The 41,259-nt window shown below is 67.0% G+C and carries 34 protein-coding genes, 1 tRNA gene and 1 pseudogene; 15 read left to right on the top strand and 21 right to left on the bottom strand.

Annotation, left to right across the window (positions count from 1 at the left end):
• A pseudogene (locus AR540_RS25930) lies at positions 1–109 on the top strand (IS110 family transposase); the annotation flags it as partial.
• A gap of 269 nt (positions 110–378) precedes the next feature.
• Here the strand turns inward: AR540_RS25930 and AR540_RS02780 are convergent.
• Positions 379–1,647 carry a DUF445 domain-containing protein gene (locus AR540_RS02780; protein ID WP_059226328.1) on the bottom strand — a complete coding sequence of 423 codons (1,269 nt, stop codon included), beginning with the start codon at positions 1,645–1,647 and terminating at the stop codon, positions 379–381.
• A 338-nt stretch (positions 1,648–1,985) separates the two neighbouring features.
• Here AR540_RS02780 and AR540_RS02775 point away from each other — a divergent pair, with 338 nt between their 5' ends.
• The 7 genes from AR540_RS02775 to AR540_RS02745 are packed head-to-tail and all read left to right on the top strand — an operon-like array spanning position 1,986 to position 9,695.
• Positions 1,986–2,708 (top strand): FadR/GntR family transcriptional regulator, encoded by a 723-nt coding sequence (locus tag AR540_RS02775; RefSeq protein WP_059226327.1) that lies wholly within the window; start codon positions 1,986–1,988, stop codon positions 2,706–2,708.
• A complete protein-coding gene (locus tag AR540_RS02770) occupies positions 2,705–3,691 on the top strand; it encodes an ABC transporter ATP-binding protein (RefSeq protein WP_059226326.1) in 987 nt (328 codons plus the stop codon). Before AR540_RS02775 ends, AR540_RS02770 begins: the two co-directional genes overlap by 4 nt.
• Entirely contained in the window at positions 3,688–4,776 is a 1,089-nt protein-coding gene (locus AR540_RS02765) for an ABC transporter ATP-binding protein (RefSeq protein ID WP_059226325.1), read from the top strand. The genes AR540_RS02770 and AR540_RS02765 overlap by 4 nt, the downstream gene beginning before the upstream one ends.
• Entirely contained in the window at positions 4,773–6,275 is a 1,503-nt protein-coding gene (locus AR540_RS02760) for an ABC transporter substrate-binding protein (protein WP_059226324.1), read from the top strand. Before AR540_RS02765 ends, AR540_RS02760 begins: the two co-directional genes overlap by 4 nt.
• Before the next feature lie 2 nt (positions 6,276–6,277).
• The gene (locus AR540_RS02755; RefSeq protein ID WP_059226323.1) at positions 6,278–7,225 is read left to right on the top strand and encodes an ABC transporter permease; all 948 of its coding nucleotides are present in this window, start codon (positions 6,278–6,280) and stop codon (positions 7,223–7,225) included.
• Positions 7,222–8,094, top strand: coding sequence for an ABC transporter permease (locus AR540_RS02750; RefSeq protein ID WP_059226322.1), 873 nt, complete (start codon positions 7,222–7,224; stop codon positions 8,092–8,094). Before AR540_RS02755 ends, AR540_RS02750 begins: the two co-directional genes overlap by 4 nt.
• Positions 8,095–8,105: 11 nt before the next feature.
• A complete protein-coding gene (locus AR540_RS02745; RefSeq protein WP_153014152.1) occupies positions 8,106–9,695 on the top strand; it encodes a gamma-glutamyltransferase family protein in 1,590 nt (529 codons plus the stop codon).
• Positions 9,696–9,705: 10 nt separating this feature from the next.
• Here the strand turns inward: AR540_RS02745 and AR540_RS02740 are convergent, their stop codons facing one another.
• The 13 genes from AR540_RS02740 to AR540_RS02685 form a co-directional block, all read right to left on the bottom strand.
• Positions 9,706–10,821 carry a Gfo/Idh/MocA family protein gene (locus tag AR540_RS02740; RefSeq protein WP_059226320.1) on the bottom strand — a complete coding sequence of 372 codons (1,116 nt, stop codon included), beginning with the start codon at positions 10,819–10,821 and terminating at the stop codon, positions 9,706–9,708.
• Positions 10,822–11,012: 191 nt separating this feature from the next.
• Positions 11,013–12,038: an ABC transporter permease gene (locus AR540_RS02735; protein ID WP_059226319.1), complete on the bottom strand. Its 1,026-nt coding sequence runs from the start codon at positions 12,036–12,038 to the stop codon at positions 11,013–11,015.
• Between the two features lie 83 nt (positions 12,039–12,121).
• The gene (locus tag AR540_RS02730; RefSeq protein ID WP_059226318.1) at positions 12,122–13,675 is read right to left on the bottom strand and encodes a sugar ABC transporter ATP-binding protein; all 1,554 of its coding nucleotides are present in this window, start codon (positions 13,673–13,675) and stop codon (positions 12,122–12,124) included.
• Positions 13,676–13,722: 47 nt separating this feature from the next.
• Complete coding sequence (locus AR540_RS02725) at positions 13,723–13,941, bottom strand: hypothetical protein (protein WP_059226317.1); 219 nt, start codon at positions 13,939–13,941, stop codon at positions 13,723–13,725.
• A gap of 244 nt (positions 13,942–14,185) precedes the next feature.
• Positions 14,186–15,115 (bottom strand): sugar ABC transporter substrate-binding protein, encoded by a 930-nt coding sequence (locus tag AR540_RS02720; protein WP_059226316.1) that lies wholly within the window; start codon positions 15,113–15,115, stop codon positions 14,186–14,188.
• Between the two features lie 132 nt (positions 15,116–15,247).
• A complete protein-coding gene (locus tag AR540_RS25615; RefSeq protein ID WP_160328327.1) occupies positions 15,248–15,412 on the bottom strand; it encodes a hypothetical protein in 165 nt (54 codons plus the stop codon).
• Between the two features lie 654 nt (positions 15,413–16,066).
• Positions 16,067–17,077 (bottom strand): Gfo/Idh/MocA family protein, encoded by a 1,011-nt coding sequence (locus AR540_RS02715; protein ID WP_059226315.1) that lies wholly within the window; start codon positions 17,075–17,077, stop codon positions 16,067–16,069.
• Between the two features lie 39 nt (positions 17,078–17,116).
• Complete coding sequence (iolD, locus tag AR540_RS02710) at positions 17,117–19,054, bottom strand: 3D-(3,5/4)-trihydroxycyclohexane-1,2-dione acylhydrolase (decyclizing) (protein WP_059226314.1); 1,938 nt, start codon at positions 19,052–19,054, stop codon at positions 17,117–17,119.
• 39 nt (positions 19,055–19,093) lie between these two features.
• Complete coding sequence (locus AR540_RS02705) at positions 19,094–19,933, bottom strand: TIM barrel protein (protein ID WP_059226313.1); 840 nt, start codon at positions 19,931–19,933, stop codon at positions 19,094–19,096.
• A 25-nt stretch (positions 19,934–19,958) separates the two neighbouring features.
• Positions 19,959–21,458: a CoA-acylating methylmalonate-semialdehyde dehydrogenase gene (locus tag AR540_RS02700; protein ID WP_059226312.1), complete on the bottom strand. Its 1,500-nt coding sequence runs from the start codon at positions 21,456–21,458 to the stop codon at positions 19,959–19,961.
• A gap of 51 nt (positions 21,459–21,509) precedes the next feature.
• Positions 21,510–22,325, bottom strand: a complete 816-nt coding sequence (gene iolB / locus AR540_RS02695) for a 5-deoxy-glucuronate isomerase (protein WP_059226311.1) — start codon at positions 22,323–22,325, stop codon at positions 21,510–21,512.
• Positions 22,326–22,336: 11 nt separating this feature from the next.
• Positions 22,337–23,239, bottom strand: coding sequence for a myo-inosose-2 dehydratase (gene iolE / locus AR540_RS02690; RefSeq protein WP_059226310.1), 903 nt, complete (start codon positions 23,237–23,239; stop codon positions 22,337–22,339).
• Positions 23,240–23,264: 25 nt separating this feature from the next.
• Complete coding sequence (locus AR540_RS02685) at positions 23,265–25,202, bottom strand: bifunctional 5-dehydro-2-deoxygluconokinase/5-dehydro-2-deoxyphosphogluconate aldolase (RefSeq protein WP_059226309.1); 1,938 nt, start codon at positions 25,200–25,202, stop codon at positions 23,265–23,267.
• A 228-nt stretch (positions 25,203–25,430) separates the two neighbouring features.
• On the opposite strand from AR540_RS02685, the gene AR540_RS02680 reads away from it, so the two are divergent.
• A complete protein-coding gene (locus tag AR540_RS02680) occupies positions 25,431–26,342 on the top strand; it encodes a MurR/RpiR family transcriptional regulator (RefSeq protein ID WP_059226308.1) in 912 nt (303 codons plus the stop codon).
• Positions 26,343–26,387: 45 nt separating this feature from the next.
• Here the strand turns inward: AR540_RS02680 and AR540_RS02675 are convergent, their stop codons facing one another.
• From AR540_RS02675 to AR540_RS02665, 3 genes are read right to left on the bottom strand one after another with little or no spacing between them, the layout of a single operon-like run.
• Complete coding sequence (locus tag AR540_RS02675) at positions 26,388–27,314, bottom strand: sugar phosphate isomerase/epimerase family protein (RefSeq protein WP_059226307.1); 927 nt, start codon at positions 27,312–27,314, stop codon at positions 26,388–26,390.
• A gap of 48 nt (positions 27,315–27,362) precedes the next feature.
• Positions 27,363–28,532 (bottom strand): Gfo/Idh/MocA family protein, encoded by a 1,170-nt coding sequence (locus AR540_RS02670; RefSeq protein WP_059226306.1) that lies wholly within the window; start codon positions 28,530–28,532, stop codon positions 27,363–27,365.
• Positions 28,529–29,470, bottom strand: a complete 942-nt coding sequence (locus AR540_RS02665; protein ID WP_059226305.1) for a sugar phosphate isomerase/epimerase family protein — start codon at positions 29,468–29,470, stop codon at positions 28,529–28,531. Before AR540_RS02665 ends, AR540_RS02670 begins: the two co-directional genes overlap by 4 nt.
• Positions 29,471–29,608: 138 nt before the next feature.
• On the opposite strand from AR540_RS02665, the gene AR540_RS02660 reads away from it, so the two are divergent.
• Together AR540_RS02660 and AR540_RS02655 are read left to right on the top strand one after the other, a co-directional pair.
• Positions 29,609–30,655 (top strand): LacI family DNA-binding transcriptional regulator, encoded by a 1,047-nt coding sequence (locus AR540_RS02660; RefSeq protein ID WP_059226304.1) that lies wholly within the window; start codon positions 29,609–29,611, stop codon positions 30,653–30,655.
• Between the two features lie 300 nt (positions 30,656–30,955).
• Positions 30,956–31,032, top strand: a tRNA-Met gene (locus AR540_RS02655).
• A gap of 198 nt (positions 31,033–31,230) precedes the next feature.
• Here AR540_RS02655 and otsA read toward each other — a convergent pair.
• Together otsA and otsB are read right to left on the bottom strand one after the other, a co-directional pair.
• On the bottom strand, positions 31,231–32,679 hold the full coding sequence (gene otsA / locus AR540_RS02650) for an alpha,alpha-trehalose-phosphate synthase (UDP-forming) (RefSeq protein WP_059226303.1): 1,449 nt from the start codon (positions 32,677–32,679) through the stop codon (positions 31,231–31,233).
• A 1-nt stretch (position 32,680) separates the two neighbouring features.
• Positions 32,681–33,439 carry a trehalose-phosphatase gene (gene otsB / locus AR540_RS02645; protein WP_059226302.1) on the bottom strand — a complete coding sequence of 253 codons (759 nt, stop codon included), beginning with the start codon at positions 33,437–33,439 and terminating at the stop codon, positions 32,681–32,683.
• A 127-nt stretch (positions 33,440–33,566) separates the two neighbouring features.
• Between otsB and AR540_RS02640 the strand changes: the two genes are divergently transcribed.
• Positions 33,567–34,100: a hypothetical protein gene (locus AR540_RS02640; RefSeq protein ID WP_059226301.1), complete on the top strand. Its 534-nt coding sequence runs from the start codon at positions 33,567–33,569 to the stop codon at positions 34,098–34,100.
• Positions 34,101–34,116: 16 nt separating this feature from the next.
• On the opposite strand, the gene rimI is transcribed toward AR540_RS02640, so the two are convergent.
• The gene (gene rimI / locus AR540_RS02635; protein WP_059226300.1) at positions 34,117–34,569 is read right to left on the bottom strand and encodes a ribosomal protein S18-alanine N-acetyltransferase; all 453 of its coding nucleotides are present in this window, start codon (positions 34,567–34,569) and stop codon (positions 34,117–34,119) included.
• Complete coding sequence (locus tag AR540_RS02630) at positions 34,569–35,396, bottom strand: hypothetical protein (protein WP_059226299.1); 828 nt, start codon at positions 35,394–35,396, stop codon at positions 34,569–34,571. The genes rimI and AR540_RS02630 overlap by 1 nt, the downstream gene beginning before the upstream one ends.
• 404 nt (positions 35,397–35,800) lie before the next feature.
• Between AR540_RS02630 and mksB the strand changes: the two genes are divergently transcribed.
• The 3 genes from mksB to mksF are packed head-to-tail and all read left to right on the top strand — an operon-like array spanning position 35,801 to position 40,525.
• Positions 35,801–37,063 carry an Mks condensin complex protein MksB gene (gene mksB, locus AR540_RS02625; protein WP_059226298.1) on the top strand — a complete coding sequence of 421 codons (1,263 nt, stop codon included), beginning with the start codon at positions 35,801–35,803 and terminating at the stop codon, positions 37,061–37,063.
• On the top strand, positions 37,053–37,727 hold the full coding sequence (gene mksE / locus AR540_RS02620; RefSeq protein ID WP_059226297.1) for an Mks condensin complex protein MksE: 675 nt from the start codon (positions 37,053–37,055) through the stop codon (positions 37,725–37,727). Before mksB ends, mksE begins: the two co-directional genes overlap by 11 nt.
• Complete coding sequence (mksF, locus tag AR540_RS02615; RefSeq protein ID WP_059226296.1) at positions 37,724–40,525, top strand: Mks condensin complex protein MksF; 2,802 nt, start codon at positions 37,724–37,726, stop codon at positions 40,523–40,525. Before mksE ends, mksF begins: the two co-directional genes overlap by 4 nt.
• Positions 40,526–41,259: the final 734 nt, after the last annotated feature.

Below are 41,259 nucleotides of genomic sequence, written 5' to 3'. Positions count from 1 at the left end.
GCGTGGAAAACCCGCCAAGGTAGCCCTGATCGCCTGCCTACGCGTCTTGCTGATTCGGCTCAATGCCATGCTCAGGGACGGTACTCCTTGGCGATCTGAGCCCGCTTGAGAAGACAGTTGCTCCTACAAAAGCGTCGTCCCCTGTAGGAGCAACTGTCTTGTCGCTGTGGGAATACCTCACGTAGCGTGGAAAACGGCGCAGCCTTTTCCACTGGAGACTTGGTGGCGAGGAGGCCCTCACCCCAACCCTCTCCCGAAGGGAGAGGGGGCTAGCCGAGCAGGCGTTCAGTTTCCATCAGCACGGCAAAGATCACGTCAAACCGGCGTACCTCTTCCTGTAGGAGCGGCCCATGGCCGCGATAGAGGTTCCTAGATCTCCTACCCCGGCCCCAACCACACCGTCAGGGCATGCAGCACCAGCCCCACCAGGCCGCCGACCAGGGTGCCGTTGATACGGATGAACTGCAGGTCCTTGCCGACGCTCTGCTCCAGTTGCTGGACCAGTTCGCCGGTGTCCCAGGCGGCCACCCGGGCGGCGATGTAGTCGCCGATGCGCTGGCGGTTGCGATCGATGAAGGGCGGCGCCACGGCGATCAGCTGTTCGTTGATCCAGCGCCGCATGGCCTCGTCGCGACTGAGGGTCTCGCCCAGCTCGGCCAGCAGCCGGCCCAGGCGGCGGCGGATGCGCGAGTCCGGGGCGGCGAGATCCGCCTGCAGCCAATTCACCAGTTCGTCCCACAGCTCCTGCAGATAGCCGGCCAGCGCCGGGTGCTCCAGCAGGCGGTCGCGCAGTTGCTCGCCTCTCAGGCGAAACGCTGGGTCCTGCTTGAGGCGTTCGACGAAGCCGACCAGGTAACCGTCGAAATGCCGCCGCAGCTCGTGCTCGCGGTCCTGGCTGACTTCGCCGATCAGGCGCGACACCGCCTGCACCACCTTGATCGCCGACCAGCGCCCGACCCGCTCGTCCAGCCCCAGGTATTTGAGAGTACGCAACTCACCGCCGATGGTGCGGGCGATCAGCGCCTGGGTGTCCTCGTCCTGCAACAGGCGGTCGATCTCCTGCAGCACCTCGTCGAGCACCGCCTGGTGGCGGCCATCGGCGGTCAGCACATCCAGCAGTTCGCCGGACAGCGCCGCCACGTCCAGCCGTTGCAGGCGCTCCACCGCCACCCGGCGGATGAAGGCCTGTACCCGCACTTCGCGCAGGGCCTCCAGGGAATAGCGGGCGACGCCGGTGGCCTGGTTGGCCACCGCGGCGGCATTGGCCGGCTGGCGCAACCAGCCGGCCAGGCGCCCGGCGGCGTCCAGCTCTTCCAGCTTGGCCAGCACCTGGGGCGTGGCGAGGAAATGCAGGCAGATGAAATCCGACAGCTTGCGCCCGACCCCGGCCTTGTTGCGCGGGATGATGGCGGTATGAGGGATCGGCAGCCCCAGGGGATGGCGGAACAGCGCGGTCACCGCGAACCAGTCGGCGATGGCACCGACCATGGCCGCCTCGGCGAAGGCGGCAGCGTAGCCCCAGGCCGGATGGCGGGCCTCCAGGGCGGTGGCCAGGCAGTAGAGCCCCGCCGCCAGGAACAGCAGCAGCAGCGCGAGGAGCTTCATGCGGCGGACCGGGGTAAGGCCGTCGCGGGAGCGCGTGGTCATGACGATGGGACGGTCCTCTGGCCGGGAACGGATGCTGGGTAGAAAGCGACGCCCGGACGGAGTTTCCCACGCGCCGCCACGGTGCGACCCAGCCCCATCCTAGCGCAGCCCCTGCTCGGTCGGCGGCGAAAGGTTCGCCCAGGCGCGAACCAATGCCGCGGGCCTGGTCCGCGACCCGATTCCAGCCATCGCCCCAGAGCCTCGCGCCGAACGACACGGCGAACCAATTTTCAATGGCATCGGCCTTGCAACCACCCCCGGTATCCGGATGCCCCGCGATGCCAATGGCAGCGCGCTCCGCCACGGGCGTCCGCCCAGACCTAAGAGGCAAAGGTTCGATGCAGATCCATACCGACGACAGTGCCCGGCTGGCCCTGGATGCCTTGCGCAACCTGGTCGCCCAGCAGAGCAGCGTCCCCGACAAACCCCTGCCGCCGGAGCGCGAGCTGGCCAGTGAATTCGGCGTCAGTCGCCGCTCCATCCGCCGCGCCCTGGCGGTGCTCGAAGCCGAGGGCCAGGTCTGGCGTCGCCAGGGCAAGGGCACCTACGTGGGCCCCACGCCGCCCAGCGCGGCCCTGACCCTCGCGCAGCTCTCCGGACGCACCAACTTCAGCGAGGTGATGGAAGCGCGCCTGCACCTGGAACCGAATCTCGCCGCCCTGGCCGCCCAGCGCGCCAGCGGCGAGCAGCGCGCGCTGATCCGCCGCATGGCGGAACGTACTGCCTTCGAGCGCCTGGGCAGCAGCGAGGACGCCGACGCCATCGAGCTGTGGGACAGCGCCTTCCACCGCAGCATCGCCGAGGCCGCCGGCAATCGCCTGTTGCTGGACCTGTTCGAGATGCTCGATGCCATCCGCCTCGACCCGATCTGGCGCGACCTGCGCCACCGCGCCCGCAACGCCCAGCGCCTGCTGGCCTACCACGACGACCACCAGGCCCTGGTGGAAGCCCTCGACGCCCGCGATCCGGCCCGCGCCGCGGCGGTGATGCGTGCCCATCTGCGCGCCCTGCAACTGGCGCTGGACAGCGTGCTGCAACAGACCCTGGAGCAGGCCCTATGAGCGCCCCGGTACTGGTGGTGGACGACCTCAGCGTGCGCTTCGCCGGCGCCCCGGCGGCGGTGGTGGAGGGCCTGAGCTTCGCCGTGCAGCCGGGCCGCACCCTGGCCCTCGTGGGCGAATCCGGCTGTGGCAAGAGCGTGACCTCCATGGCGCTGATGGGGCTGCTGCCGGCCAGCGCCCAGGTCCGCGCCCGCCAGGCCAGCTTCATGGGCGAGGACCTGCTGGGCATGCCCGAGGCGCGCCGCCGTGACCTGCGTGGCGATCGCCTGGCCATGGTGTTCCAGGAGCCAATGACCTCGCTGAATCCGGCCTTCACCGTCGGCGAGCAGTTGATGGAGACGGTGCTGCGCCATCGCGGCGGCAGCGCCCAGGCCGCCCGCCAGCGCGCCCTGGAGATGCTGGAGAAGGTGCGGGTGCCGGCGGCGGCCCAGCGGCTGGCGGCCTATCCCCACGAACTCTCCGGCGGCATGCGCCAGCGGGTGATGATCGCCATGGCGCTGGCCAACGACCCGGCGCTGATCATCGCCGACGAACCCACCACGGCGCTGGATGTGACCATCCAGGCGCAGATCCTCGAACTCATCGCCGGCCTGCAGGCCGAGACCGGCGCCGCCATGATCCTCATCACCCATGACCTCGGCGTGGTGGCCGAGGTCGCCGACGAGATGGCGGTGATGTACGCCGGCCGGGTGGTCGAGTCCGGCCCGGTCGCCCAGCTGTTCGACGATCCGCAACACCCCTACACCCTCGGCCTGATGGGCTCCATGCCCTCGCTGGGGCCGCGCACGGGTCGGCTGGCGACCATCGCCGGCCGGGTGCCGACGCCCGCCGAGATGCCCGCCGGCTGCCGCTTCGCCAGCCGCTGCCCCTTCGTCCTCGACGCCTGTCGCCTGGCCCCGCCGCCACTGGTGGAGCTCGCTCCGGGCCAGCAGGTGGCCTGCCTCCGCGCGCCCCTGGAACAGCACCTGGAGACCAGTGCATGAAAGCGGTCGAACGCCCCATCCTCGAAGCCATCGGCCTGACCAGGCACTTCGGCGGCCAGGCCGGTTTCCTGCAACGCCCGCGCCCACCGGTACAGGCGGTCAGCGATGTGTCCTTCGCCGTGCGCCGCGGCGAGACCCTGGCCCTGGTGGGCGAATCCGGTTCGGGCAAGTCGACCCTCGGCCGCCTGCTGCTCAACCTGCTCGCCCCCACCGCCGGCGACGTCATCTACGAAGGTCGCAACCTGGGCAACCTCGGCCCGGCGGCGCTGCGCCAGGTGCGCCAGGAATTGCAGATCATCTTCCAGGACCCCTTCGCCTCGCTGAATCCGCGCATGAGCGTGGCTGACATCGTCGGCGAGCCCGTGTGGCTGCACAAGCCGCTGGATCGCGGTCAGCGCGCCGAGCGGGTGGCCGAGCTGCTGCGCACCGTGGGCCTGGCGCCGGAACTGGCCGGGCGCTATCCCCATGAATTCTCCGGCGGCCAGCGCCAGCGCATCGGCATCGCCCGTGCCCTGGCCGCCGAACCCCGCCTGCTGCTCGGCGACGAGCCGGTCTCGGCGCTGGACGTCTCGGTACAGGCGCAGGTGGTGAACCTGCTGGAAGACCTCAAGGCGCGCTTCGGCCTGACGCTGATCATCGTCGCCCACGGTCTCGGTGTGATCCGCCACATGAGCGACCGGGTAGCGGTGATGTACCTGGGCGAGATCGTCGAGCTGGCGCCGGTGGAGGCGCTGTTCGAGACGTCCCTGCATCCCTATACCCAGGCGCTGCTGGCCGCGGTGCCGGTGAGCCATCCACGGGCGCGGCGACCGCGCACCCTGCTCGGCGGCGACCTGCCCAGCCCCACGGCGCCGCCCAGCGGCTGCCGCTTCCACACCCGCTGCCCCCACGCCCGGCCGCTGTGCCGCGAGGCCAAGCCGCTGCTGGAAACCTCTGCCGGCGAAGGCCAGGTGGCCTGTCACTTCTGGCGCGAGATCGCGGGTGCAGGCGCCTCACCGCCACCGCTGATCGCCACCAGCGCGGCCTTCTCGCGCCGCCTGGCCCTGTTCAACCGTCATCAGTCCCTTCTGGAGTCCACCCCATGAAAGTCTCCGCCTGGCTCACCGCCACCCTTCTGCTCCTGGCCGGCGGCTCCGCCCTGGCCGAGACCACCCTGCGCATCGGCATCCAGGACGATCCCGACGTGCTCGATCCGCACCGCTCGCGGACCTATTCCGGGCGCCTGGTCTACACCGCCCTGTGCGACAAGCTGGTGGACGTCTCGCCACAGCTGGAGCTGGTGCCCCAATTGGCCACCGCCTGGCAGTGGAGCGACGACAACCGCAGCCTGACGCTGCAACTGCGGCCGGGCGTGACCTTCCACGATGGCGAGACGTTTGATGCCGCCGCGGTGAAATTCAACCTGGACCGGGCCCGCACCCTGCCCGACTCGCTGCGCAAGAGCGAGCTGGCCTCGGTGGATACCGTGGAGGTGGTCGACCCCCAGACCGTGCGCATCCGCCTCAAGCAACCCGATGCCACCCTGCTCGCCCAGCTCTCCGACCGCGCCGGCATGATGCTGGCGCCCAAGGCGTCGGCGGGCGACGTGGGCAGCAAGCCGGTCTGCTCCGGCCCCTATCGCTTCGTGCAGCGGGTGCAGCAGGACCGCATCGTGCTGGAGCGCTTCCCGCAGTATTGGAACGCCAGCGCCTATCACTTCGACCGGCTGATCTTCCTGCCCATCCCGGACACCTCGGTACGCCTGGCCAACCTGCGCTCGGGCGACCTCGACATCGTCGAACGGGTCGCGCCCACCGACGTCAAGGGCCTGCAGGGCCAGGCCGGCTTCACCCTCTACAACACCCCGGGCCTGGGCTACATGCAGCTGATGGTGAACATGGCCAACGGCGACCGCGCCAGGAATCCCTTCGCCGGCGACAAGCGCGTGCGTCAGGCCTTCGACCTGGCACTGGATCGCGAGGCGCTCAACCAGGTGGTGTTCGAGGGTCTCTATGCGCCCAGCGTGCAGCCCTTCCCGCAGAGCAGCCCCCACTACGACAAGGCCTTCGCCGTGCCGGCCCGTGACGTGGCGCGCAGCCAGGCGCTGCTCAAGGCCGCCGGCGTCGCCCTGCCGGTCAAGGTGGAGCTGAAGATCGCCAACAACCCCATCGCTCAGCAGGTGGGCCAGTTGATCCAGGCCATGGCCACCGAGGCCGGCTTCGAGGTCAACCTGGTCGCCACCGAATACGCCACCCTGCTGGCCGAACAGCACGCCGGCAACTTCCAGCTCGGCCTGAGCGCCTGGTCCGGCCGCCCCGATCCGGATGGCAACGTGCATCAATTCGTCACCTGCAAGGGCAACCAGAACGACGGCCGCTACTGCAACGCGGCGCTGGATCAATTGCTCGACCAGGCTCGCACCACCAACGACCAGGCTCAACGCCAGGCGCTCTATGCCCAGGCCCTGACCCTCCTGCGCGAGGAGCTGCCGGTGTTCTATCTCTATTTCGACCCGCGCATCATCGCCACCCGCGCCGACCTCAAGGGCTTCATCCCCAACCCCGACGGCCTGATTCGCCTGGCCGGCGTCACCCGCGGGCAATAGCCATGCTGCGCCTCTTCCTGCGTGGCCTGCTCAGTGCCCTGCCGACCCTGCTGCTGGTGTCGCTGTTCGTCTTCACCCTGCAGCAACTGCTGCCGGGCGATCCGGTGCTGGCCATGGCCGGCGAGGAGCGCGATCCCCAGGTGCTGGAATTCCTGCGCGAGAAATACCGGCTGAACGACCCCGTGCCGGTGCAGTACCTGCACTGGATGGGCGGGGTGCTGCGGGGCGACCTGGGCATCTCGCTGCGCACCGACCAGCCGGTGACGGCGCTGATCGCCGAGAAGCTGCCGGTGACCCTGGAGCTGTCGCTGCTGGCCATCGTCATCGCCCTGCTCATCGGCATCCCCACCGGCATCCTCGCCGCGGTACGCAGGGGCACGGCGGTGGACTACGGCGCCAACCTGGTGGCCCTGTCCGGCATCTCCATCCCGCACTTCTGGCTCGGCATCCTCCTGATCCTGCTGTTCGCGGTGAAGTTGCAGTGGCTGCCGGCCTCCGGTTTCGTGCCCTTCCACGAAGACCCGCTGCGCAACCTGCGCACCCTGATCCTGCCGGCCTTCGTGCTGGGCGCCGGCCTCTCCGGCACCCTGATGCGCCATACCCGGGCAGCCATGCTGGAGGTGCTGCGCGCCGACTACGTGCGCACCGCCCGGGCCAAGGGCCTGCGCGAGCGGGTGGTGATCCTGCGCCATGCCTTGCGCAATGCGCTGATGCCCATCGTCACCCTCACCACCCTGCTGTTCGGCGAACTGCTCGGCGGCGCGGTGCTCACCGAGCAGGTCTTCAGCATCCCCGGCTTCGGCAAGATGATCGTCGACGCCGTGTTCAACCGCGACTACGCGGTGGTCCAGGGGGTGGTGCTCTGCGTGGCGGTGGGCTTCGTGCTGCTCAACCTGTTGGCCGACCTGCTCTACCGCCTGATCAATCCGCGCCTGAGGCACGCCGCATGAACGCCCTGACCCTGCCCCGCCCGGCCACCCTGCGGCCCGCGCGCTCGCCCTTCTGGTGCAAGTTCAGCGCCAACCGCGGCGCGCTGCTCGGCGCCGCGCTGATCCTCATTTTCGCCCTGGCCGCCCTGCTGGCGCCCTGGCTGGCCCCCTTCGATCCGCTCAAGACCAGCTTCCTGGCGGTGCGCAAGGCGCCCTCGGCGCTGAACTGGCTGGGCACCGACGAACTCGGGCGCGACCTGCTCTCGCGCCTGCTGTGGGGGGCGCGCAGCTCGCTGCTGGCCGGCGTGGTCTCGGTGGCCATCGCCCTGCTGGTGGGCGTGCCCCTGGGCCTGGTGGCGGGCTACTTCGGTGGCTGGCTGGACGCGCTGATCTCGCGCCTGGTGGAAGCCCTGCTGTCCTGTCCCTTCCTGGTCCTGGCCATCGCCCTGGGCGCCTTTCTCGGCCCGAGCCTGGGCAATGCCATGATCGCCATCGGCCTGTCCGCCATGCCGGTGTTCGCCCGCCTGACCCGTGGCCAGGTGCTCGCCATCCGGCACGAGGACTACCTCGAAGGGGCCCGCGCCATCGGCCTGCCGGATCGCTGGATTCTCTGGCGCTACGTCCTGCCCAACATCCTCTCGCCGCTGGTGGTCCAGGCCACCCTGACCATCGCCGCCGCCATCCTCGCCGAGGCCAGCCTGTCGTTCCTCGGCCTCGGCCAGCAACCGCCGATGCCCTCCTGGGGCTCCATGCTCAACACCGCCAAGAACTTCATGGAGCAGGCGCCCTGGATGTCCATCGCCCCGGGCGTCTGCATCTACCTTACCGTGCTGGGCTTCAACCTGCTGGGCGACGGCCTGCGCGACGCCCTCGATCCTCGTCACCAATGAGACCCTTCGCCATGCCCGATCTGGATTATCACAACCCCTATTCCTCGGCTCGCTCGCCAGTCATGGGCCGTAACCTGGTGGCCTGTTCGCAGCCGCTGGCCGCCCAGGCCGGGGTGGAGATGCTGCGCCGCGGCGGCAACGCGGTGGACGCCGCGGTGGCCGCCGCCATGGTGCTCACCGTGGTGGAACCCACCGGCTGCGGCATCGGCAGCGACGCCTTCGCCATCGTCTGGGACGGCGAGAAGGTGCAGGGCCTCAATGCCTCCGGCCGCGCACCGCGGGGCTGGACCCCGGAGTTCTTCGCCGGCCAGAGCACCATGCCAGCCCGCGGCTGGGGCGCGGTCACGGTGCCCGGCGCGGTCTCCGCCTGGGTCGCCCTGGCCCAGCGCTACGGCAAGCTGCCGCTGACCACCCTGGCCGCCCCGGCGATCCACTATGCCCGCGACGGCTTCCTGCTCACCCCGGTGATCGCCGAACTCTGGCGGCGCGGCGCCGAGCAGCTCAAGGATCAGCCCGGCTTCGCCGCCTGCTTCCTGGCCAACGGCCTACCCCGCGCCGGCACCCTGGTGCGCCTGCCCGATCATGCGCGGACCCTGGAAGCCATCGCCGCAAGCGAAGGCGCCGCCTTCTACCAGGGCGAACTGGCCCAGGCCATGGCCCGCCATGCCCGCGAGCACGGCGCGGTGCTGGACGAGGAAGACCTGCGCGCCCACCGGGCCGACTGGATCGATACCCTCTCGGTGCCCTTCGCCGGCGCCGTGGTGCACGAGTTGCCACCCAACGGCCAGGGCATCGCCACCCTCGCCGGCCTGGGTATCCTGGAGGCCGCCGGCATCGGCGCGGATCCCGTGGACAGCCCCGCGACCCTGCACAGATCCATCGAGGCCATGAAGCTGGGGCTGGCCGATCTCTACCAGCACGTCACCGATTCCGCGCACATGCGCATCCAGGCCGAGCACCTGCTGGACCCGGCCTACCTGCGCGAACGCGCCGGGCTGCTCGGTCCGCGCGCCGGCGATCCCGGCTATGGCGCCCCGCGCCCCGGCGGCACCGTCTGCCTGTCGGCGGCCGACGCCAGCGGCATGATGATTTCCTTCATCCAGTCCAACTACATGGGCTTCGGCTCGGGCGTGGTGGTACCGGGTACCGGCATCAGCCTGCAGAATCGCGGCGCCGGCTTCACCCTGGCGCCGGATCACGTCAACAGCGTGGCACCGGGCAAGCGGCCCTTCCACACCATCATCCCCGGCTTCGCCATGAATGCCGACGGCACCCCGCTGATGGCCTTCGGCCTGATGGGCGGCCCGATGCAGGCCCAGGGACACCTCCAGCTGATGCTGCGCATCCTCAAGTACCGGCAGAATCCCCAGGCCGCTGCCGACGCGCCACGCTGGCGCCTCGAAGGTGGTCGCCGGGTCGCGGTGGAAAGCAGCCTGGACCCGGCCACTCTGGAAGCGCTGCGGGCGCTGGGCCACGAGGTGACCGTGGAAGAGCCCTCCGGCGTGTTCGCCTTCGGCGGCGCCCAGATCATCCAGCGCGTCGCCGGCGGCTACGTGGGCGGCTCCGATCCGCGCAAGGATGGGCTGGTGGCCGGCTACTGAGAACGCGGCTTCAACCCTCCAGCCTGACCCAGCGCTCCTCCTGCGCCGATTGGCGCGCGGCCTGGGCCAGGCGCTCCACTTCCCAGGCTTCCTGGAAGTCGACGCCAGTATGACCGGGGTTGCCGCCCAAGGCCTCCAGCAGTGAGCGCACCTCCAGGGTCTTGAGTTCGTTGTAGCCGAGCTGGTGGCCGGGTGCCGGGCAGAAGGCGGCGTAGTCCGGTAGGTGCGGACCGGCCAGCAGGGTACGGAAACCGGCCAGGCCAGGGCGGTCGCCGACCCGATAGAGGCGCAGTTCGTTGAGCCGCTCCTGGTCGAAGACCAGGGTGCCGCGGGTACCGCAGACCTCGACCGCCAGGCGATTCTTGCGGCCGTGCTTGAGCCAACTGGTGGTCAGGGTGCCACGGGCGCCACCCGCGAAGCGCAGCAGCAGATGGGCCTGGTCGTCGATCCCCACCGTGCGGGTGCCGCCCTGGTGGGGCCGTTGGCCATGGGCGGTGTGCAGATCGGCGCACAGGGCCGCGACCGGCCCGAGCAGGAAGCGCGCCAGGGACAGGATATGGCTGCCCAGATCGGCCAGGGCACCACCGGCCTGACGGGTCTCGCAGCGCCAGGTGAAGGGGCCCTGGGGATCGCCCATGAAGTCTTCGCTGAATTCGCCGCTGAAGCCGACGATCTCGCCCAGCTCGCCGCTCTGGATCAGCTCGCGCGCCTGCTTGAGCATGGGGTTCTGCAGGTAGTTGTAGCCGACCCGATTGACCACCCCGGCCTGGCGGGCGGCGTCGCGCATCCGTGTGGCCTCCTCCAGGCTCACCGCCAGGGGCTTCTCGCAATAGACCGCCTTGCCCGCCGCCAGGGCGGCCAGGGCCATGGGCGCGTGCAGCAGATTCGGCGTGGTGATGGCCACCAGCTCGACCTGGGGATCGGCGATCAGGCGTTCCCATTCGCAGCTGCGGGTGAAACCCCAGGCATCGGCGCAACGCGCGGCGCGCTCCGGATCGGCGTCGGCCAGGGCCACCAGCCGTGGGCGGACCGGGAGCGCGAAGCTGCTCGCCGCGTGATGGAAGGCCTGGGCATGGGCATGACCCATGAAGCCGGTGCCGATCAGACCGATGCCGATGTCGCGCATGTTTCTCTCCGTCAGGGCTGTAGAAAGACCCGGCAGACGAAGCCAGTAGCCTGCCGGGTAAAAGAGTGGGTGAGCGGTGGAAGAGCGCCCTCACCCCAACCCTCACCCGGAGGGAGAGGGGAAAAGCAATCGGGTGCAGGCCTGGCCCTCACCCCGGCCCTCTCCTGGAGGGAGAGGGGGACGAACGAGCCTCAGCGCTTGGCCTTGCGCTTGTTGCGGTATTGGTCGATGACCACCGCGACCACGATGATCAGGCCCTTGATGATGTCCTGGATGTAGGCATCGACGCCGAGGAAGGTGAAGCCGCTGGCCATCACCCCGAGGATCAGGGCGCCGATCACGGTGCCGGTGATGCGCCCTACCCCGCCCGCCAGGCTGGTGCCACCGATCACCGCGGCGGCGATGGCGTCCAGTTCGTAGGACATGCCCATGCCGGCCTGGCCGGTGGCGGCGCGGGCCGAAGCCACCACCCCGGCCAGCCCTGCCAGCAGGCCGGCGATGCTGTAGACGATGATCAGGTGCTTCTTGACGTTGATCCCGGAGATGCGCGCCGCCTGCATGTTGCCGCCGATGGCGTAGGTGTACTTGCCGTACTTGGTGTAGCGCAGGGCGATGTGGAAGATCACCGCCACCACCAGGAAGATGATCACCGGCATGGCGCCGGCGCCGATGGCGGTGTAGCTGTCGGACAGCATGCTGATCGGCTGGCCTTCGGTGTAGTAGCGCGCCAGGCCGCGGGCCGAGACCATCATGCCGAGGGTGGCGATGAAGGGCGGGATGCCGGTGACGGCGATGATGCTGCCGTTGATGGCCCCGGCCAGCAGCCCTACGCCGAGGCCGGCCATGACCGGCACCCACACCGGCAGGTCGGTCAGCGAGGGAAACACCGCCCGGCCGAAATCCGAGGTCTGGGCCAGACTCGCCGCCACCATGGCCGAGAGCGCCAGTACCGAGCCGGAGGAGAGGTCGATACCGGTGGTGATGATCACCTGGGTCACGGCGATGGCCAGCAGGCCGATCACCGACACCTGCAGGATCATCAGCACCAGGCGCTGGGAATTCATCAGGAAACTCTGGTCGCGCAGGAACCAGCCGAAAGCCTCGAAGGCCAGGCCGATGCCCAGTAGCACCAGCAGGATGCCCAGTTCGGTGGGGATGCGGCGCCGGGGGCGCGTGGCGGGTAGCTCGGCGGTTTTCTTGTCCAACAGGGCACTCATCTTGTTCTACCTCTTTCTATGCCGGGGGCGGCGGGCCGGGGCCCGCCGCGAGTGATGCGTTCTAGGCGCTGTACGAAAAGTGCCTAGTGCAGGACGGGATTGCCCGAGGCCAGGTGCATGACCCGCTCCTGGGTCGCCTCGCCGCGATCGAGAAAACCGGTGACGGTGCCTTCGTGCATCACCATCACCCGGTCGCTCATGCCCAGCACCTCGGGCAGTTCGGACGAAATCATGATCACCGCCAGGCCTTCGGCGGCCAGCTTGGCGATCAGCCGGTAGATCTCGGCCTTGGCACCCACGTCGATGCCACGGGTGGGTTCGTCGAGGATGAGGATGCGCGGCCGGGTCATCAGCCAGCGGGCGATCAGCGCCTTCTGCTGGTTGCCGCCGGAGAGGTTGGCGATGCACTGGTCCAGCGAGGGCGTCTTCACCCGCAGCTGCTGGCGCATCTCCTCGCACAGCTGATCGAGGCGCTGCTGTTGCACGAAGCCGCCGCTGGCGAAACCGTTCAGCACCGCCACCTCCATGTTTTCCCCCACCGACAGGCAGGGAAAGATGCCGGTGTCCTTGCGGTCCTCGGTGAGCAGCGCCAGGCCCTTCTGGATCGCCAAATGAGGATCGCTCATCCGCACCGGCTGGCCGGCGATGCGGATCTCGCCCGCCGTGGCCGGGGTCACGCCGAACAGGGTTTCGGCGACATTGGTACGGCCCGACCCCATCAGCCCGGCGATGCCCAATACCTCGCCGGCCCGCAGGTCGAAGGAGACGCCGGAAAACACCCCGTCCAGCGCCAGGTCGCGCACCGACAGCAGCACCTCGTCACGCGGCGCGGTCCGTTCGGGAAACAGCTGGGTCAGCTCGCGACCCACCATCATGGCGATCAGGCCATCGCCGTTCAGGCTGTCGGCGCGCTGCAGGCCGATGTACTGGCCATCGCGGAACACCGCCACCTCATCGGCGATCTGGAACACCTCGTCCATCTTGTGGGTGATGTAGACGATGCCCTTACCCTGGGCCTTGAGGTCGGCGATGATGGAAAACAGGTGCGCCACCTCGGTCTCGGTGATGGCCGAGGTGGGTTCGTCCATGATCAGCACCTCGCTGTCGTAGGACACCGCCTTGGCGATCTCCACCATCTGCCGCCCGGCGATGGACAGCTCGCCCACGCTGTCATCCGGGTCCAGGGCGATGCGCAGCCGGTCCAGCAGCGCCTGGGTCTGGCGGCGCATCTTGCCGTGGTCCACCAGGTGCAGGGCATTGAGCGGTTCGCGCCCCAGCCAGATGTTCTCGGCGACGGTCATGAAGGGCATCAGGTTGAGTTCCTGGTGGATCATGGCGATGCCCGACTGCAGCGCCTGCAGCGGCGTCTCGAAGCGCACCGGCACGCCACGCAGCCGCACCTCGCCGGCATCCGGCTGGTAGATGCCGGCGATGATCTTCATCAGGGTCGACTTGCCCGCGCCGTTCTCGCCCATCAGCGCCAGCACGGTCCCGGGGCGCACCCGGAGCTGGACATGGGACAGCGCCTTGACGCCGGGAAACTCCTTGGTGACGTCGACGATCTCGAGCAGGTATTCGCTGGACGCTGCGGTGGCTGGCAGGACGCCCGAAGCGGCGGCGGTGGCAGAACTTAGCATGGTCACGCTCTCCTCACGGCCCGCCACCGGGCGGCCCGCGGCTTGGGTCATAGACGCTGGAACGGCGGGAAGTGGTCGGGGGTAGCGGCTGGATCGACGCTGCGGCCCTGGATCTGCAGGGCACGGATCAGGCCGGCGAGGGCCTTGGCGACGGTGACGCCGAGGCGCAGCCCGGCCGCGGCGATCCCGCTGAAGGTCAGCAGCAGGGCCAGGCAGCGGAGGAGCGGAATGCGGACAAGCACGAGCGCCAGGGGAGCGGGCGACATGATCACACCTTCTTATTGTTGTGGCGGCCTGCGCGAGCGAAGGCCTCATCGGATCTAACCAATGCCCCGACTTTGATTGGAATTTATTTTCCAGTCAACAAATTTTTGGAAATTATTGTACTAACGGCAGGCCAATAAAAAAGGCCCCCTGGCGGGAGCCTTCTTCGGGTGGAAGCCACCCTCTTCAGGGTGGCCGTGAGCGTCACGCCCGCACCTTTGCGGAGGTGACGGCCACCGGTCTTCCCTACTGCTTGAGCATGGCCTGGAACTCGGCGACGTTCTCCGGGGTGATGAGCCGGTAGGGAATGGTCACGTTCTGTTCCACGCTTTCCTTCTTGGCCATCTTTTCCGCCGCGTTGAGGGCGCCCTCGGCCTGGCCGCGTGCATCCTGGTACACCGAGACGCTCATCAGGCCGCGCTTGATGGCCGCCAGGGCATCGGGGGTGCCGTCCACGCCGCCGACCAGCACGCCCTGCTTGCCGGCCTGCTTGAGCGCCATGGCTGCGCCGATGGCCATTTCATCGTTGTTCGACAGGATGGCGTCGATCTCCTTGCCCGCCAGCAACCAGTTGCTGGTCAGGTCCATGCCCTTGTCGCGCAACCACATGCCGGTCTGCTCCTCGACGATCTTGATCCCGGGGTACTTGCCGAGGATCTCCTTGAAGCCCGCGGTGCGCACCTGGGTCGAGTTGTTGGACAGCTCGCCCAGCAGGATGGCCACCTGGCCCTTGCCGCCCAGCTTGTCGGCGATGTATTGCGCCTGCAGATGCCCGGCCTCACGGTCATTGGAGGTCACCGTCACCACACCGGTGGGCAACTTGGGATCATCCGGCTTGCGGTTGACGAACACCAGGGGAATGCCGGCCTTGCTCGCCGATTCGATCAGGTTGCGCGTGGCCGCGGTATCCACCGGGTTGACGATCACCGCATCGACCTTCTGGCTGATGAAGCTCTGCACCTGGTTCAGTTGCTTGACCACATCGTTGCGGGCGTCTTCGAACTGCAGCGAAATCCCATCCTGCTTGGCTTTCTTGCTCATGTTTTCGCGCAGGTAGGTCAGGTAGTTATCGTCGAAGGTGGGCATGCTCACGCCGATCTTCAGGTCGGCCAGCACGGAGGTGCTGGCCAGCAGCAGAGCGACGGCGAGAGCGGCGAGGCGAGGTGTACGGGACATGGACGAGACTCCGTTCGGTAGGCGGGATGGCAAGGCAACAGCGCTGCGCCGACGCGAGGTACACCCACGGGAACCGCCGACCGGGATCGGCGCCGCGGCGATGGGTGCACCCGCGCCCGGATCAGGCGCGCATCACTTGAGTCGGTAGAGAACGGGAGCGCCGGGCATGGCACCGATCACGGCGTCCGAGCGCTCGTGACTGCACAGCCGGAGCAGCCAACCCAGGATGGCCGGCAGCGGCGGAGAGAGTTCGGATGCAGCGGTGGAGTCAACCGACGGGACTACAGAAGTCTTCATGGGGCGGGCACCTGATCTTGTTCTTGTTGGTTACGCCTTGGCCTAGAAACGCAAGGTCGTGTTCGTGCAGCTACCTGGAACCACTGTATTGGAATTTTATTTCCAATACAAACATCGTAGAAAAAATATACACACCCTTTGTCGATCCGGCCGATACCCGCGTCTCAGAGCCTATTCAAAATCTTGTGAGCTAGTGTGGTGTTTCAGAAGTTATCTACACAATTTTGGCGGCGCTTTTTAGGCCCTGGCGGCGTTGCCACTCCTCGCCATAGCTCTGCTATGACTCGTCGCGGCGCCTAGCCAAGACCTAAAAATCACTCGCCAATTCTTGTGCGAACTTCTGAAACACCACACTAGAGCCAAACAAGGCGAAAAGGGCTGAGGAAGCGGATCGGACCCGCGCTCGGGTTTACGAGGGGTAAATGAGCATGGCGACGGGGCCGCCCAGGCGGGGCTGGCCTTCCAGGCCATTTTCAACGCAGTTTGGCCGACGCGCAGCAGGTTTTGAACAGGCTCTCAGGGCGGGTGCCTGCCCTGAGCATTAGCCTCTGCCCGGCAGGCGCGATCGACCGTGCAATCTCGGTCCAGTCACCCAGATGCCCGGTCGAGGTTGGCCCAGGCACCGCTCGGGTGTCCCTGGCCGGCGGCTGGCGATCAGCCGTAGAAGGCCGGGCGGCTGGGCAGGCCGATGGGTTCGATGGCGCCGCTGTCCTGCGCCCTGACGCAGGCATCGGCGGTCACGGCGGCGATGTAGCCGTCCCAGGACGAGGGCCCGGTCAGTTGGCCGGCGGCGAGGTCATCGATGAAGGCCTGCAGCTCCACGTCGTAGGCGGCGATGAATCTGTCTTTCCAATCCATCAGGATCTCGTTGGACAGTCGCGCCTCGCTGCGTAGTTGCACCGAGGTCGGCTCGGGCAGGCGGGCGATGCCGCGCTCGCCGACGATCTCGCACTGGATGTCGTAGCCGTACTGGCAGTTGACGAACACCTCGACGTCGATGCGTACGCCCTTGGCCGTTTCCAGCAGCACCACCTGGGGATCGCGCAGGTGCTCCCGTGCGGCTGGCGCCTTGCGCGGGAAGACCACCTGGGCGGACACGTAGTGATCGTCCAGCAGCCAGGCCAGCACATTGATCTCGTGGATCAGGGTGTCGGTGATGGCCATGTCGGTGCTGTAGTGCTCGCTCACCGTGGGATTGCGGTGGGCGGCGTGGATCATCAGCGGCGCGCCGATGCGATCCGCGTCGAGCACCGCCTTGAGCTGGCGGTAGCCGGCATCGTAGGGCCGCATGAAGCCGACCTGCACCAGGCGCTTGCCGTGGGCCTGCTCGGCCTCGACGATGCGCCGGCAGCCCTCGGCGGTGGTCGCCAGGGGCTTTTCGCAGAACACCGGCTTGCCGGCGGCGATGGCCGCCAGCACGTATTCCTCGTGGGTCGGCCCCCAGGAGGCGACCACGATGGCCTGGACGTCCGCCGCGGCGATCAGGGCGTGGCCGTCCGGGTAGACCTCGGCGGCGATGCCCAGCTCCTGGACCACCCGGGTGGCCTGCTCGGCGTTGATGTCGGTCACCGCCACCACGCGGCTGCCCAGCAGGGTGTGGCTCAGGCGCCGAATGTGTTCGCGGCCGATGGCGCCGGTCCCGATGACACCGATGTTCAAGGTCATGACTTCATTCTCCGTTTGGACTTGTTGTGGAGCGAACGATCAGTACTGGCGTGCCTGGGCGGCTTTTTCCTTGAGCACCTGGGCGACGGCGGCGATCTTCTCGCTGGTGGAGACCTCGGCCCCGCCCACCCGCCACCAGGACAGGTAGCCGTGCAGCATGGTCTTGGGCAGCACCTTGATGTCGATCAGGGTGGAGACCGTCTGCCGCCGGGCATCGGCCAGGGCCGCCTCCAGTTCTTCCAGGCTGCGCACGCGGTAGGTCTTGCAGCCGTAGGCAGCGGCGCTCATGGCGAAGTCCACCGGCACGAAGTCGCCGTCGAGCTTGCCGGTCTCCGGGTTGCGGTAACGAAATTCGGTGCCGAAGCTGCCCATGCCATGCCCGACCTGCAGGTTGTTGATGCAACCGAAGGTCATGTTGTCGAACAGCACCACGTTGATCTTGCGCTGCTCCTGGATGGAGGTGGCCAGCTCCGAGTGCAGCATCTGGTAGGAGCCGTCGCCGACCAGGGCATAGACCTCGCGCGCGGGCTCGGCCAGCTTCACGCCGAGGGCGGCGTTGATCTCGTAGCCCATGCAGGAGTAGCCGTACTCCAGGTGATAGGTGTTGACGCCCTTGCTCTGCCAGGCGCGCTGCAGATCACCCGGCAGGCTGCCGGCGGCGGCGACGATGATGGCGTCGTCATCCAGCCGTGCGTTGAGGCGGCCGAGCACCTGGCTCTGGGTCAGGGGCGAGCCGGTCAGGCGGACGAATTCCTCCAGCACCGCGCGCGGCAGGTCGTCGTCGACCTCGGGGACGAAGTCGGCGCCGGTGTAGCCCACCGCATAGACCCGCTCCACCTCCTGGCGATAGCGCTCGCGCGCCTCCCCCACCAGGCTGCCCCAGCCGGCGCGGTAGTCGGTGGCCCCCAGGGCCTCGGTCAGGGCGCTGAGCGCTTCCCGGGCATCGGCCACCACGGCCAGGCCATCGAGCTTGCCGGCGTCGAAGGCGGCCACGTTGAGATTGAGGAATTCCACCTCGGGATGCTGGTAGAGCCACTTCGAGGAGGTGGTGAAATCGGTGTAGCGGGTGCCCACGCCGATGATCAGATCCGCTTCCCTGGCCAGCAGGTTGGCGGCCAGGCAGCCGGTCTCGCCGATGCCACCGACATTGAGTTCATGGCTGGAGACGATGGCGCTCTTGCCGGCCTGGGTCTCGGCGAAGGGGATCTCGAAGCGCTCGGCGAAGCGCTGCAGGGCTTCAGCGGCGCCGGAATACTTCACCCCGCCGCCGCAGATCAGCAGCGGCTTGCGCTTGCGCCTGAGCAGCTGGACCGCCTCCTCGATGGCCGCGGCCACCGGTGGCCGGCGATCCAGGCGGTGCACCCGCTTGGCGAAGAAGTAGTCGGGATAGTCGTAGGCCTCGCCCTGCACATCCTGGGGCAGCGCCAGGGTCACGGCGCCGGTCTCGGCCGGATCGGTCAGCACGCGCATGGCGTTGATCGCCGCGCTCATCAGTTGCTCGGGGCGGTTGATGCGGTCCCAGTACTTGCTCACCGCGCGGAAGGCATCGTTGGTGCTGATCGACAGGTCGTGGAATTGCTCGATCTGCTGCAACACCGGATCGGGCTGGCGACTGGCGTAGACGTCACCCGGCAGCAGCAACAGCGGGATGCGATTGGCAGTGGCCGTAGCCGCGGCGGTCAGCATGTTGGCCGCGCCCGGTCCCACCGAGGAAGTGCAGGCGTAGATCTGCCGGCGCAGCTTCTGCTTGGCGAAGCCGGTGGCGGCATGGGCCATGCCCTGCTCGTTGCGCCCCTGGTGCACCACCAGGTCGCCGGCGTCCTGCTCCAGGGCCTGGCCCAGGCCCAGCACGTTGCCATGGCCGAAGATGGTGAAGACACCGGCGACGAACTTGGTCTCGACACCGTCGACGCTGAGGTACTGGTTGTCGAGGAATTTCACCAGGGCCTGGGCCATGGTCAGACGTTGGGTGCTCATGGATTCACCTTGTTGTTATGGGAGTCGCGGGCTGGCCGATCACGCCGTCGCCACGGCGCAGCCTAGCCGCTCCTGGAGCAGTCGCATGCTCTGCGCCAGCGCTGGCGCGATGTCGGGGCGTTCATGGACGCTGGCGGCGAAGGGTTCGAAGGACAACACGCCCCGATAACCTTCGGCCAGCAGGCGCTCGATCTGGGCCGCATTGCCCAGGCGGTCGGCCTCTCCCACCAGCACCCGATGGGCATCGCGCAGTTGCTCGACCGGCAAGCCAGCGTCGTCCACCCCGGAAACATGCACCAGCCCGGTCAGCTCGGCGAAGCATTCGGTCTCGCCGGCCAGGTGATGGTGGAAGGTGTCGTGCACCAGGCGGAAGACATCCAGTCCACCGATGGCGCGGATGGCGTCCACCGCCTGGCGCTTGAGGCGCAGCGCGCTTTCCGGGAAACCCAGCGGCTCGACGAAGCCCAGCACCTTGTGGTCGCGCAGGATGGGCGCCAGCTCGCTCAGGGCGGTACGCAGATCCCGGGCGCGCTGGGCCGCATCGCGGGTGTCGCCGCGATCATTGAGCGGGCAGAGCACCAGCCCCTCGGCGCCACAGTCCCGGGCATAGGCGGCCAGTCGCAACGCCTGGGCGCGGCGCTCGTCGTTCCAGACGTCGAAGGGATAGAGCGCATTGATCGACAGGATACGCAGACCTGCGGCCTGGCAAAGGGCGCGGACCTCGGTCGCCGGCGCGCCATCCTCCAACTCGACGCCGGGGAGATCGTTGCGGATCTCCAGGGCGTCGCAGCCCAGTTGCTGCGTCAGCTGGAGGAAGGCCGGCAGCGCGAGGGACGGCGCCACCATGCGGTTGAGGGCGAAACGCAGGGGTCGACTCATGGCAGCTCCGGCAGTGTGGATGGCATTACTTGGCAGTGGGCATGCTGAATTCGGCGCCCTTGGCGATGCTGTCGGGCCAGCGCTGCATCACGCTCTTGTAGCGGGTGTAGAAGCGCAGGCCTTCCTCGCCATAGGCGTGGTGATCGCCGAACAGGGATCTCTTCCACCCACCGAAGGAATGCCAGGCCATGGGCACCGGGATGGGCACGTTGATGCCGACCATGCCCACCTTGATGGTGCGGGCGAAGGCCCGGGCGATGCCGCCGTCGCGGGTGAAGCAAGAGACGCCGTTGCCGAATTCGTGGGCATTGATGAGTTCCACCGCGCTGGCGAAATCCGCCACCCGCACGATGCCCAACACCGGGCCGAAGATCTCTTCCTTGTAGATGGTCATCTCCGGGGTCACGCCATCGAACAGGGTGGCGCCGACGAAGAAGCCGTGCTCGGCACCAGGTACCTTGAAGTTGCGCCCATCGACCAGCAGCTTGGCGCCCTCCTCCACCCCCTTGGTGATGTAGCCCTCGACCTTGGCCTGGTGCTGGCCGGTCACCAGCGGGCCCATGTCGGCATCGGCTTCCACGCCGTTGCGCACCCGCAGGGCGTCGATGCGCGGCAAGAGTCTTTCGATCAGGGCATCGCCCACCTCGCCCACCGCCACGGCAATGGAGATGGCCATGCAGCGCTCGCCGGCCGAGCCGAAGCCGGCGCCGATCAGGGCGTCGGCGGCCTGGTCCAGGTCGGCGTCGGGCATCACGATCATGTGGTTCTTGGCGCCGCCCAGGGCCTGGACGCGCTTGCCGCGACGGGTGCCTTCCTGGTGGATGTATTCGGCGATGGGCGTGGAACCGACGAAGGAGATGGCCTCCACGTCCGGATGCTGCAGCAACGCATCCACCGCCACCTTGTCGCCCTGGACCACGTTGAACACGCCATCCGGCAGCCCGGCCTGCTTGAGCAGGTCGGCCAGCATGAGACTGGCGGAGGGATCGCGCTCGGAGGGCTTGAGGATGAAGGTGTTGCCGGTGGCCAGCGCCATGGGAATCATCCACAGCGGCACCATCACCGGGAAGTTGAAGGGAGTGATGCCGGCGCACACGCCCAGCGGCTGGCGCAGGTTCCAGTTGTCGATGCCGCCGCCGATGTTGTCGCTGTAGCTGGTCTTGGCCAGGTGCGGCGCGCCGCAGGCGAATTCCACCACCTCGATGCCGCGGGTCACCTCGCCCATGGCGTCGGACAGCACCTTGCCGTGCTCGCGGGTGATGGTGGCCGCCAGGGCCTTGTGGTGCTGGTCGAGCAATTCCTTGAAGCGGAACAGGATGCGTGCCCGGCGCAAGGCCGATTGCTCGGACCACTCAGGGAAAGCCGCCTTGGCCGCGGCGACGGCCTGGTCCACGGTCTGCACCGTGGCCTGGGCGACCCGTGCCCGGACCACGCCCTCGGCCGGGTTGAAGACGTCGCTGAAGCGCTCGGCCTGGGTCGAGACCGCGCCGTTGATGTAGTGCCCGATGACGGGGGTGTCGCTCATGTCCTGAATCCTCGTGTCCTGGGGTCGCCGCCCACGGCAAGCGAAAAAGGGTTACCGGGTCAGCAGCCACTCGTGCTGCGGATCGTTGTGGAATTTCCAGACGCGCTTCGGGCCGGCCATCACGTTGAGGTAATAGGACTGGTAGCCATAGGGCACGCTGACCGGGTGATAGCCGCGCGGCACCAGCACCACGTCGTGGTCTTCCACCGCCATGGCCTGGTCCAGGTCGCGCTCGTCGGTGTAGACGCGCTGGAAGACGAAGCCCTGGCCCGGATCGATGCGGTGGTAGTAGGACTCCTCCAGCAGACTCTCATCCGGCAGGTTGTCGCGGTCATGGCGATGGGGCGGATAGCTGGAGGAATGTCCGGACGGGGTGCGCACCTCCACCACCAGCAGCGAATGGGCCGCCGCGGTATCCGGCAGGATGTCACAGACATAGCGGGTATTGGCGCCCTTGCCGCGGGTGGATCTCTGCATGCTCGCCGGCTCGATCAGCCGCGGTGGCAGCCGGTCTGCCACCACCGGATTGCCGGGCGAGGTACAGATGGCGATTTCGGCGATGCTGTCGGCGGTCACCCGCGCCTCGCTGCCGGGCGGCAGGTAGGCGGCATGGGGCGAGACGTCCTCGAAGACACTCTGGCGACCGGCCAGCCCGCGCCAGGCGAAGTCGCCCAGCTGCGGATGCCCGCCTTCGATACTGGCGCCGCCGCTGAGCAGCACGATGCAGACCTCAAGGTCTCCCGCCACCACCGGCAGGGACTCGCCCGGTTGCAGGCGATGGGCAGCGAAACCGACGTAGTCCAGCGCACCGGCCGGTACGCTGACGATGTCGCGGGCGCTCCGGTCGGCTTTGACGAGCAGGTTCATCGCAGGTCTCCTCAGGCAGTGGCCTGCGCCACCAGCTGGCGCAGATGGTCGTAGCCCTTCTTGGCGTATTCGTAGGCCGGCGCCACGGCCGGGTCCTGTTCGGCTTCCACCACCAGCCAGCCTTCGTAGCCGGCGGCCACCAGCACCTTGAGCAGCGCCGAGAAGTCGATATCGCCATCCCCCGGCACGGTGAAGGTGCCGTTCAGGATGCAGTCCGGAAAGCTCCACTGGTTGTTGCGCGCCAATTGCACCACGGCCTTGCGCACATCCTTGAAGTGCACGTGGCAGACCCGGTCGAGGTGTTGCTGCAACACGCTCAGGGGATCGCCACCACCCATGTAGCAATGGCCGGCATCGAACAGCAGGCCGACGTCCGGGGAGGTCAACGCCATCAGCCGGGCGATGTCCTCGGGCGACTCCACGTAGGCGCCCATGTGGTGGTGATAGGCCAGGCGCAGGCCCTGGCTCAGGGTGAAGGCGGCCAGGCGGTCGAGCTTCTCGGCATAGGCCTGCCAGGCGGCGTCGCTGTGGAAGCGCGGCCGCTCGATCAGCGGGATACGCTGGCCCTGGATGGACCCGGCCACCTCGCCATAGACCAGCACCTTGGCGCCGTTCTCGGCCAACAGCCGGCAATGCGGACGAATCGCCTCGATCTCGGCCTCGACATCACGGTGTGCCAGGCCGCTGGAATACCAGCCGGATACCAGCTCCAGGTCATGCTGGCCGAGCACTTCGCCCAGCGCCTGGGGTTCGCTGGGAAACTTGCCGCCCAGCTCGAAGCCCTGGAAGCCGATTTCCTTGCCCTCGCGCAGGATGGTTTCCAACGGGGTATCGCCCCCCAGGGCCGGCAGGTCGTCGTTGGCCCAGGAGATGGGGTTGATGCCGATCTTGAGTCTTTGTTGTTGTGCGGTCATGTCAGCCTTGCTCGTCAGGAGGCGATCAGGCGCGGGCGTCGCGCCAGGCCTGGATCAGGAATTCGAAGTTGCGGCGGATCTGCGTGATCAGCTCGCGGTCGTCGATCTCGCCGGCCAGCCAGGCCCGGCTCGGCTGGCCGAAGATGGTCCGGCCCACGGCGAAGCCCTGGCAACGCTGGCTGGCGCGGGCCTGCCGGAAGCCCTCGGCCAGGTCTTCGGCTGGCGCATTGAGCCCCAGCAGCACCACACCCTGGCAATGGGGATCGCGTTCGGCGATCAGCTGATCGAGCTGCTGCCAGACCGCCGCCGGCTGGGCCTCGATCTTCCACCACTCGGGGTAGATGCCCAGGTTGTACAGCCGTTTGATGGCCCGGTAGAGCACATCCGGCCGGGTGGAGGCGTGGTTCTTCGGCGGGATGACCTCCAGCAGCAACTCATGGCCACTGGCCTGGGCCGCCTGGTACAGCCCCTTGAGCTGGGCCTCCTGCTCCAGCCGCAGCAGCGGTTCGTCGTCGGGGTGGAATTGCACCAGGCACTTGATGATCTGCTCGCTCGGCCAGCTCAGCAGGGTGCTGCCCACCGAGCGGCCATGCTCGAAGGCCAGCGGCCGCGAGTTCTGCAACTCCACCGGGCGCGCCACCCACCAGCCGCGGCCGGTGGCGGCGTTCAGCGCATCCTGGCCGAAGCGCTCGTCGGCCAGCAGCCCGACATCGGCGGCCACGCCCTGGCGTTCGAGATCCTGTTCGACCTGCTCGATGGCCTGGACGAACAGCCGCTTGAGCGCCGGGATGCGCGCCGGATCGGCGCCCACCTGCTGGGCGCACTCCACCAGTTGGTAGCGGTGGTCGAAGGCGAAGATGAACAGCTGCTGCCAGGCGCGGCGTCGGACGCTGACCCGGTGCAGGCGAGTGAGCACGGGATCCAGGTCGGGCCGGGTGATGGGCACCGGGCTGTTGTGGAGGTAGTCCAGCTCGGCCAGGGTCGGCATGGCCGGGGCGCACCCATGGCGCGATACCACCAGCCCACCGCAGGCATTGGCCAGCCGGCAGCACTCGGCGTCGTCGCCGCCGGTGAGCCAGCCGCGCAGGAAGCCGGACAGGAAGGCATCGCCGGCGCCCAGCACATTGAGCACCTCGACGCGGATGCCGCGATGGATCTCGCCCTCCTCGAGACGCGCCGGAATGGCGCCATGGAGCACCGTGCAGCCCTGGGCGCCGAGCTTGACCACCAGGGTCGCCGCGGTCACCTCGCGCACCCGGCGCAGGGCGGTGAGCAGGTCTTCGCTGCCCCCGGCGATCTGGAACTCCTCCTCGGTGCCCACCACCAGGTCGAAGCGCGGCAGGATGCGCTGCACATGGGCGCTGACCTCGGCGCTGGCGATGAAGCGGGTCTCGCCATCGGCCTTGCCGGTGAGGCCCCAAAGCACCGGGCGGTAATCGATGTCCAGCACCCGCTTCACGCCATGGCGCTCGGCATAGTCCAGCGCCCGGCTGCTGGCCTGGAACACGCCCTCGCTGGAAAAGTGGGTGCCGGTGATCAGCAGCGCCTTGGCGCTGGCGATGAAGGCTTCGTCGATATCCTCCGCGCAGAGCGCCATGTCGGCGCAATTCTCGCGGTAGAACACCAGGGGAAAGGTCTCGCGATCCTTGATGCCCAGCAGCACCATGGCGGTGAGCCGCTCGCGATCCACGGTGATACCGCGGGTGTCGCAGCCTTCGCGCGCCAGCTGCCGGGTCAGGAAACGGCCCATGTGATCGTCGCCGACCCGGGTCAGCATCGCCGACTTCAGCCCCAGCCGCGCGGTGCCGAAGGCGATGTTGGCGGAAGAGCCCCCGAGGTACTTGGCGAAGCTGGCGACATCCTCCAGCGGCGCACCAATCTGCTGGGCATAGAGATCGACGCCCAGGCGTCCGAGGCAAATCACGTCCAACGGGCGCCCGCTGGCGAAGAATTGATCACCCATGGGTGGCTCCTGCTTATTGTTATCGCCGCGATCGCTGTACCCGGATCGAGCTTGTTCGGAATGAACCCAGGCTAGAACGCTAAAACGTAAAAATCAATATTTTTTTCAAATACTATTTTATAGAATTAATTTTCCAATCGGCCGCCAGGTGCTTTCGTGTCCGCCACTTCGACGACATCCGGCGAATGGGTTACCTTGCCGACAGCACAGATAAGAGAGAAAGCCTCCATGTCCTCCGAGACATTGCCCGACGACTTGCCCCCGGGCGGTCCCCACGCCGAACCGCCCGTCAGCGTCGAGCTGTTGCTGGCCGCCATCGCCAACGACTACGAAAGCCTGCCCCGTCAGCTCAAGCGCGTGGCGGTCTATGTCAGCCAGCAGAGCGACCGGGTGATGGTCGACCGCATCAGCGATATCGCCAGCCAGTGCGAGGTGCACCCTTCGGCCATCGTGCGCTTCTGCCAGCGTTTCGGCTTCAAGGGCTTCAGCGAGATGCAGGCGCTGTTCCGCGAGGCCTATACCCACAAGACCACCCCGGTACAGAACTACCAGCAGCGCATCCGCACCCTGATCGCCAACAAGAGCAAGAACGAGAGCGGCAGCGATCTTGCCCGGGAATGCATCAACGCCACGCGCTCCGGGATCGAGCGGCTGGGCGAGGAATTCGACGAGGTGGCCTTCGATCAGGCGATCGAGCTGCTGGTCAATGCCGAGAACATCTATGTGGTGGGGGTACGGCGCTCCTTCGCGGTGGCCGACTATCTCGTCTACAACCTCCAACACACCAAGAAACGCATCCATCTCATCACCGGCCTGGGCGGCGGCTATCGCGAGCAGATGCGCAGCATCGCCCAGGGCGACCTGCTGATCGCCATCAGCTTCAGCCCCTATGGCAAGGAAAGCCAGCAATGCGTCCGCATCGCCCAGCACCACAGGGCGAAGACACTGATCATCACCGACAGCACCCTGTCGCCCCTGGCCAAGCGTGCCGATGGTCTGCTGCTCGTCAGCGAAGGCAGCGCCTTCGCCTTCCGCTCGCTCACCGCGACGCTGTGCCTCTGCCAGGCGCTGTTCCTGGCGCTGGCCTATCGCCTCGAACTGAAGATGGACGACATCCAGCCGGGGCCGGACGAAGACTGAGCCGCCTTGCGGCCCGGTGCTCGGCGGCGCGTGCCGGTGCCGCCGCTAGCGCGCCGCTCCCGGCGTAGCGCCGGGCCAGTACCGGTCCACGTACTTCTGGATCTCCTGGCGCATGAAACGACCCGACTCGTCGGCCCGCTCTTCCCAGCCGAACACACAGGAGGTGACGATGCCGTCGAACCCCACCTGCGCCAGGGAGGCGAAGAACAGCTCCCAGTCGACCTCGCCCTGGTACAGATCCATGTGCTGGTGCACGGTGACCTGGGCACCGGGTGGATTGACGATGTAGCGCAGCCCGGACGAGGCCTTGTGGTTCCAGGTGTCGGCGACGTGGACGTGGCCGATCAGCGCGCCGGCATCCTGGATCATCTGCGCCATGTCGTTGCCGAAGTAGAAGGTATGGGGCGCACAGTAGAGGAACTTGACGTTGTTCGAGCCGATGCTCTTGAGCATGTCGATGGCGGGGTGCAGCGTCTCGCACCAGTCCTCCGGATGGGGCTCCATGTTCAGGGTGATGCCTTCGCGCTCGAAGATCGGCACCAGTTCCTCCATTGAGCGCCACCAGGCGGCCTCGCTGGATTCGTGGCTGTGGCTGCCACCGCAGCAACTGATCCGATGGCCCCGCTCGGGCGAAGGACCTCGGCCGAACTCGGAATTCATGGTGTCGCAGCCCATCTCCACGGCCACCTGGATGGCTTCCTTCCAGTAACCCACGGCGGCCCGTCGCTCGTCTTCATGGGGACTCGCCCAGCGGTACATGGGCAGCAGCGAGGCCAGCTGCAGGCCATGGTCCTTGAGCGCCTGCTTGAACTCGGCGATGCGCTCCCGGTGCGCCCGCGGGCGCTTCCACCAGGGCAGGAAATCTTCCCGCGGCGACAGCTCGAGGTACTCGAAGCCCGACTCCGCCACATGCCGGCAGGTCTCCGCCAGGCTCAGGTCGCGGTACATGTAGGGATCTATGGCTATTTTCATGGTGCTTTCCCCTGAGTTGCCAATCGCCGGATCGGCTCCGGCTTCAGCCTAGTAATCGATCCAGACGCCGCCGCGATCGGCGGACTCCACGCAGCGTTCCACCCAGCGCACGCCCTCGATCCCGGCATGGATGTCCGGATAACGAATCTGCGCCAGGGCCGCCGTGTCGCCACGGTTGGCGGCATCCATCGCCAGGGCGAAGCGGTAGTAGAGATTTGACCAGGCCTCGAACAGTCCCTCGGGATGGCCGGCGCCGATGCGGTCGTCCAGCAGGGCGTTGGCGTGCAGATAGCCCATGCCGCGCTCGAGCACCTGCGCTGGCTGGCCCTGTACCTCGAAGCTCAGTTGGTTGGGCCGCTCGTCCCACCATTCGAGACTGGCCAGGGAGCCGATCACCCGCACCTTCTGGCCGTGCATGGAGCCGGCATTGACCGCACTGGACCAGACCCAGCCCATGGCCCCACCCTCGTATTCCATCAGGGTGTAGGCGTTGTCTTCCAGGGGCGCGCGGCTCTTGACGAAACTCTGCCGGTTGCACTGCAGGCGTTTGATCCTGAGCCCCGGCAGCAGGGTCTCGGCGATGTACAGTGGATGGGTGCCTACATCGCCCAGCACATAGCTCGGCCCGGCCAGCCGCGGATCGACCCGCCACTGGGTAGCCTCGCTCTGCGCCTCCACCGGCGCACTGTGGAAGCCGTGGGCGAATTGCATGTGCACCATGCGGATCTCACCGAGCTGGCCCGCGGCGATCATCTCTCGCGCCTGCTCGATGAGCTGGTGGCCGGCATAGCCATAGGTCACGCCAACGATACGGTTATGCGCCTGGGCGATCTCGCGCAGGATCTCGGCTTCCGCCAGCGTGAAGCACAGCGGCTTCTCGCAGACCACGTGCAAGCCGGCCTCCAGGGCGGCCTTGGTGATGGCGAAGTGGGTGCCGTTGGGGGTAGCCACGGAGATCGCCTCGACGCCATCCTCCCGCCCGGCTTCCCCGGCGATGAGGCTCTGGTAGTCCGCGTAACAGCGCTCCGGCGCCACGCCCAGGGTTTCGCCGAAGGCCTGGCCCCGGGCCGGATCCAGGTCGAAGGCGCCCGCGACCAGGACGAAACTCTGGTCACGCAGGGCGGCGGAGCGATGGATGTAGCCGATCTGGCTGTTCACCCCGCCACCGACCATGGCCCAGCGCAGGGGTCGGGAGAGACGCTTGCTGCCATTGATCATCTGGTCGTTCCTTGTTGGAAACCGGCACGGGTGAGATAGGCGCGACTCTCGGCCACGTCCTCCAGGCTGCCGTGGGCGTTGCGCGGGTCGCGCTCCTGTTCCACGGTGATATAGCCCTGGTACCCCAGCTCCTGGATCAGCGTCCGCAGCGCGGGATAGTCGATGACACCCCGGCCGAGCGGACACATCACGCCCTGGGCGCAGGCCTCGAAGAAGCGGATGCGCTCGTTCAGTACCCGGTCGAACACCCCTTGGTCGATGTCCTTGAAGTGCAGGTAATCCAGGCGCGAGGCGTACTGCCGCAGGGTGGCGGCGGGATCCATGCCCGCGTAGTAGAGATGCCCGGTATCCAGGCAGAGGCCGGCGATCTCGTGCGGGATATCGTCCACCAGGCGCGCCAGCTCGTCGGCGAACTCGAGGTACCCCCCGGCATGGGGATGGATCACCGCCCGCACGCCATACTCCTGCCAGGCCAGGGTCGCGATGGCGCGGATATGCGCCATCGCGGTGTTCCAGGCCGCCTCGTCCAGCCGCGGCGCACGAGCGGAATGGCCGGCGGCGTAGTCGCGCTCGTCATGCCCCCAGTCGATCACCACCAGATAGGGCATCGCGAAGCGCTGACCGGCTTCCCGAGGCACCGCAGGCAACTGCTTGAGCAGCGCACAGATAGCGTGGGTCTGGGTCAACAGGGAGGGCAGATTCACCGGATCGACCAGGTCGTCGAAAATGGTGCCGGCCACCACGTGCAGGCCATTCTCGCCAAGGGCCTGGCCGACCTCGGCGGCATCCAGTGGCAGATACCCGTAGGGCCCCAGTTCGATGCCGCGGTAGCCGGCCTGGCCCGCCTCGCGGAGAACCTGGCGCCAGGGCGGCAAGAAGGGATTCTTGACATCATCGACGCCCCAGCAACAGGGCGCGGTGGAGAGATGAATGGCCATGGGGCAGCTCCGATATTGTTGTTTTGGCGCCTGCGGCAGGCGTGTTCCGGATGCTAAGGCGGGCCTGCCAGGGCTGCTATAGTGCGTGGCGCGAACCTGTCAAAACCCCTCATGGCCAGGCGAGGAGCCTTTCATTTCATGTCAGATTCCGCAGCTGCTCGTCGCCCCACCATGGCCGACGTGGCCCGCGAGGCCGGGGTCAGCCTGTCGACCGTCGACCGGGTACTCAACCTGCGCGCCAACGTGCGGGCGGATACCGCGCAGCGCATCGCCAGCGCCGCCACCAAGCTCGGCTTCCATGCCCAAGGCGTCATCGAACAACGCCTGCGGCACGATAGGCCGACGCTGCGCCTCGGCTTCCTGCTGCAGAAAAGCGGCGTGGCCTTCTACCAGGGCCTGGCCCAGGCCTTGACCGAAGCGGCCGCGGCCACCGCACGCGCCCGGGTACGGGTGATGATCGGCTATCTCGATGAGCTGGATCCGCTGGCGGTGGCCCGCCGGATCGAGGCCCAGCGCGGCGAAGTCGATGCCCTCGGCGTGGTGGCGGTCGATCACGTGGCGGTGCGCGAAGCGGTGTCGGAACTGCGTCTGAACGGCATGCCCGTGCTGGCGATGCTGTCCGAGCTGGCCACCCGCGCGGGCGCGGGCTACCTGGGGGTGGACAACCGGCGGATGGGTCGCGTCGCCGGCTGGTTCGTCACGCGCCTCGCCCAGCAACCCGGACCGGTCGCGGTGATGGTGGGCAGCCAGAGATTCCAGTGCCAGGAACTCTGCGAACTCAGCTTTCGCAGCTACCTGGCCGAGGCACCGGGGGACTGGGAGCTGCTGGCGTCACGCCTGACCCTGGAGGATCCAGGCTACGCCCACGGCAATACCCTCGACCTGCTGAGCGCCTATCCGAATCTGGCGGGTCTCTATGTCGCTGGCGGCGGTATCGAGGGGGTGGTCCACGCCCTGCAGGAGCTGCACGGTCAGGGCCTGCCACTCCCGACCGTGGTCTGTCACGACCTCACCCCCGTCACCCGGGAAGCCCTGCGCAGCGGACTCGTCCAGGCCGTCCTCTCCCATCCCCGGGAGCAACTGGCCCGCCGCGCCGTGGACGTCCTGGTCGGCGCGAGCCTGGACAAGGGGCAACCGGGCTATGAGCTGCTGCCCCTGCAACTCGATGTGCCGGAATGTCACTAACTCGGTGCCTGTCCAGGGACCACCGTCTCCCGGCTCGCCGAGCTTGGGTTCTGTACGAAAAATGCCTGCGCTTGGTGATGCTTGGTTGAAAATCAGCTGGATCGCCAGCCCGGCCTGGACGGCCCCGTCGCAATGGGCATTTACCACTCGTAGACTCCGCTTCCTCGCTGACTTTCGCCTTACCTGATCTCCGCTCGGCGACTTTTCGTACAGAACCTAAGCCTCTGATCAGCAGTGAAAAAATCTGTCGCTACAGGCTTGACAGGCTTGGCCACCTTACTAATAATGCGCGCCTCGGATGGCTACGTAGCTCAGCTGGTTAGAGCATAGCATTCATAATGCTGGGGTCCGGGGTTCAAGTCCCTGCGTAGCCACCACCTATTTCCAAGGGTCAGCGTAAGCTGACCCTTTTTTATTGCCCACGAAAAAGCCCAGCCGGTATCGCACTTGGTCCCCTCCCTCGGGGAGAGGGCTAGGGTGAGGGTATCGCCACACCGTCCACTGCCAAGTGGTCGGCCTTTTCCGCGCCATGAAAAAGCCCGGCCAAAGCCGGGCTCCATCGAAGCCGTCGTCGTTTACAGGGCAACCTTCTGCTTGCTCTCCTCTTCTTCGCTGGCGGCGGTCTCGCTATCGATGGACTGCACCAGCGCCCTGGAGCTGAAGGCCCGCAGATCGCGCAGGAAGTTGTCGCGCCAGGACGCCAGGTCCGCCTGGCGGATCACCCGCATCATGTCCTCATAGCGCGCCTTGCGCTCGTCCAACGGCATGCGCAGCGCTCGATCCAGCGCCTCGGCCATGCCGATGTGGTCGTAGGGATTCACGATCAGCGCCGAATTGAGTTCACGTGCCGCCCCGGCGAAACGCGACAGCACCAGCACGCCCGGATTCTCCGGGTCCTGGGCCGCCACGTACTCCTTGGCCACCAGGTTCATGCCATCCCGCAGCGGCGTCACCAGACCGACGTCGGACGAGCGGAACAGCCCCATCACCGTACGCCGGTCGTAGCTCTTGTTCAGGTAGCGGATGGGCGTCCAGTCCAGTTCGGAGAAATGGCCATTGATATGGCCGGCATGGCTCTCCAGCTGGCGGCGAATGTTCTGGTAGGACACCACGTCCGCTCGGGACGAGGGCGCGATCTGCACGAACTGCACCGCCCGATGATGCTCGGGGAAGTGCTCCAGCAGCTTCTCGAAGGCCTGGAAGCGCTCCACCAGCCCCTTGGAATAGTCGAGCCGGTCGACGCTGACGATGGTCTTGTAGGGCACGCCCTCGATGCTACGCGAGATGAACTGGCGCCGCGTACGGTAGGACTCGGCCTGCTTCTGGATCACGTCCGGCATCACCCCGATGGGATAGACGCCGACACGGAAGTTATGGCCATAGGCGGTCAGGCTGCCGTCCTTCTCCAGCACCCCGCGCACCTCGCGGGTGATGTAGTCCTGGAAGGCCAACTGGTCGGTATCGGTCTGGAAGCCGATCAGGTCATAGAAGCACAGCGTCTTGAGCAACTCGTTGTGCGGCGGGATGGCCGTGAGGATTTCCGGTGCCGGGAAGGGAATGTGCAGGAAGAAACCTATGCGGTTGCGGATGCCCAGCATGCGGCAGGCTTCGGCGAAGGGAATCAGGTGATAGTCGTGTACCCAGATGATGTCGTCGGGCTCGAGCAGTGGCTTCAGGCGCTCGGCCATGGCCATGTTGACGCGCCGATAGCCGTCGTACTCTTCCCGGTTGTAGCGCGCCAGGTCGATCCGGTAGTGGAAGATCGGCCACAGCGTGGCATTGGAAAAGCCGCGGTAGTAGTGGTCGTAGTCGCGCTTGGTCAGGCCGAAGGTCACGTAGTCGATGTTGTCCTTGGTCTGGGTCTTCGCCGGTCCGTTTTCCTTGACCGTCTCGCCGTTCCAGCCGAACCAGATGCCTCCCGACTTGCGCAGGGCGTCCAGGACACCCACCGCGAGGCCACCCGCGGTCGCCTTGCCTTCCTCGATCGGGGCTACCCGATTCGATACCACCACTAAACGGCTCATCCTAATCTCCTTGCTTATAATGTGGCGCGAGGTCGCGACTCAGGTCCTGCAGCCAGCGGGCAACTGCCACCACCGACGGCAGGCGGGCCCTGGCGACCGTTTCCCCTTCCCCTACCTTGACGGACAATCCGCCTCGCGCATTGACGACGGCGAACCCTTCCTCGTCGGTACGATCATCACCGACGAACACCGGCAGGCAGCCGGCAAAGGGTCGCAATTCCATGAAGCGGGCAACGGCCTCGCCCTTGCTCGCCGCAGCGGGCTTGAGTTCGAAGACGCACTTGCCGGGTTGCAGCTTGAATTCGGGATGCTCGGCCGCGATGCCTGCGGCCAATTCGTGCACCAGGGCTTCTTTCTCGGGCGCCTGACGATAATGCAGGGCGAAGGCCACGCTCTTGCGCTCCAGCAGCAGGTCCGGGTGATCCCCCAGGACCGCCTCCAGACGCTGACCAACCTGCGCCAGCACTTCGCCATCTAGGGTCACGCGATGAAGCTCACCCTGGGGATCCCGCCATTCGGCGCCATGCACCCCGGCGGCGGGCAACCTCAGCGGCGCCGTGAAGCCATCGATCTCCGCCAGCGGTCGGCCGGATACCACGGCCACGGCATATCGACGGGCCAGTTGCTCCAGCGCGGCGAGGGTTTCAGCGGGAATGAAAACCTGTTCCGGACGTGGCTGCAGTTCTGCCAGGGTGCCATCCAGATCGAAGAAGAAGGCCAGCGGCTGGCCCGATGAGGTGAGGCTGTCGAGGTCGATCATGCAAGTTACGACTGTCGGGTCACCGTATGGTTCGTTCACACCTTCTGGCAGCGCGGAGGAATTCCCCCTGCCGGCTCGTAGTCCGAATCTGGGAGACGCTCTAGCAGCCAAGCCTTGGGAGACCTTAATGAACAAGCCCGACATCACCAAGACCCCCGAAGAGATCGACGACATCCAGGACCGCATGGGCGATATGCGCGAACTGGACTTCAGCGAGCGCAAGGACGATCGCGGCGGTCGCATCGGCGACGAACTGGACGAACGCGACTACCAGGGCCAATTCCCCGAAGAACGCGTGCGCCAGGCCGGCATGACCGGCGGCGAAACCCTGGACCATCAACCGACGCTGGACGATGCCAGCCCGGAAACCCTGCTGGATGAAACCGGTGCCCGCTCCCCTAGCGACTATGGCGATGCCTGGCCCAACGACAAGGACCTGAGCGTGGTCGAGGACAGCGAGATCGGCGGCGGCGCCGGCCAGGACGAAGCCGAACTGGGACGCAGCCATCCGCTGGACGGTCAGGCCTGGGACGGTGAAGCCGACCAGCCCAATGAGGCTGAAACGCAGCGCGACGCCCGCTACGCCGACCTGGACGCCACCGACGAGGACCTCGCCGGCGAGACCAGTCTGGACCTGGACGAAAAGCGCGCCGATCACTGATCGACGCCGCGCAGGTCTAGTCCAGCAGGGTGCAGGCCATCACCAGCGCATCTTCCCGGCCGCCGACCGCGGGATAGTAATCCCGTCGGCGGCCGATCTCGTTGAAGCCGTAGCGCTCGTACAGTCGATAGGCCGCCTGGTTGCTGGCCCGCACTTCCAGGAAGCATTCGTTGGCCTTGGCCTTGCGTGCTTCCTGCATCAATTGCTCCAGCAGGCGCAAGCCCAGGCCACGCCCCTGATTCTCCGGCTTGATGGTGATATTGAGCAGATGGGCTTCATCGAGGATCACGTTGATCACCCCGTGTCCCACCTGCTGGTCACCCAGGAACATCACCCAGCAGTCGTAGGACTTCAGCGCATCGAGAAAGATGCCGCGGGTCCAAGGATGGCTGAAGGCCTGGTATTCGATCTTCAATACCGTGTTCAAGTCGGCTTCGGTCATGCGCCGAAAGCGCACCGCATCGTTCATTACTCATCCGTCCAGCGACGCCGCAGAGGGCGCATGGCTTGCCAGAGCGCGGCCTTGGCAGCCGGCTCTTCCATCAATACCTCCAGCCCTGGCACCAGCCAGGCGGATCCCAGTGCCGTCTCCCGCTCCACGCCGGTCTCTTCGTACTGCTCGACTCCGCTGTAGCGCCGCGCCGCGCCACCGATCAGCCAGAGGCCGAGCCCCTCGCCCAGGCGCTCCTGGTGCGCCGCCACGAAGCTCTGCACGAACTCGGCGGCAGCGGCGGGCCCCTGGTCGAGTTGCCCACTGTTGAGCAGCGGCCAGCGAATGGGTTCTTCGCTGACGATTCGCGGTGTCTCCGGTAGCCCAGCCGCCCGCAGCAGGTCGCGCAACAGCAGATAGGCGGGATCGCGCGCACCCAGGGCATCCCCGGTCGGCAACTCCAGCAACAGCAGGCAACGCCCGGCTTGCAGGAGTTGCAGGGCGAAACGCGGTGCCGGCTCGCGGGGCGGCGGGGGGGCGCGTTCGGCTTCCGGCTCGACGACGACGCTCGCGGCCGGCTTGGCCGGACCGGGCCGGGGAATCTCGATGCGCGGGCGGGCGGCCGCAGGCGCCTCGACGGCGGGAGACGCCGCAGGAACCGGCGCGGGCCGAACCACCCTGGCGACCACGGGTGCCGCTTCCACCTCATCCACCTCTTCCACCCACAGCACCTCCGGCCGCGAAGGCGCGGCGAAGGGCAAGGGCGTGCGCGGCACCCAGACATCCAGTTGTAGCGCCTGCAGATAGGCGCGACGACGCGCCTCGGCGGCGAGCGACGGGGAAGCGGAGGCGGCGGCGTCGGACATGGGCGGATCCTGAGAGCCTGTTCAAAGGCTCGCGAGCTAGTGACAAACAAAGCGCAACGACCAGCGGGAGTAACAGCCAACGGCTGGCCCGCAGGGTGAGCGCCAGCGAATCAAATGACCGAGGAAGCGGATCGGACCCGCGCTCGGGTTTACAAACAGTAAATGAGCATGGCGACGGGGCCGCCCAGGCCGGGCTGGCGACCCAGGCCATTTTCAACGCTGTTTGGCCGACGCGCAGCAGACTTTGAATAGGCTCTGACACACGGCGGGATTATTCGGGCCGGCATTGTCGCGCGGATCGTCCGGGATCGAAAGGCCGCGCTGCCCGTCGGTCCCATCGCATCCCATCGAAGGCTTTGGCGCTTGGAGTACAATGCCGCTTTTGCCTGGTGCGGTCCCCCGCCATGATCGACCCCAAACGCGTCCTGCGTACCCTCGCCGAACACTGGCACCTCATCGATCCGCTGTGCGCCCATTTCGACAGCGGCACCCTGGGGCTGGCCGAGTTGCGCGCCCGTCTGGCCGAGCAATTGCCCGAGCGCACGCCGGCCGACCTCACGGCACTGCTCGACACCTGGATTCGCCTCGACATCCTGGTGCCGGTGGCCAAGAGCCCCAACCGCTTCGAACTCAACGGCCAGATCCACGACTTCCTCGGCTACCTGAGACGCGAGCACCGCCTCGGCCTGTGCCTGGAGATCGAGGCCTACCTGCGCCATCTGGAGCGTCTCGCCGGCCATATCCGCGAAGCCTTCGACAACCGCGACGGCCCGGACCTGGCGCGCCAGCTGCGCCTGCTGGACATGCGTGTGCGCGACGTTCTCAAGAAGCTGGCCAACGATGGCCACGCCCTGGAAGGCGTCGCCGAACGGGCCAAGACCAGCGACCGCCAGATTCCCCTGCGCCAGCGCTATGCCGAGGTGCTGGCCACCTGGGACGAATACGTCGAGCCGATGATCCAGCTGGTGGCCGCCGATGGCGCCTTCGAGCGCGGCGTCTACCGCGTCGAACAGGTGCTGCTGCACCTGTTGGGCGAACAGCAGCGCCTCGGCCAACTGGTCGATGACGACCTGCTGCTGCGCACCCAGGCGCGCATCCTGGAAATGCACAACGCCGCCCAGCTGGCCCTGAGACGCGCCCGCGAACTGCTGCTGCCGCTGCGTGAAGAGGCGCGGCGGCACAACGCCGTCACCCGTGGCGCCGCCCTGGCCCTGGCCGCCATCCGCCGCAAGGGGCTCGACGCCGTGCCCCAGGCCGCCCTGCCGCTGTTCAGCCGGCCGCAGAGCGTCTTCCTTGGCACCGCCGCCCAGGTGGAGAGCTACGTCTACGCCCTGGCCCGCTTCGAGCCCAAGCCGGCACGCTTCCCCAGCCAGTCGGGTCGACCACGCGACACCCGCCGTTCCGCCGCACCACGCACCGTGCGCGAGATGCTCGACCTCTGCCAGGACGCCCTGCCGCTGCCCGACCTCATGGCCTGGCTGCTGGAACAGGAGCCCGCCGGCGACACCGACGAGCTGCTCTACTGGTTCTCACGCCTGTCCCGCGATGCGCGCTTCCAGCGCCAGCGCCTGGACCGCCGCCACTACGACACCCTCGAACACCGCGTCAGCCTGTGCTCCTACGCCCTGGCCGCCCGATCCTCCGCGAGCGATGCCCATGCAACTTGATCTCAACGAAATGACCCAGCTCGCCCCCATCTTCCGCGAGCTGTTCAAGGGCTATCACCTGTCCCGCAGCGAGCCCGAGTGCTACGCCCAACTCAGTCAGCAGCAGGACCAGTACCGCGCCCTGTTCCGCGCCCTCGGCTTCGAGCTGGTCTGCGACCCGCGCGGCTTCTACTATTTCGTCCCCGAGCAGATGGGCACCCAGGTCAACAAGACCGCCCAGCGCCTGGCGCTGTTCACCTTCATCCTGGTGGAGCATCTCGCCGACCAGGGCCGCGACCCGCTGGCCGTGCTCGATGGCGGCACCCTCGGCCGGCCCGAACTGCCGGCCCTGCTGGACAAGTACCGCGATCTCTTCCTGCAGGCCGAGGTCACCACCCAGGACGAGCTGGAAGAAAAGATCCTGCGCCGCCTGACCCAACTCGGCTTCGCCCTGGACAGCAACGGCAGCTACCGCTTCCTGCCGCCCATGCACCGCTTCCTCGACGTCTGCCTGGCCGTGCAACAGGATCGCGACCTGGCCGCCAGCCTGCACGCCAGCGACCTGCCGCTGCCGGCCCCTACCCTGGCCGGTGATGAAGAAGACGCCGAAGACGGCAGCGCCGAGGATGACGAAGAGGCCGCCCTGGCCCGCGCCATCGCCGCAGAACGGGAGTTCGACCTATGATCCGCTACGGCATCAGCCGCTTCGCCCTGCTCAACACTGCCGGCTACAGCCTGGGCCTGTTCCCCCTGGAACAGCCGCTGTCGGTCTACGGCGCCAACAACCTAGGCAAGAGCGCCTCGATCAACGCCCTGCAATTCCCCATCCTGGCGCGGCTCTCCGACATGAGCTTCGGCAAGTACAGCAGCGAGCAGTCGCGCAAGTTCTACTTCGCCACCGACACCAGCTATATCCTCGTCGAGCTGCGCCTGGCCCACGGCACCCACGTCATCGGGGTGGCCGGACGTGGCCCGGGCGGCGGCTTCGGCCACCAGTTCTTCGTCTATGCCGGCGAACTGGACCTGGCCCATTACCAACGCGACGGCACCTGCCTGCGCCAGCGCGAACTCTTCGCCAACCTGGAGCGCGCCGGTATCAAGGCGTACGAGGTCAAGCCCGAGGAACTGCGCCGTCTATTGGTCGGCGGCCATACCAGCATCCCCCTGGACCTCACCCTCATTCCGCTCAGGTCCACCAGCGAACAGAGCCTCAAGACCTTCCGCGCCCTGTTCATCAACCTGCTGCACATGCGCGAGATCACCGCGGCCAAGCTCAAGCAGCTGTTCCTCGACGCCTTCGAGCACAGCCTGAGATCCGGTAGCGTCGACTACATCGCCGCCTGCGAAGAGGCCTTCCGCGACGTGCGCCGCATGGAGCAGGACTACCAGTCCCTGGTCGCCGCCGGCCCCCTGGTGGAGGCCCTGGCCAACGGCGTCGAACAGCGCGACCGCCTGAGAGGCAAGCTGCATCGTCTCTCGCCGCTGCTCGACAGCCTGCTTGGCACCTGGCAGCACTATGCCATCGACCGCCGTGACGAACTCCTGGCCCAGAGCGAGCACTACCGCCTGGAACAAGACAGCCTGCAACAGAACCAGCGCGATGGCACCAGCGAACTGATGCGTCTGGAGCGCGAAGTCAGCGGCCTGCAACGCTGGCTCGCCGACCTGGCCCAGCTCAAGCACCGCTTCGCCCTGGTGGACTCCACCGCGCCCCTGGAAGCCCAGCTGCTGGCCGCCAAGGATGCCCACGACGAACTGGCCGGCGCCCTCTCCCAGTCGCGGCAGTTCAGCAGCGAAGACCTCGACCAGCGCGTCCGTGAACTGGAACAGCGCCTCAAGGGCCTGCGTCAGCAACTCGACCATGCCGACAACAACAGCTACGCCCGTCTGCGCGAGGAATTCAGCCAGGCCGACGTCGAGCGCCTGATGCGCCTGTTCAATGGCCAGCTGTTCAGCCTGCCCCTGGGCTCCAAGGGTGTCGAACTGGCCGAGGACGGCAGCTGGCTGAAGACCCTCGAAGGCATCCTGGAACGCTTCGAAGGCGATCGCTTCGAACTCCCCGGCCTGTCCCTCGATCTCTCCGGCATCGAACCGCCCACCCTCCAGGCCCTCGCCGACCGCGCCGCCCTGCGCGACCAGAAGGACCGTCTGGAACGCGAGCTCAAGCAGCTCAAGGCCCAGCAGGGCGTCATCGCCGACCGCCAGGCGAGCAAGGCCCAGGCCGAAGCCCTGTACCAGCAGGTACTGGACGCCCAGAAAGCCCTGGAAGACTTCCGCCGCTGCCAGACCCTGAGCGTGGAAGAAAACGAAAAGCTCGAACAACTGGCCCAGCTGGAAGCCGCTCAGGACGAACTGAGACGCGCCGGCGATGCCTTCACCGAGCGCGTCCAGCAGCTATCCGCCAAACTGCAACTGATCGGTCGCCAACTGGCCGACCTGGAAGCCAAGGACCGCACCCTGGCCGATGCCCTGCGTCGGCGCCAGCTGCTGCCCACCGACCTGCCCCGGGGCACGCCCTTCATGGAAGGGGTGGACGACTCCCTGGAGAACCTGCTGCCACTGCTCAACGACTACCAGGACACCTGGCAGGCCCTGCAGCGTGCCGACACCCAGATCGAAGCCCTTTACGCCCAGGTCCGCCTCAAGGGCGTCGCCAAGTTCGACAACGAGGAAGATCCCGAGCGCCGCCTGCAATTGCTGGTCAACGCCTATGCCCATCGCCAGGACGAAGCCCTGACCCTGGCCAAGGCCCGCCGTGCCGCCGTCACCGATATCGCCCGCACCCTGAGAAACATCCGCAGCGACTACGACAATCTCGAACACCAGCTGCAGCTGTTCAATCGCGAGATCAACCGCAAGCAGGTCTCCAACCTGGAGAGCTTCCGCATCGTCCTGGCGCCGAACAAGGATGCCCTCAAGCACATCGACCAGATCATCCATAGCGCTGGTCAATACGAGGAAGGTGAAACCCTCTCGGTGTTCGACCTTACCCAGGACAGCGGCCAGGACCAGAAGAACGAAGAAGCCCGGGACTATCTGGCCCGTCTGGTGGCAGCCAACGGCAACCAGCTGGGCCTCAAGGATCTGTTCGAACTGGCCTTCGAGATCACCAAGCAGGGCGGCCAGCCGATTCTCCATACCGACATCGACGGCGCCGCCTCCAACGGCACCACCATGACCATCAAGGCGCTGACCAACATGTACCTGTTGCTGCACCTGATGGACCGGGAACGCGCCGCCAAGATCCGCCTGCCCTACTACCTGGACGAAGCCGCCGACATCGACGAACGCAACCAGCAGGCCCTGATCGAGACCAGCCAGCAATTGGGCTTCGTGCCCATCCTGGCCAGCGTCAAACCCCAGGTCAGCGCCCAGGTCGCCATCGACCTCGAAGCCGGCAGCGGTCCCGGCGGCATCTACATCGACGAAGCCGACTGGAAATACATCGCCAAACGCGACCTGGCCCTGCCCGAACCGGCTTGAGCCCCTTCCAGAAAGTAGAAAGCCCGGCACATGCCGGGCTTTTTTCATGAGCGACTACCGCTGATCCAGCAGCATTCGTAGGCCTCTTAGCTTAGCGCGGCCATAGCGCTCTAATGCTTCCCGAAGCCCGTGGAAACGGCCCATGGCCGCGATCGGCAAAGCCAAGACCGGCCCACCAGCCATCAGCATTTAGATATTGGCCTTTTGCAGATGTCAGTTCGCGGCGTCCACTCCTTGGCTGGCCAGATCTCCCTTCCTAACCCGGAAACAAAACAGCCCGGCGTAGCCGGGCTGTTGTCGCTCTCGCTTTGCATTCAGACGACCCGCAGCGCCTTACTGGCAGAGACCCCGCCAGCCTCTCTATCGAACGGCTCTTCATCTCCTCTCCCTCTGGGAGAGGGCTAGGGTGAGGGCACTGCCGATCTCAGAGCTTCAGAAGAGAGTGAGAACAAGGGAATGAAGAAAACCGGCACTTACCCGGCAGACGTTCCGTCCGTGGCCGGCCCGCTCTCCAGCACATTGCGCGTCTATCCGTTCGCCATGTATCCAGGCAGGCTGCAGGACTGCAGAGCGACAGACTGGACTCGGCCTATCAAGCTTTTTCCCACCCCAAAGACAACACCCCCGCCAGAGTGAACTGAGCGGGGGTGCTGGGTATTAGGCGCTTGACGATGACCTACTCTCACATGGGGAAACCCCACACTACCATCGGCGATGCATCGTTTCACTTCTGA

It is taken from the genome of Pseudomonas sp. EpS/L25 (genome assembly GCF_001512295.1).
In the GTDB taxonomy this organism is placed as follows: domain Bacteria; phylum Pseudomonadota; class Gammaproteobacteria; order Pseudomonadales; family Pseudomonadaceae; genus Chryseomonas.
This window is presented reverse-complemented; position numbering and strand designations above follow the sequence as displayed.

Excerpts from the sequence above, each read along its gene's own strand:
- AR540_RS02675 (WP_059226307.1), bottom strand. The coding sequence starts at position 27,314 with ATGAAAATAGCCATAGATCCCTACATGTACCGCGACCTGAGCCTGGCG.
- AR540_RS02670 (WP_059226306.1), bottom strand. The coding sequence starts at position 28,532 with ATGATCAATGGCAGCAAGCGTCTCTCCCGACCCCTGCGCTGGGCCATG.
- AR540_RS02755 (WP_059226323.1), top strand. The coding sequence starts at position 6,278 with ATGCTGCGCCTCTTCCTGCGTGGCCTGCTCAGTGCCCTGCCGACCCTG.
- AR540_RS02780 (WP_059226328.1), bottom strand. The coding sequence starts at position 1,647 with ATGACCACGCGCTCCCGCGACGGCCTTACCCCGGTCCGCCGCATGAAG.
- mksE (WP_059226297.1), top strand. The coding sequence starts at position 37,053 with ATGCAACTTGATCTCAACGAAATGACCCAGCTCGCCCCCATCTTCCGC.
- mksF (WP_059226296.1), top strand. The coding sequence starts at position 37,724 with ATGATCCGCTACGGCATCAGCCGCTTCGCCCTGCTCAACACTGCCGGC.
- AR540_RS02725 (WP_059226317.1), bottom strand. The coding sequence starts at position 13,941 with ATGTCGCCCGCTCCCCTGGCGCTCGTGCTTGTCCGCATTCCGCTCCTC.
- AR540_RS02715 (WP_059226315.1), bottom strand. The coding sequence starts at position 17,077 with ATGACCTTGAACATCGGTGTCATCGGGACCGGCGCCATCGGCCGCGAA.
- AR540_RS02665 (WP_059226305.1), bottom strand. The coding sequence starts at position 29,470 with ATGGCCATTCATCTCTCCACCGCGCCCTGTTGCTGGGGCGTCGATGAT.
- iolE (WP_059226310.1), bottom strand. The coding sequence starts at position 23,239 with ATGACCGCACAACAACAAAGACTCAAGATCGGCATCAACCCCATCTCC.
- AR540_RS02770 (WP_059226326.1), top strand. The coding sequence starts at position 2,705 with ATGAGCGCCCCGGTACTGGTGGTGGACGACCTCAGCGTGCGCTTCGCC.
- AR540_RS02685 (WP_059226309.1), bottom strand. The coding sequence starts at position 25,202 with ATGGGTGATCAATTCTTCGCCAGCGGGCGCCCGTTGGACGTGATTTGC.
- AR540_RS02730 (WP_059226318.1), bottom strand. The coding sequence starts at position 13,675 with ATGCTAAGTTCTGCCACCGCCGCCGCTTCGGGCGTCCTGCCAGCCACC.
- AR540_RS02705 (WP_059226313.1), bottom strand. The coding sequence starts at position 19,933 with ATGAGTCGACCCCTGCGTTTCGCCCTCAACCGCATGGTGGCGCCGTCC.
- AR540_RS02740 (WP_059226320.1), bottom strand. The coding sequence starts at position 10,821 with ATGCGCGACATCGGCATCGGTCTGATCGGCACCGGCTTCATGGGTCAT.
- AR540_RS02720 (WP_059226316.1), bottom strand. The coding sequence starts at position 15,115 with ATGTCCCGTACACCTCGCCTCGCCGCTCTCGCCGTCGCTCTGCTGCTG.
- AR540_RS02700 (WP_059226312.1), bottom strand. The coding sequence starts at position 21,458 with ATGAGCGACACCCCCGTCATCGGGCACTACATCAACGGCGCGGTCTCG.
- AR540_RS02660 (WP_059226304.1), top strand. The coding sequence starts at position 29,609 with ATGTCAGATTCCGCAGCTGCTCGTCGCCCCACCATGGCCGACGTGGCC.
- AR540_RS25615 (WP_160328327.1), bottom strand. The coding sequence starts at position 15,412 with ATGAAGACTTCTGTAGTCCCGTCGGTTGACTCCACCGCTGCATCCGAA.
- AR540_RS02750 (WP_059226322.1), top strand. The coding sequence starts at position 7,222 with ATGAACGCCCTGACCCTGCCCCGCCCGGCCACCCTGCGGCCCGCGCGC.
- iolB (WP_059226311.1), bottom strand. The coding sequence starts at position 22,325 with ATGAACCTGCTCGTCAAAGCCGACCGGAGCGCCCGCGACATCGTCAGC.
- AR540_RS02745 (WP_153014152.1), top strand. The coding sequence starts at position 8,106 with ATGCCCGATCTGGATTATCACAACCCCTATTCCTCGGCTCGCTCGCCA.
- AR540_RS02630 (WP_059226299.1), bottom strand. The coding sequence starts at position 35,396 with ATGTCCGACGCCGCCGCCTCCGCTTCCCCGTCGCTCGCCGCCGAGGCG.
- AR540_RS02765 (WP_059226325.1), top strand. The coding sequence starts at position 3,688 with ATGAAAGCGGTCGAACGCCCCATCCTCGAAGCCATCGGCCTGACCAGG.
- AR540_RS02775 (WP_059226327.1), top strand. The coding sequence starts at position 1,986 with ATGCAGATCCATACCGACGACAGTGCCCGGCTGGCCCTGGATGCCTTG.
- AR540_RS02760 (WP_059226324.1), top strand. The coding sequence starts at position 4,773 with ATGAAAGTCTCCGCCTGGCTCACCGCCACCCTTCTGCTCCTGGCCGGC.
- AR540_RS02640 (WP_059226301.1), top strand. The coding sequence starts at position 33,567 with ATGAACAAGCCCGACATCACCAAGACCCCCGAAGAGATCGACGACATC.
- iolD (WP_059226314.1), bottom strand. The coding sequence starts at position 19,054 with ATGAGCACCCAACGTCTGACCATGGCCCAGGCCCTGGTGAAATTCCTC.
- otsB (WP_059226302.1), bottom strand. The coding sequence starts at position 33,439 with ATGATCGACCTCGACAGCCTCACCTCATCGGGCCAGCCGCTGGCCTTC.
- AR540_RS02735 (WP_059226319.1), bottom strand. The coding sequence starts at position 12,038 with ATGAGTGCCCTGTTGGACAAGAAAACCGCCGAGCTACCCGCCACGCGC.
- otsA (WP_059226303.1), bottom strand. The coding sequence starts at position 32,679 with ATGAGCCGTTTAGTGGTGGTATCGAATCGGGTAGCCCCGATCGAGGAA.
- rimI (WP_059226300.1), bottom strand. The coding sequence starts at position 34,569 with ATGAACGATGCGGTGCGCTTTCGGCGCATGACCGAAGCCGACTTGAAC.
- mksB (WP_059226298.1), top strand. The coding sequence starts at position 35,801 with ATGATCGACCCCAAACGCGTCCTGCGTACCCTCGCCGAACACTGGCAC.
- AR540_RS02680 (WP_059226308.1), top strand. The coding sequence starts at position 25,431 with ATGTCCTCCGAGACATTGCCCGACGACTTGCCCCCGGGCGGTCCCCAC.